A 45,501-nucleotide genomic window follows, 5' to 3' on the forward strand; every position below is an offset into this window, starting at 1 on the left:
TCAAAGAAGGCCTCCGGCTGATCTTCCAACTCCCCTACGGCGAAGCCGTCGAGGCACTCGAGGCCTGGATCAGATGGGCCCGCCGCTGCCGGCTCCCGGCCTTCGTCGAGCTCCAACGACGCATCGTGAAACACCGACACGCGATCCTCGCCGCGATCGAGCACGGCCTGTCCAACGGACGCATCGAATCGGTCAACACCAAGATCCGCCTCATCACCCGCATCGCCTTCGAATTCCGATCACCCGACGCACTCATCGCCCTCGCAATGCTCAACCTCGGCGGACACCGCCCCGCACTCCCCGGCCGAGCACCCCCCAGCCCACCATGACCCACGGATAAGTCACAAGAGCCAACATTGCGCCGACTCGGCTAACCGACGAGCTGGTGGAGCAGGTGCTCGAGCTGGCGCGACGGGTCGGTGGTGACGCCACCGTGGACCGGCCCGGGCTGCAGCACGGTGCTCCGGGGCGCCTTCACGAACCCGAAACGCTGGGTGGTCGGCTTGGCGGCCACCACCCCCGCGCGCACGCGGCCGGCGCAGACTGCGTCCACGAAGTCGAGGGCGTCGCACACCTGGTCGACATCGACGCCAGGGTCGAAGGCGCGCAGCCGCTCGGGATCGACGTGCCAGGCAGCGGCGAGGAAGTCGGTGGCGTGGCAGTAGAGGACCACTCCGACGTTGACGAACTCTTCGCGCTCGACGCGCGGCACGCAGCGCAGCACGACGTATTGGTAGGCCAGGCGCTCGGTCATCAGCCGGCCAGCTTCGGCAGCCACTGCCGCGTCCGCAGGCGCGCGGTGAGGAACTCGACGTACGACGCCCGCAGCGCGGCGCTGTCAGCCACTCCCGGGGTCGACTCGGGGTCGAGCCACGCGTCGGGCACCTGGGCGACGACCTCGGTCAGCAGCTCGGGCGTGACCAGCGCGGAGAGTCGACCATCGACGGCCCCGAGGTCCTGGGCTCGGTCCAGCAGCACGTGGTCGGACGGGTCCCACGCCTGGACCGCGAAGCGGGCGGGGTCGGTGACGCCGCCTGCCCAGGCGTGGTGGAAGTAGAGAGCGGCACCGTGGTCGATGACCCACAGGTCGCCATGCCAGCGCAACAGGTTGGGGTTGCGCCAGCTGCGGTCGACGTTGGCGCAGAAGGCGTCGAGCCACAGCACCGTCGAGGCCAGCTCGCCCCCGGTCGGCACGTCGCCGTCCCAGCCGAAGGCACCGGGCAGGAAGTCGACACCGAGGTTGAGGCCGGGGCTGGCGTTGAGGAGGTCCTGCACCTCCTCGTCTGCCTCGTAGCGGGCGATGTCGGGGTCGAGCTCCAGCGCCACCAGCCGGGGGGTATCCAGGCCGATCCTGCGCGCCAGCTCTCCCACGATCACCTCGGCCACGAGCACGCGGATGCCCTGGCCGGCGCCACGGAACTTGCAGACGTAGGTGCCCAGGTCGTCTGCCTCGACCACGCCGGGCAGGCTGCCGCCCTCGCGCAGCGGGGTGATGTAGCGGGTGACGGAGACGGTCTCGATCACGAGACCGGATCCTCATCGACCAACCGCCTGCGCTGCTCGGCGACGTCGAAGTCGGCGGCCGGCCACTGAGGATCGAGCCCCACGAGGGTGTCCCGGAGCAGCTGACCGACGGCCAGGTTGCGGAACCACTTCTTGTCGGACGGCACCACGTGCCACGGGGCATGGTCGGTGTGGGTGCGCTCCAGCGCGACCTCGTAGGCCTGCTGGTAGGCCGCCCACTCGGCGCGCTCGTCGATGTCACCGGGGTTGAACTTCCAGTGCTTGCTCGGGTCGTCGAGACGCGCAAGCAGCCGCTGCTCCTGCTCGTCGGCCGAGATGTGCAGCATGCACTTGAGGATCGTGACGCCCTCCCCGGTCAGCTCCCGCTCGAAGTCGTTGATCGCGGCGTAGCGTCGCTCGATCTCCTCGGCCGGCGCCAGCGAGCGGACCCGGGCGATCAGCACGTCCTCGTAGTGGGAGCGGTCGAAGACCCCGACGTATCCCGCGCCGGGGGCGGCGTTGCGGATGCGCCAGAGGAAGTCATGGGCGCGCTCCTCGTCGGTGGGCGCCTTGAACGAGGTGATGCGGACGCCCTGCGGGTCGAAGAGCCCGATCGTCGAGCGCACCACTCCACCCTTGCCGGAGGTGTCCATGCCCTGCAGGACCAGCAGGACCCGCCGGGTGCCACCGCTCCGGCCCTCGGCGAAGAGTCGTTCCTGGAGCTCGGCGAGCTCAGGGCCGAGGTCGAGCAGTGCCTGCTTGCCCTCGATCTTGGAGCCTTCGAACCCAGGGGCTGCCTCGGTCTCGAACGCGGCGAGGTCGACGGGGCCGGACGGGCCGGTGGCCAGGAGGAGGGGGTGGGCGCTCACGGACGTCATCCTGCCGTGCCGCTCGCCGGCGTGACCGGAGCCTGGCTCGACCAGGGGAAGTCGATCCACCGCTCGGTGCGCCGCCAGACGTAGGCCGGGTGGACGACCGTCCACGGCTTCTCGTAGATGACGGCCTCCCGGGCCTCGGCAACATGGTCGGCGCAGAAGTCCCGGACGATCTCGAGGGTCTTGCCGGTGTCGGCGACGTCGTCGGCGATCAGCACCTTCAGTCCCGACAGCTCGACCGCCGCCGGGGTCGGCGGGAGCATGATCGGCACGTCGAGCCGGGTGTCGATCCCGGTGTAGAACTCGACGTTGACCGCCGAGAGGTTCTTGACGCCCAGGGCGTAGCCCAGGCCCATGCCGAGCCCCAGACCACCGCGGGCGACGGAGAGGATCAGGTCCGGCTCGAAGCCGTCGTCGGCCACCTGCTGGGCAAGCTCACGCACAGCGGTGCCGAACAGCTCGTAGGTCAGGATCTCGCGCTCGTCGGCCACGGGGCCGATTGTGACATCCCCGGGCGCTGGTCAGGCGTCGGGAGCGTCGAGATCCTCACGCTCGGCCGAGCGAAGCTCGTCGCGGACGACCTCGAAGGCCATGCCGGAGCCATAGCCCTTGCGGGCGAGCATCCCGACCAGGCGGCGCAGGGCCGTCTGCTCGTCGACCCGGGTCAGGGAGCGAAGCTTCTTGCGCACCAGCAGGCGAGCGGCGTGTTCCTCGTCGGCCGGGTCGATCTCGTCGAGGGCCTCGCGGGCGACCTCGTCGTCGATGCCCTTGCGGCGCAGCTCCTGCGCCAACGCCCGACGGGCCAGCCCCTTGCCGGGCTGGCGGCTGCCGATCCAGAGGCGCGCGAACGCCTCGTCGTCGATCAGCCCGACCTCCTCGAAGCGGTCGAGGAGGCGTGTCGCCACATCGTCGGGCACCAACTTCTTGGCCAGCTTGGCCCGCAGCTCGCTGCGGGTGCGCGGCTGGCCGGTCAGCTTGTCGAGCAGGATCTTGCGGGCGACCGACTCCGGGTCGGCCTCCGGGACCTGGGTCACGGGGTCCTCGGGGGGTGGGATGCTCCCGCCCGACGCACGCCGACTCGGACGGCGGCCGTCGGACGAGCGGCGAGACGTCCTAGGTCGGGTCTCGGCGCCCGGCTCGACCGACGCGCGACCACGTGTCCACGCGTCCACGCCGACCGAGACGTCCCCCGCCCACGTCGGCGGGGGACGGTCCTCGTCGAGAGACATCAGTGCTCCTCGTTCAGAACGAGTCGACGCCGATCGGCTCGTCGCTCAGCGCGTCGGCGGGGGCGGGGGCGGGGGCGGGGGCGTCCACGGTGGGGCCGATGCCGAGCTTCTCGAGGATGCGCTTCTCGAGCTCGTTGGCGAGGTCGGGGTTGTCGTGCAGGAACGTGCGCGCGTTTTCCTTGCCCTGGCCGAGCTGGTCGCCCTCGTAGGTGTACCAAGCGCCGGCCTTGCGGACCAGGCCCGCATCGACACCGACGTCGATCAGGCCGCCCTCGCGGCTGATCCCCTTGCCGTACATGATGTCGAACTCGGCCTGCTTGAACGGCGGGGCCACCTTGTTCTTGACGACCTTGACGCGGGTGCGGTTGCCGACCATGTCGGTGCCGTCCTTGAGCGTCTCGATGCGGCGTACGTCGAGGCGCACCGAGGCGTAGAACTTCAGCGCCTTGCCACCCGTGGTGGTCTCGGGCGAGCCGAACATGACGCCGATCTTCTCGCGCAGCTGGTTGATGAAGATCATCGTGGTGTTGGAGTTGTTGAGCGCACCGGTCATCTTGCGCAGCGCCTGGCTCATCAGGCGGGCCTGGAGGCCGACATGGCTGTCGCCCATCTCGCCCTCGATCTCGGCGCGGGGCACGAGCGCGGCGACCGAGTCGATGACGATCAGGTCGAGTGCACCGGAGCGGATCAGCATGTCGGCGATCTCGAGGGCCTGCTCACCGGAGTCGGGCTGCGAGACCAGCAGGGCGTCGGTGTCGACGCCGAGGTTCTTGGCGTAGTCGGGGTCGAGCGCGTGCTCAGCGTCGATGAAGGCAACGATGCCGCCGGCACGCTGGGCGTTGGCCACGGCGTGCAGCGCGACGGTCGTCTTGCCGGAGGACTCCGGACCGTAGATCTCGACCACGCGACCGCGCGGGAGGCCACCGAGACCCAGCGCGATGTCGAGGGCGATCGAGCCGGTCGGGATGACCTCGAGGGGGGCGCGGGTCTCGTCGCCCAGGCGCATGACCGAGCCCTTGCCGAACTGCTTCTCGATGTTGAGCAGCGCGGCGTCGAGGGCCTTGTCGCGGGGATCTCCAGCCATGGTGTGTCCGTCCTTCGTCTCTGTGGAGTGCGTGGGGTGTGGGTCCGTGTCGTCTGGGAAGGACGCTAGACCCGAGCACCGACAGTGCTCCGGCCCTGACTGCTGACCTGTGGAGAACGCCCCGGCCGGTGGTGACCTGGGCCTGCTTTCACCGCAGAATCTACCCCGAACACCTGTTCGAGCCAGGACCTGGGGCGGCGTGTCGCCGAGCCGCAGGTCCCGGCTCGCGGATCAGGTCGGCAGCACCACGAGGAAGCGACAACCCGAGCCGGGCGCGGGCTCGACGACGTTCTCGACCGAGACGTTGCCCCGGTGGGCCTCGACGATGCCCTTGACGATCGCCAGGCCGAGGCCGGCCCGGGAGGTGTGCACGTCGGTGAGATCGGGGGTGCGGGCCGCACCGCCCTGCCACGCGACGTCGAAGACACGGGCCCGGTCCTCCTCGGCGATGCCGCCGCAGCCGTCGGTGACGCTGAGCTCGACGCCGCCCTCGAGGGCACGCGCACGGATCTCGACCAGGCCGTCGGCCGGCGTGTGGCGGATGCCGTTCATGATCAGGTTGGCCAGCACCCGGGAGAGACCACCGGGGTCGGCGGTGATCTCGAGACCGTCCTCGACGCTGCCCTCGAGCCGGACGCCGCGGGCGCGCGCCACCGGGTCGGCGCCTGCGATCGCCTCGCTGATGAGGTCGCCGACCGGCACCCGCTCGGGAGCCAGCGGAAGCACGCCGGCGTGGATGCGGGACAGCTCGAAGAGGTCGTCGACCATGCGCACCATCCGGTCGACCTCGGCCCGGATCTGGCGGTGGTAGCGCTCCGGGTCGGGCGCCATCCCGTCCTCGAGCGCCTCGGTCATGGCGCGCATGCCGGCCAGCGGCGTGCGCAGGTCGTGGGAGACCCACGAGACCAGCTCGCGACGCGCCTCCTCCAGCCGCGTCTCGCGGGCGCGGGACTCCGCCAGCCGCAGGGTGGCCGAGGCGAGCTCGGTCGAGAGGTCCTGGAGCTCGCGCGGCCCGCGACGCCGGGGCAGGGGGGCGTCGGTGGAGGGCACGCGGGCGCCCACTCGTCGTACGTCCTCGCGGAAGCCGTGAGACCAGGTCACGATCGCCATGCTCAGCAACATCGCCACGAGCAGCGACACGACGCCGGCCGTGGCGGTCACGATCGTGATGACCTCGAAGTCGTGGTCGGAGATGAACATCTTGCGCGCCACCGCCAGGACGCCGGCCAGGACCGCCAGCACCGCCGTGACGGCCACGAGGCCGAACTGGAGGCGCAGCGAGCGGTGGCGCAGCAACCAGCCGAAGGCGAGCCCGACGACCCCCACGACGACGGCCCACGTGGCGGCGACCAGCACGATCTGGACCTGAGCGCTCACGAGGCTGCCTCCCAGCGGTAGCCGACGCCCCAGACGGTCACGAGCCGCGTGGGGTGGGTGGGGTCGGTCTCGACCTTCTCGCGGAGCCGACGGACGTGGACGGTGACGGTGGACTGGTCGCCGATGGACCAGCCCCAAACCTGTCGGAGCAGGTCGTCGCGCGAGAACGCCGTGCCGGGATGGGCGACCAGGAAGCGCAGCAGGTCGAGCTCGCGCCCGGTCAGGGCCAGGGGGACGCCGGCGCGGGTGGCCTCACGGCGGGTGTGGTCGACGACGAGGTCGCCGTCGCTGACGACGGCGGGCAGCTCGGCCGCTCCCCCACCCGTGCGTCGGAGCACCGAGTCGACGCGCAGCACCAGCTCGCGGGGGCTGAAGGGCTTGGTCACGTAGTCGTCGGCGCCGTGCTCGAGACCGACCACGCGGTCCTGCTCGCTGCCGCGCGCGGTCAGCATGATGACCGGCACCTCGCCGGAGAGTCGCAGCCGACGGCAGACCTCGATCCCGTCCATGCCCGGCATCATCAGGTCGAGCACGACGAGGTCGGCGGGCTGCTCGCGCATCGCGGCCAGCGCGCTCTCGCCGTCGCCGGCCTCGCGGACGACGTGCTCGGCGGCGCGCAGGTAGGACACGACGACCTCACGCACGGTCTCGTCGTCGTCGACCACCAGCACCTGCGCCATTACTCCCCCTCGGGTGCGGCGCCGCTCTGGGCGCCCCGACGTGAGCGTAGGAGGGAGACGGCCACGACCACCACTGCAACCAGCGCGGCGAGCACCAGCCAGCCGGCCACGTAGGGGCGGTCGAGGAGGGTCGGGTTGTCCGATCGGGCACCGAAGCGGCCCAGCACCGGGACCGCCACGAGCGTGAGGCTCCCGAGCACGACGACCCCGACCGCGACCGGCGCGCTCCAGGCGCCGGGCAGGAGACGGGAGCCGAGACCCATCACCACCAGCACGACCGGGACCAGCAGGAAGTCGTGGAGGAGGACTCCGGCGACCAGCCAGGTCCCGGTGGCGATGTTGCCGTCGGTGTCCTGGCGGCTCAGCAGCAGCCACGCGCCGTAGGCACCGAGCAGCACGCCCACGACGACCAGCAGCACCCGGGTCACGTCGCCACCTCGATGGTGGAGACCCACTTGGTCTGGAGCACGCCGGGGCGGTTGGGCGCGATCAGGCGGCAGGGGTAGCCGTGGTCGATGGACAGCGGCTCCCCGTCGAGCTGGAGCGCGAGCAGCGTGCGGTCGTCGTCGGCGAAGTTGCCCTGGAGCAGCGAGTCGCGGAAGGCGCCCTCCTGCTGGAGCGAGCCGATCGCGACGTCGCGATCGCGCGGGGCACCGACGAGGTCGAGCAGGTCGCGCAGTCGCACACCGGTCCACTCGCCGCTGGCGCTCCACCCCTCGACGCAGGCGATCGGCAGCGTCTCGGTGCGCTGGGTCATCGCCGACAGTTCCTCGCGGGTGAGGGTGACGGCGTTGTCGCCGTGGACCACGCTCAAGGAGTACGACGAGCTGGTCGCGGTCGCCGTGACGTCCGCGGCGACCGCCGACTTGTTGATCGGGATGCCGCCCGGGCCGTCGCCGGAGCGGACGCCGAAGATCGACAGGTCGCGCAGCGCCGGGACGGTGCTGCCAGCCGTGGTGAGCACGGCCAGTCCCCCGGCCACCCACGTGGTGGTGAGCAACCCGCGGCGCGAGACCCCGCCGTCGCGCGTCGCGGCTGGATCGTCGTGGGTGGTGTCGTCGACGTCACCACGGAGCGCGTCGCGGATGATCGGGAGCTTCACCGCGATGTGCACGACCAGCGCGCCGATCGCGACCCATGCGACGGCGTAGTGGGTGCGCCGGTAGGAGAACTCCCAGGGGTACCACTGGGCGACGTTGAGGGTGCCGGTGACGAGCAGGAAGATGCCGGCGGAGACCAGCAGCCCGGTGTTGACGCGCTCGAGCACCTCGACGACGACCCGGCGCACGTTGCGCGGCGGACGCTCGAAGAACTTCGGGTAGACCGTCCAGAGCTTGACCAGCAGCAGCGGGATCGCGGCGGTGCCGGTGATGACGTGCAGGCCCTGGGTGACGCGGTAGCCCCATGATGGTGACGTCGGGAACGGGATCGGCTGCGAGACGTTCTGCGCGTAGTGGCTGATCAGTCCGGTGAGGAAGGCGACGCCGAAGCACACCCCGAGCCAGACCCCGACCCGCGCGGCCACGGCCGGGCTGTGCAGCCGCGACGTGAAGCTCGCGGGGGTGGGTGCCTTGAGGGCGGTGGTCACAGGGCCTCCTGAAGTACGCCGAACCAGCGGTCGGCACGGCTCCCGAGGGAGTGGACGGACATCCCGGCTTCTGTGGCCAGGGACGCGATGCCGTCGACCCCGACGACGGACCAACGGAAGGGCCGGCTGCGGGCGTCGCCGCACTCGAGCGTCGCCCAGCTAGTCGTCGTCGGCACCCCGGGAGGCGCCAGCTCGACGACGATGCGCCCGCGGGGGTCGAGCAGCTGACGGGCGCGGCCGATCAACCGGAGCGGGTCGCCGCCGATCCCGACGTTGCCATCGGCCAGCAGCGCGGTGCCCCAGCGACCCTCGCCGGGGATCGGGTCGAAGACGTCACGCTGGAGCGCCGAGACGCCCCGCGCAAGGGTCTGCTCGACCGCCTCCTGGACCACGTCGATGCCGAGCACGACGTGACCGAGATCGGCGAGCGCAGCGGCCAGGCGGCCGGGGCCGCAGCCGATGTCGATGGTCGCGCCGTCGCACTGCGCGAGGATCGCGTGGTCGGCAGCGTCCGCCCCGCGCACCCAGTCGCCGACGGGCAGGCGGGCCGGTGTCGCGTGCAGGCCGACCACGTGGCAGGGGGCGCCGCGCAGAGCGAGGGCGAAGACGCTCGAGAAGGACTCCAGCTGCGTCATGGGGTTGCCCCTGCCGAGACCCAGGCCCGGGCGAAGCGGGTGCCCGGCGCGAGTGCCGCCACCGCGTCGGCGTCGGCGACCGTGTCGACGTCGCGCAGCGCGACGGTGGTGACCACCCTCAGCCCGGAGGCGCGCAGCGCGGCCAGCGTGTCGTCGTACGTCGTGGGGGTGGACATCTCGACCTCGGCGAGCGGAGCCGCGGCGGAGACGTCGCGGCGGACGAGGACCCACCAGCCACCGTCGAGCGCGGGGCCGAGGACCACGTCGTCGCCGCCGAGGGCGTCGGCGGCGGCCCGGAGGTCGGCGGCGCTCGCGTGGGGGGTGTCCATGCCGATCTGCACGACGACGCCGGGACCTGCGTCGAGGTGGGCGTTGACCAGGCGCTCGGCGAAGCCGTCGCCTCGCTGGGGTGTGATCGTCCACCCGGCGAGGGCCTCGCGGAGCTCGTCGCCCCGGACGGCGGCCGCGAGGTCGCCATCGAGCGCGAGGTGGCGGTGATCGGTCGCAGCAGAGCCCGCGGCGATGGTGTCGAGCAGGGCGGCCGCGGCCAGGTCGGCGGCGCGGTCGAGACCGACGTCGGCGCCGAGGCGGGTCTTGACGCGGCCCGCCACGGGGGCCTTGGCGAGGACGAGCACCTTCATCGGTCGAGCACCTTCCAGAAGTCCCGGGCCGCACGGACGGTGCCGACGAAGGATCCGGAGACCTTCGAGCGGGTGCCCTCCGCCCGGGGGTGGTAGGTCACGTCACGCTCGACGAACCGCCAGCCAGCGCGGGTCGCCTTCTGCAACAACTCGACCGGGTACCCGAAACGGCGGTCCTCAACCCCGAGGTCCAGCAGCGCCTGACGGCCACAGACCCGCATCGGGGCGATGTCGTGGGCGTCCATCCCGATCCGGCGGCGCAGCCAGGCTGCGATGACCGCGTTGCCGGCGCGCGCGTGCCACGGCCAGACGCCGCGCGAGACCGGGCGACGGCGGCCGACGGCGATGTCGGCGCGGCCGTCGGTGACGTCGGCGAGCATGGGCAGCAGCTCGGCCGGGTCGAAGGAGCCGTCGCCGTCCATGAAGGCGACATAGTCGTGGGTCGCGGCCAGCACCCCGGCATGCACCGCCGAGCCGTAGCCGGGTCGGTCCTCGCGGACCACGGTCGCTCCGAGGCGCTCGGCCACCGCGGCGGTGTCGTCGCTCGAGCCGTTGTCGACGACGATCACGGCGAAGTCCTGCGGCACCTGCGGCAGCAGCCCGACGAGGGCCAGAGCCTCGTCGCGACAGGGGAGGATGAGGTCGCAGGTGGGCACATCCTCTAAAATAGGGGGCAAAGCCTGACGGCCGGTGCCGCCAGGGCTTACGAACGTGTGACGCCCGGCCTCAGGTGCGAGGACCGGCCGGGTGGCGTCCGTAGGCTCTCCCCCATGTCGACACCTTCCCCTCTGTCGACGCGCTCCGGGCCGACCCGTTCACGCGCAGCCTGGGTCGGCCTCGTCCTCACCGTGCTGCTGATGGCCGCCGCGGTCCTGGTCCCGCTCCTGGGCGGCTGGGACGTGGCGTCTCGTCGCGACGACCTGGACCTCGCGCCGCTGCACGGCTACTGGATGCCGCAGCTCTTCGGTCCCGGCACCGTCCCTGCGTTGCTGATCGCCTTCCTGGGCTGGCGGTTCGGGCCCGATCTCGCCCAGCGGCTCCCGTGGGGCCGCCTGCTGCTCACGTCGTACGTCGTGGGGCTGGGGTGGCTGCTCGCGCTCGCGCTGGTCGACGGCGAGGCGGGGCTGTCGCGGGTGCTGGGCAACCCCTACGAGTACCTCGAGACGGCCCGCGCGACCACCGACGTCGGCGTGATGCTCGGCGAGTACATCGACCGCATCCCGATGGACTCCCCCGACAACTGGGTCACCCACGTGGCGGGCCACCCACCCGGGGCGCTGCTCTTCTTCATCGGTCTGGTCCGGGTGGGCCTCGGTGGCGACCTCGCGGCCGGCGTCGTCGTGACCGCGATCGCCGCGACGACCGCGGTCGCGGTGATGGTGACGCTGCGCGTGCTCGGGGCCGAGGCGCACGCACGCACTGCCGCGCCGTTCCTCGTGCTGACCCCCGCCGCGGTGTTCATGGCGGTCTCCGCCGACGCACTGTTCGCCGCCGTCGCCGCGTGGGGGTTGGCCGCGCTGGCGATCGCTGCGACGTCCTGCTCGCGCGATTCTCGCGATTCTCGCGATTCTCGCGATTCTCGCGGTTCGCGCGGTTCGCGCGGTTCGCGCGGTTCGCGCGGTTCGCGTCGAAGGATGGTCGCGTGGTCCGTGGTCGCGGGGCTGCTGCTGGGCTACTGCGTGATGCTCTCCTACGGCCTGCCGCTGCTCGGTGTGCTCGCGCTGGCCGTGCTGCTGGTCGCCCGGTCATGGTGGCCGCTGCCGCTCGCGGCCGTGAGCGCGGTCGCCGTGGTGCTTGCCTTCGCGGTCGGAGGCTTCGCCTGGTGGGAGGCCTACCCCGTGCTGGTGGACCGCTATTACGAGGGCATCGCGACCGACCGACCGGCGTCGTACTGGATGTGGGGCAACCTGGCCGCCCTCGCCTTCTCCGCCGGTCCCCTGCTCGGCGCCGGGTTGGCGGTGCTGGTGGCTGGAGGCCGACGCAGTGACCGGACGCTGCGGCTCCTGGCCGGCGCTGGGTTCCTGACGATCCTGCTCGCCGACGTCTCGCAGATGAGCAAGGCCGAGGTCGAGCGGATCTGGCTGCCGTTCATCCCGTGGATGACGTTGTCGCTGGTGCTGCTCCCCTATGCCTGGCGGCGCTGGGGGCTAGGACTCCAGCTGGTCGCGGCGCTGTTGCTCCAGCACCTCGTCTACACGTCCTGGTGACCTGATGACCTGTTGCTCGGGGTGCTCGCTGGGGGTGGGGCGTCAGGCGCGCAGCGGCGCGGTCGCGAACTCGTGCAGCCCCTCGGCCGGCGTGACCTCGGCGCTGAAGCCGAGCTCGGCGCGGGCCAGCTCGGGCGAGGCCACGATGTGCCGGACGTCGCCGAGGCGGTAGCCACCGGTGACCTGGGGCGCGATGTCGCGGCCGGTGCCGGTGGCGACCAGCTCGGCCACCTCCCGGATCGAGATCGGGCTGCCGCTGCAGACGTTGTAGGCCGCGAAGGTCCCGTCGGGCTCGGTGACGACGGCCCGCAGCGCGAGAACGTTGGCCCGCGCGACGTCGGCGACGTGGACGAAGTCGCGCATCTGCGCACCGTCCTCGTAGACGCGGGGCGCCTCACCGCGCTCCAGCGAGGAGCGGAACATCGCGGCGACGCCGCTGTAGGGGGTGTCGCGTGGCATGCCGGGACCGTAGACGTTGTGGTAGCGCAGCGCCACGGCCGACGCGCTCGCCTGCCGGACCCACGCGGAGGTGTAGTGCTCCTGGGCGAGCTTGCTGGCGGCGTACGTGCTGCGCGGGTCGAGGCGCGCGTCCTCGTCCACGGTCTCCCAGCCCAGGGCGCGCTCGCAGGTCGGGCAGTGGTTGTCGAAGTCGCCGGCGTCGAGCGCCTCGAGGCGGCGCGGCGGCGGGACCTGGGCGCCGTGCTCGGAGCAGGAGTAGCGCCCCTCGCCGTAGACGACCATGGACGACGCGACGACCAGCCGGGAGACCCCCGCCTCGTGCATGGCGGCGAGGAGGGCGGCGTTACCGAGGTCGTTGTGGGAGGCGTACGCCGGCAGGTCGGACACCGTCACGCCGGCCCCGACGAGCGCGGCCTGGTGGCACACGGCGTCGACGCCGTCGAGGATCCCCTCCCACGACCCGGCGTCGCGCACGTCGAGCTGGTGCGTGCCGGCGGGCACGTGGGCGGTGCCGTGGGCCTGCTCGAGCATCAGGTCGACGCGCACGACCTCGTCACCGGCGTGCTCGAGCTGCTGGGCGACGACGCCGCCGATGAAGCCGGCGGAGCCGGTGACGAGGACCTTCATGCGCGGTCCTGGCCGGGGCCGGGGATGTCGTAGGTGAGGTCGATGCCGTCGGCCCAGGTGGCGCAGCTACACCCGGTCGGGTCGGGCAGGGTGTCGATGGCGCGGGTCAGGAGGCCGGTGAGCCGCTCGAGGTTGGCCTTGAAGAGCGCGAAGACCTCCTCCTGGCCGACGCCCGCACCCGATTCGGCGCCGGCGTCCATGTCGGTCACGAGCGCGATCGCGGCGTAGCAGAGGCGCATCTCGCGGGCCAGCGCCGCCTCGGGCGCCCCCGTCATGTTGATCAGGTCCCAGCCCTGGGCGGCGTAGTGCTGCGACTCGGCGCGCGTGGAGAAGCGCGGACCCTCGATGACGACCATCGTCCCGCCGCGGGTGATGGAGGGGTCGGCGTCGGCGATGGCAGTGGAGACCCCAGGGCAGTAGGGGTCGGCGAACGGCAGGTGGACCGCCCCGGACTCCACGAAGCTGCCGGTGCGGGTCAGAGTGCGGTCGACCAGCTGGTCCGGGACCACGACGTCCCCGGGTGCGACGGTGTCGCGCAGGCCGCCGACGGCGCAGGGCGCCAGCACCTGACGTACGCCGAGCGAGCTCAGCGCCCACAGGTTGGCGCGGTAGTTGATCAGGTGGGGCGGGAAGTCGTGGTGCTGGCCGTGTCGCGGCAGGAACGCGACCTGTCGTCCCGCGACGGTGCCGACGGCGATCGGGGCGCTCGGGGCGCCGTAGGGCGTGTCCACCACATGCTCGGTGGGGTCCTCGATGAAGGAGTAGAAACCGGTCCCGCCGATGACGGCGACCTCAGCAACAGCAGGCATCCCCTCAGCATAGGGAGCGGGCGGGGCGGCCGAGTCGGCGCGATGTCGCAGGGCGTGTCACATCGCGCCGACTCGGCGTTCGTCCGGGGTCAGTGCAGCGGCGCGGACGGCGGCGAGGACGACCGCGGCCGCGAGGGCGGTGGTGAGGAGCGCGAGGACGGGGTAGCCGGCGAGGCCGACGACGAGGCCGGCCAGCCCACCGGCGGAGGCAGCCGTGACGCCCATGACCAGGTCGGCCATGCCCTGGACGTCGGTGCGGGCCTCGAGGGGTGCGTGGTCGGCGACCATCGTCGAGGCCGCGACGGTGGCGAGCGACCAGCCGAGCCCCAGCAGGAAGAGCCCGCTGAAGATCTGCCAGGACGTGCCCTCGGGCGCGGCCGCGCACAGTCCGAGCGAGACGAGCAGGACCACTCCCCCGGCGCCGAGCACCGGCGGTCGACCGAGGCGGTCGGAGAGCAGCCCGACCAGCGGCGAGAAGGCGAACATCCCGAGCACGTGGATGCTGATGACGACCCCGATGATCCGCAGCTCGGCGCCGCCGTGCTCCATGTGGATCGGGGTCATCGTCATCACCCCGACCATCGCGGCGTGTGCGCCCGCGAGCCCGGCGATCGCCAGTCCGAGGACGGGCCGCTCGCGGACTGCCTGACGAGCGCGGCCCCACGAGGTGCCGGAGGGCTCGGCGGCCGGGAGGTCGGCGACCTGGCGCGCCAGCAGCAGCGGGTCGGGGCGCAGCCGGGTGGCGACGACCAGGGCGGCGAGCAGCATGCCGATGGCACCGAGCGCGAAGGGGCCGGTGAGGTCCGGGATGCCGAGAAGGCCGGCGAAGGAGGCGGACGGCCCGGTGAGGTTGGGGCCGGCGACCGCACCGATGGTCGTCGCCCACACGACCGTCGACAGCGCCCGGCCACGGCGCTCGGGGAGCGCGAGGTCGGTGGCGGCGTAGCGGGAGGCGTTGTTGGCGGCCGTGGTCGCGCCGATCAGGATCGCGCCGATGAGCAGCAGCACCATCGAGCCGACGACGCCGGCGACGACCGCGAGCAGTGCGCCGGTGGCGCCGAGGAGGAAGCCGGTGGTGATGCCGACCCGGCGCCCCCTGGCCGACATCAGGCGAGCCAGCAGGTAGGAGGCGATGGCGGCGCCGAGCACCTGGAAGGTGCCGGCGAGCCCGGCCAGGCTCTCGGAGCCGGACAGTTCGCGGGCGAGCAGGCTCGCCGTGGCGATCCCGATGGTGATGCCGATCGCGCCCACGGCCTGCGCGAGCACCAGCGTGCGAACGGTGCGGGCCTGGATGCGGGCGAGGTCGTCGGGCGAAGGAGTCGGGGTGGCCGGCGGGCTCGTCACTGGAGGGTCTGTCATCGCAGGGTCTGTCACTGGAGGGTCGGTCACTGGAGGGTCTCGGGGAGCTCGAGCGCGCGCCATACCGAGGCCCACACCTGCTGGGGCGCGATGCCCGCGTCGAGCGCCTCGGTGGCGGTGCGGCCGAGGTCGCCGATGACGTGCTGGTTGGCCCAGGAGCGGTAGTAGCCGGTGCCGAGCGCCGCCTCCAAGCGCGCCCAGAACTCGGTGTGCCTCATGCGGTGCCCTCCTGCTCGTGCCCCTGCTCGCTGCGGTGCGCGACGACGTTGAGCCAGCTCTCGCCGCGCAGGCCGTCGGCGTGGACGAGGCCGTCGACGCTCCACCCCGCGCTGGTCAGGGTGTCGCGGAGCGGCTGCTCACGCCAGTAGACGAAGCGGCGCGGCGCGGTCACGCTGCCGTGGGTCGACCACCCGTCACCGTCGCCCTCCTTGAGGGAGAGCCGGACCGACCCGCCTGGTCTCGTGGCGGCTGCGAGGCGGGTGAGGACGAGCGGCAGGTCGGCGCGCGCCACGTGGAGGAGGCAGGCGTTGGCCCAGACGCCGTCGTAGGGCTCTGGCACTCCCGGGCGGGAGGGGTCCCTCAGGTCGTCGGTGAGCGGGTCGAGCAGGTCGGCCTCGACGCCGTCGGCGCGCAGGGCGTCGACGAAGGCGGGGGTGATGTCGGTGCGGCGCACGCTGATGCCGTGCGCCTCGAGCGCGCGGGCGTCGCGACCCGACCCGCTGCCGATCTCGAGCACCCGCGCGTGCCGCGGGAGCGCGGCGGCGAAGGCAGCGACAGCCTCCCGGAGCTGGTCGGAAAGGACGTGTGTCTGCTCGCGGTAGCCGGCGGCGGCGACGTCGTAGGCCCCCACGGTCACCGCGCCGCCGATGTCGTGCAGGTGGTGGACCACGTCGTGCAGGTGGTAACGCGAGATCGAGTCGATCGTGAACTCGCTGCCGTTGTCGCCGCCCCGCAGCCCGCGACGGTCCCAGCCGTCGGCGGGGACTCCGTCGTACGTCGTGGCGACGGCGGCAGCCGCCTCGACCAGGCCGAGCGCGACCTCGGCGGGGTCCTGGAGGTCGTAGCGCCGCTCGCGGGCGGTCTCGTCCTGGTCCCAGTCGGCGAAGCGCGGCTCGTCGTGCTCGAGCATCGACCGCACCCGCTCGTCGAAGACCCGGTGGACGTCGCGGACGTGGCAGGCGTACTCCACCGTGGACCAGGTGTCGTCGTGCCGGCGGGTCGCTGGGCGCGGGGCGCGAAGGGCCAGCACGACGTGCTCCGCGTTGGTGCGGATCGTCGCACCGAGCGTGCCCCGGTCGACGGCGGCTGCGTCGAAGCCGCACTCCGGGCACGCCTCGGCCAGCACCCAGGTCCAGTCCTTGGTGTCGCTCGTGACGGGTGGCAGGGGCGGCATGCCCCCATCCTCTCAACCGGCCCTGGCACCCGTCGCCCGGGTTTCTGCCAACGTGCGTGGGGATCCGGTCAGCGCGGCGCCGAGCTTGCCCGAGTTGCCGACCGGGAGGGCGGAGAGACTGGGCGCATGACGACCCCGATCATCCGCCCAGCGACCACGGCCGACCTGTCGGGCATCAAGGCGATCTACGACCACCAGGTCGAGCACGCGATCTCGACCTTCGACGTCGAACCCCCACCGGTCGGCTACTGGGAGGCCCGGCTGGCGAGCACCGACGTCGGTGACCACCTCCTCGTCGCGGAGGACGGGGACAGGCCCGAGGACGGGCCGGGCCCTCACGTGCTCGGCTACGCCTACTCCTCGACGTACCGGCCCCGAACGGCTTATGCGCGGACCCGGGAGACCTCGGTCTACCTGGTGGACGGTGCTGGAGGACGCGGCATCGGTCGTGCGCTGTACGACGACCTGCTCGCGCGGCTGCGTGCCGACCGGATCCACACCGTGCTAGCCGTTGTCGCGCTGCCCAACCCAGCGAGCGAGGCACTGCACCGGGCGTGCGGCTTCGAGCGGGTGGGCGTGCTGCCGGACGTCGGTCACAAGCTGGGTCGGTGGATCGACACGGGGCTGTGGGCGCTGCGGCTCGAGGTCGCCGCCGAGCAGTGAGCTGTGGGAGATGCCGACCCACCGCTCGACCGGACACCACTGCCGGGCGGGTCAGGACAGCGGAGCGGTGCCGAAGGCCACGTTGAACCGGTCGCACCAGATGACCGCCGTGGTCAGCCCGCGCAGGTCGGCATCGGCCGGGATCTCGTAGTTCTGGTTTCCGTTGGTGGCCTTGAGCTCCCCGAGGCGCAGGTAGCGGCCGTCGTCGTAGGAGCCCCACGACCCACCGCTCGGCGCGTCGCTCAGCCACACGTGCAGGTCGGGACCGTCGGAGGTGGCGAGGTCCTCGAGGCGCAGGAACCGCGAGCCGTCGGCCAGCTCGATGACGCGGGCGCGGCCGGTGGTGCCGTGCTCGGCGTCCTCGAACGGCCCGGCCGACAGCTCCACGAGCTCGGGCTCCGGCTCGGGCTCCGGCTCCGACGGCGCTCCCGCGCCCGCGTCGTACGACGGCGAGGGTGACGGCGATCCGGCCACCGGGCTCGCGGCCGCGACGGTCGGGAGCGCCTCGTCGACCTCGCTGCTGGTGAAGAGGCGCCAGGGCTCGAAGGCCCAGAGCCCCACGGCCACCACCATCGCTGCGACAACTCCTGCGACCACTGCCGCGCTCCACCGCACCATGACCGCCACGCTAGCGAGCGGCCGACACCTCAGGTGAGCAGCAGCCTTTCGAGTCTCTTACGGACGACCACCAGCCCGACCAGCCCCATCACCAGCAGGTAGACGACGGAGACGGCCGACGCCCACGACACCGCGCCGGTGGTGAGCTCGCGACACAGCACGACGCCACGGTAGAGCGGGGTGACCTCCACGACCCAGCGCAGCCACCCGTCGAAGGCGGTGATCGGGAAGAACGTGGCGGAGAAGAGGAACAGCGGCAGCTGGACCAGGGTGATCTTGTCGAAGTCCTGCCAGGAGGTCATCCAGGTCGTGGCCGCCATGAAGACGGCGCTGAACGCGAAGCCGATGAGCAGCGCCGCCGGCAGCGCCAGCAGCGCCCACCACGACTGGATCAGCCCGAGCGCGGCCATGACGAGCAGGAACGCCGCCGAGTAGGTCCCGCCGCGCAGCTGGCCCCACGCGATCTCGCCGCGCGCGATGTCGGCGGTCGACAGCGGCGTGGCGAGCATCTGGTCGTAGAGCTTGTCGTACTTGAGCTTGAAGAAGACGTTGTACGTCGAGTCCAGCAGCGCGCCGTTGAACGCCGAGGCCGCGAGCATCGCCGGAGCGACGAACTCCGCGTAGGGGATCGCCTGGCCGTTGAACTCGAAGGTGTCGATCAGCTGGCCGACGCCGATGCCGATCGAGAGCAGGTAGAAGACCGGCTCGAGGAAGCCGGTGAGGAAGAGCTTCCACGCCTGGCGGTAGACGATGTAGTTGCGCAGCACCAACAGTCGCAGTGCCTGCCACGAGCTCAGCGGCGTGACGTCGGACCACTCCGACCCGCCGGTCAGCGCGCTCACGTGACCAGCCGCTTCGTCAGCCCGGAGACCGCCCAGAACCACCCCACCACGAGCAGCACCAGCAGCACCGCGACGTTGACGCCTGCCAGCGCCCAGTCGACCTCGTCGATGGAGAACATCCGCGACAGGTTGACCCCGTGCCACAACGGGGTGAGCTTGGCCAGGAACGACCCGACCGAGCCGAGGTTGTCGACGGGGAAGAACGCACCGCTGAAGAGGAAGAGCGGGAAGACCCCGAGACGGAACAGCACCCCGAAGCCCTCCTCGGAGCGGAGCCGGGCGCTGAAGCCGAAGACGAGAGCGCCGAACACCATGCCGACGAGCAGCTGCGAGGCGAAGGCCAGGAACGGACCCCACCACGACTCGAAGACCCCGAAGGGCACCAGCACCACCATGAAGACCGCGCAGGACGTCGCGAGCCGGGCCAGCACGAACATCAGGTGGCCGGCCACCAGGTGCACCGGCGCGAGTGGCGTCGCGAGCTGGGCGAAGTAGGACTTGTGCCACTTGATGGCACCCATGACGGGGTAGGTCGTCTCCCCCACCGCGGTCTGCATCGCGTGGGCCGCGACCAGGCCGGGCACGATGAACGCGAGGTAGGACGTGGCCCCCTCGAGCTTGTCGGGGTCACCCTCGATGAAGCCGCCGAGCAGCACGCCCATCGCGAGCACGTAGAACAGCGGGGAGACGAACGAGGAGATGATCGAGCCCTTCCAGGTGCGCTTGTAGACGGTCAGCCAGTAGTCGGACTGGCGCCGCATCCCCTCGACCAGCGACAGGTCGGTCGTGGTGCTCATCAGTCGACCAGCGTCCGGCCGGTGAGGCGCAGGAACACGTCCTCGAGCGAGGAGCGACGCACCAGCACGGCGATCGGCTGGAGGCCCCGCTCGTGCACCTTGGCGATGACCTCCTCGCCGTCGTCGCTGTAGACGAGCAGCCGGTCGGGCAGCACCTCCACCCGCTCGCCCAGGTCGGCGATCTTCTCGGCCAGCGCCTCGTGGCCGGCCCCGTCCTCGGCCACCCCGAAGCGCAGTTCGGCGACCTCACGCGTCGAGTGCTCCCGGATCAGCGTGAGCGGCGATCCCTCGGCGACGATCAGGCCCTTGTCCATGACGACCAGCCGGTCACAGAGCTGCTCGGCCTCGTCCATGTAGTGGGTCGTCAGGACGATCGTCACGCCGGCCTGCTTGAGCCGGAACAGCCGGTCCCACAGCACGTGGCGAGCCTGCGGGTCGAGCCCGGTGGTCGGCTCGTCGAGCAGCAGCAGGTCGGGTCGGTTGACCAGGCTGCGCGCGATCGTGAGGCGTCGCTTCATGCCGCCGGAGAGGTCCTCGACCTTGGCCTTCGCCTTGTCGGTCAGCTGCACGAACTCCAGCAGCTCGTCGACCCGCGAGCTCACCTCGCCCTTGGGCAGCCCGAAGTAGCGGCCGTAGATGTAGAGGTTGTCGCGCACGTTGAGCTCGTTGTCGAGGGTGTCCTCCTGGGGGCACACCCCGAGCCGCCCGCGGATCGTCGGTCCGTCGACGGCCGGGTCCATGCCGAGGATGCGCAGCTCGCCTCCGCTGATGGGCGAGACCGCGGCGATCATCCGCATGGTGGAGGACTTGCCGGCTCCGTTGGGGCCCAGGAAGCCGAACGACTCCCCCCGTCGTACGTCGACGTCGATGCCCTTCACGGCCTCGAAGTCGCCGAAGGACTTGCGCAGACCGACCGCCCGGATCATCGACTCACTCACGGGCGCGACCCTATAAGGCCTCGCCGACATCCATCCAGCGCCTGAGGACCGTGGGCACCATGACCGTCCTCCTCGTCGAGGGCACCGCTTCCTCTCCTCCCACTCCAGTCGCAAGCTGCGCTGCGCCGGCCCCCTGGTCGAGGCGCTCGACCTCGATCGGGTACCTCCACGCCGAGTGCCTTGATCGCATCCGTGCGACCAGTTATGGTCATCATGACTGCAACTGGAGGTGAGGAGCGCGCGCATGGATGTCTCGCCAGGACTGCTCACCGACCGCTACGAGCTCACCATGCTCTCCTCCTTCGTCACCGACGGTCGCGTGGACCACCGCGCGGTCTTCGAGGCCTTCTCGCGACACCTCCCCGACGGGCGCCGCTACGGCCTGCTCGCCGGGCTCGGTCGGCTGCTGCCACTGATCGCCAGCTTCCGTTTCAACGCTGACGAGGTCGCGTGGCTGCGCGCCGAGGGGGTCGTCAACGATGTCACGGCCGCCTACCTGCGCGACTTCCGCTTCACCGGCGACGTCGACGGCTACCGCGAGGGCGACCTGTTCTTCCCGCACAGCCCCGTGCTGACCGTCACCGGCACGCTCGGTGAGTGCGTCGTGCTCGAGACCCTCGTGCTGAGCGTGCTCAACCACGACACCGCGATCGCCAGCGCGGCAGCCCGCATGGTCACGGCCGCTCAGGGGCGGCCACTGGTGGAGATGGGCAGCCGACGCACGCACGAGGAGGCCGCGATCAGCGCAGCGCGCGCGGCGTACGTCGCGGGGTTCGCCTCGACGAGCAACCTCGCCGCCGGTCTCCGGCACCGCGTGCCGACCGTCGGCACGGCCGCCCACGCGTTCACGCTGGCCTACGCCACGGAGGCGGAGGCCTTCCGCAGCCAGGTCGCCGCGCAGGGCGTGAGCACCACGCTGCTGGTCGACACCTACGACATCGAGCAGGGCATCCGCGCGGCCGTGGCCGTCGCCGGGCGTGACCTCGGCGCCATCCGCATCGACTCCGGCGACCTGGCCGAGGAGTCCCACCGGGCCCGCATCCTGCTCGACTCCCTCGGTGCCACCTCGACGCGGATCATCGTGACCAGCGACCTCGACGAGTACGTCATCACCGCGCTCGCCGACGCCCCCATCGACGGCTACGGCGTCGGCACCCGCGTCGTCACCGGCTCGGGCCACCCGACGGTGAGCCTGGTCTACAAGCTGGTCGCGGTCGCCGACTCCACCGACGCACCGCTGCGGCCGGTCGCCAAGAAGTCCGCCGACAAGGCCTCGTCGGGCGGTCGCAAGACCGCGCACCGCACCTACGACGGCAGCCGTCTCGTCACCGAGACGTTGACCGTGGCCCCGGACCTCGAGGACACCGTGCAGGTCCCGCTGATGCGTGCGGGGCGGATCGTCCACGAACCCACGCTCGAGGAGGTGCGCGCGCACGCGGCCGCCTCGCTGGCCAGCCTGCCACCGTCCGCGCACGCCGTGAGCAACGGGCCGCCGTACCTCACCGCCCGGACCACCACCGACCCCCAGGAGGCCCCATGACCGTCATCACCCCCGTCCGACGCGCGCTCCTGGTCGTCGACGTGCAGAACGACTTCGTCGAGGGCGGCTCGCTCGCCGTGACCGGTGGGCGTGACGTCGCGACGCGCATCAGCGCCCACCTCGCCGAGCACGCCCGCGACTACGTCGTCGTGGTCGCGTCGCGCGACTGGCACGACGCGGACAGCACCAACGACGGCCACTTCGCCGAGCCGGGCACCGAGCCCGACTACGTCGACAGCTGGCCGGCCCACTGCGTCCACGACGACGTCGGCAGCGACTTCGCACCGGAGCTGGCCGTCGACCAGGTCACCCACCACGTCCGCAAGGGCCGCGGCGAGGCGGCCTACTCCGCCTTCGAGGGCGTCACCGATGCCGACCAGCGGCTCGTCGACCTGCTCCGGTCGGAGGGCGTGACCGATGTCGACGTCGTCGGCCTGGCCACCGACCACTGTGTCCGTGCGACCGCTCTCGACGCGCGACGCCACGAGCTGGGTGCTCGGCTGCTCGACGGCCTGCACGCCGGCGTCGCGGCCGTGCCGACCGAGGCGGCGCTCGCCGAGATGCGGGCCGTCGGGGTCGAGGTGGTCGCGCCGTGACGCACCCACCGTTCGCCGTCGCGGTCGACCTGGCCGTCTTCACCATCCGCACCGACGCGCTCTGTGTGCTCCTGGTCGAGCGCGGCGAGGAGCCGTACGCCGGCACCTGGGCGCTGCCGGGCGGCTTCGTCCACCCCGACGAGGACGCCGAGACCGCCGCGTGGCGCGAGCTCCACGAGGAGACCGCGGTCGAGCGCTTCGCGGGGCACCTGGAGCAGCTGCGCACCTACTCCGCCCCCGACCGCGACCCGCGGACGCGCGTGGTCTCGGTCGCCCACGTCGCGTTCGCGCCCGACCTGCCCGAGCCCGCGGCCGGCTCCGACGCCGCTGTTGCCCGGTGGTGGGAGGTCTCCGCGCTGCCCGGGCTCGCGTTCGACCACGCGACGATCCTGGCTGACGCGCTCGAGCGGGTGCGGGCCAAGCTGGAGTACACGACGCTCGCGCTGGAGTTCGTCCGCGAGCCGTTCACCCTCCCGGAGCTCCGGGCCGTCTACACCGCCGTGTGGGGCCGGCCCGCGGACCTGGGGAACTTCCGCCGCAAGGTGCTCGGGACCGCGGGGTTCGTCGTACCGACCGGGGAGCGGGGGCCGGCCTCCGAGTCCGGCGGTCGCAAGGCATTGCTCTACCACCGTGGTGACGCCACCGTGATCCAGCCGCCGATGTTGCGGCCGTCGCTCTGAGGTGGGCGCCCTGAGGCGGTCTCGTTCGTCGGGGGAGTTCCCCTGGCGACACGCCACCTCCCTCGGGGTGCACGCCGTGGGAAGTGGCGGTTCGTCTGCGTACCTTGATGGAGCGGCCGCCCTGAACCACCCCGGTCGACCGACGAGACGGGACGTTGACCGCCAGTCCCCCCGGGCAGTTCAGCCCGTACGTCGGTCCGCTCACGCTCAGCGCCGGGTCGGCCCGCGCGAACTGCCTGCGCTCCGGAGGTCGAGGCCGCAGTCCGGGCCTTCACCCCGACGGGCGACCGACATGGCGCTGTCGGTGCCGTAGGACAAGATTGGGACGTGCCGACGCCCACCTCCGCCCTCGACCGGTTCAGCGAGCCGACGCGCACCTGGTTCGGTGCGGCGTTCGCCGAGCCGACGCCGGCGCAGGCGGGGGCCTGGGAGGCGATCGGGGCGGGTCGGCACGCGTTGGTGGTCGCGCCGACCGGCTCCGGCAAGACGCTCAGCGCGTTCCTCTGGTCGATCGACCGGCTGCTCACGACGCCGGTCCCCGACGACAAGACCAAGCGCTGCCGGGTGCTCTACATCTCCCCGCTCAAGGCGCTCGCGGTCGACGTCGAGCGCAACCTGCGGGCCCCGCTGACCGGCATCCGGCACACCGCCGACCGCCTCGGCACGCCGGTGCCGGAGCTGCGGGTCGGGCTGCGCAGCGGCGACACGAGCGCGGGTGACCGACGCAAGCTGGTGACCCAGCCGCCCGACATCATGATCACGACCCCCGAGTCGCTGTTCCTGATGCTGACCAGCCAGGCCCGCGAGGCACTGCGTGGGGTCGAGACCGTGATCATCGACGAGGTGCACGCCGTCGCCGGCACCAAGCGCGGCGCCCACCTCGCGCTGTCGCTGGAGCGGCTCGACGAGCTCCTCGACACGCCTGCCCAGCGGATCGGCCTCTCGGCCACCGTGCGCCCGCTCGAGGAGGTCGCCCGCTTCCTCGGCGGCCAGGCGCCGGTCGAGGTCGTGGCGCCACCTGCCACCAAGGAGTGGGACCTCAAGGTCGTCGTGCCCGTCGAGGACATGACGGCCCCGGGCGGCTTCGACGAGACCGCCGGCGCCGAGGAGGGCGCGGGCCGCAACACCAGCATCTGGCCCCACGTCGAGGAGAGCGTCGTCGACCTGATCGCCGAGCACCGCTCGACGATCGTCTTCGCCAACTCCCGTCGCCTCGCCGAGCGGCTCACGGCCCGGCTCAACGAGATCGCGACCGAGCGCGCCGACCTCTCGGCCGAGGAGGACGGCGGCCCGCCGGCCCGTTCGCCGGACCGCCGCAAGCTCCCCGCGCAGGTGATGGCCCAGGCCGGCCTGGCGGGCAGCTCGGCCGACGACCCCGGCACCACCGTCATCGCCAAGGCCCACCACGGCTCGGTCTCCAAGGAGCAGCGCGCGCTCATCGAGGACGACCTCAAGCGTGGCCGCCTCCCGGCGGTGGTCGCCACGAGCAGCCTCGAGCTCGGCATCGACATGGGCGCTGTCGACCTGGTCATCCAGATCGAGTCACCGCCGTCGGTGGCCAGCGCCCTGCAACGCGTCGGCCGGGCCGGCCACCAGGTCGGCGAGACCAGCCGTGGGGTGCTCTTCCCCAAGCACCGCGGCGACCTCGCCCAGACCGCGGTCGCGGTGCAGCGCATGCGCACCGGTGGGATCGAGTCGCTGCGGGTCCCGACCAACCCGCTCGACGTGCTCGCCCAGCAGGTCGTGGCCGCGACGGCCCTCGACACGTGGGACGTCGAGGAGCTCTTCGCCCTGGTGCGCCGCAGCGCGCCGTTCGGCAACCTGCCCCGCTCGGCCTACGACGCCACCCTCGACCTGCTCAGCGGGCGCTACCCCTCCGACGAGTTCGCCGAGCTGCGTCCCCGCATCGTCTGGGACCGCACCACCGGCAGCATCACCGGCCGCCCAGGAGCCCAGCGGCTCGCGGTCACCAGCGGCGGCACGATCCCCGACCGCGGGCTATTCGGGGTCTTCCTCGTCGGCGTCGAGGGGCCGGGCAAGCGGGTCGGCGAGCTCGACGAGGAGATGGTCTATGAGTCACGGGTCGGCGACATCTTCGCGCTGGGCGCGACGAGCTGGCGCATCGAGGACATCACCCACGACCGGGTCCTGGTGACCCCGGCCCCGGGCATCCCGGGCCGCCTGCCGTTCTGGAAGGGCGACACGCTCGGTCGGCCGGCCGAGCTCGGTGCCGCCATCGGCGCCTACACCCGTGAGCTCGGCGCGATGCCCCGCCCCGCGGCAGAGGCGCGGGCGCGGGCCGACGGGCTCGACGCCTGGGCGGCCGGCAACCTGGTCACCTACCTCCACGAGCAGCTCGAGGCGACCAACGTCCTGCCCAGCGACACCACGATCCTGGTCGAGCGCTTCCGCGACGAGCTCGGCGACTGGCGCCTGGTCGTCCACTCCCCCTACGGCGTGCCCGTCCACGCGCCGTGGGCGCTGGCCATCAACGCCCGACTGCGTGAGCGGCACGGCGTCGACGGGCAGGCCGTCGCCTCCGACGACGGCATCGTGATCCGCATCCCCGACACCGACGCCGAGCCACCCGGCGGCGACGTGATCGTCTTCGAGGCCGACGAGATCGAGGACCTGGTCACCCAGGAGGTCGGTGGCTCAGCCCTCTTCGCGGCCCGTTTCCGCGAGTGCGCCGCCCGCGCCCTGCTGCTCCCCCGCCGCGACCCCGGGCGACGCTCACCCCTGTGGCAGCAGCGCCAGCGCTCGGCCGCGCTGCTGGAGGTCGCCGTCAAGTACCCCTCGTTCCCGATCGTCCTCGAGGCCGTGCGCGAATGCCTCCAGGACGTCTACGACCTCCCGGCCCTGCTCGCGCTCATGCGCTCGGTCGACCGACGCGAGGTGCAGGTCGTCGACGTGGCGACCCACAGCCCCTCGCCCTATGCCCGCAGCCTGCTCTTCGGCTACGTCGCCCAGTTCGTCTACGAGGGCGACTCCCCCATCGCCGAACGCCGCGCCGCTGCCCTCTCGCTCGACCAGGGCCTCCTCGCCGAGCTGCTGGGCCGCGCCGAGCTGCGTGAGCTGCTCGACCCCGACGTGCTCGCCGAGGTCGAGGCAGAGCTCCAGCGCCTGGCCCCGGAGCGCCGGGCCCGCGACGCCGAGGGGCTGGTCGACCTGGTGCGGCTGATCGGTCCCCTGTCGACCACCGAGGTCAACGACCGCACCACCGACGGCGCCGACGTCGACGGCTGGCTCGAGGCCCTCACCGACGCGCGACGCCTGGTCGAGGTGAGGCTGGGCGGCGAGCCACGCTGGGCCGTGGTCGAGGACGTCGCGCGGCTGCGGGACGGGCTCGGCGTGCCCGTGCCCGCGGGCACGCCCGACGCGTTCGCCGAGCCCGTCGAGGACCCCCTGGCCGACCTGGTCTCCCGCTTCGCCCGCAGCCACGGGCCGTTCACCACCGGCCAGGTCGCCGAACGGCTCGGCCTCGGCACCGCCGTCGTACGCCACACGCTGCAGCGGCTGGCCGCCCAGGGCCGGGTGCTCGAGGGTGAGTTCCGACCGGCCGGGTCCGGCTCGGAGTGGTGCGACGCCGAGGTGCTGCGCAAGCTGCGGCGGCGGTCCCTGGCCCGGCTGCGCAAGGAGGTCGAGCCGGTCGAGCCCGAGGCCCTGGCGCGGTTCCTCGGTGCCTGGCAGCACGTCAGCGGCTCCGCCAAGCCCGGCCGTGGGTTGCGCGGCATCGACGGCGTGCTCAGCGCGGTCGACCAGCTGGCCGGCTGCCCCGTGCCGGCGAGCGCGCTGGAGCCGTTGGTGCTCGGCTCCCGGGTCCGCGATTACTCCCCCGCCTTCCTCGACGAGCTGACCGCGTCGGGCGAGGTGCTCTGGGCCGGCCACGCCGCGCTGCCCGGCTCGGACGGCTGGGTCTCGCTGCACCTCGCCGACTCCGCCCACCTGACGCTGCCCGACCCGGCTCTCGTCGAGCACGCCGACCTCCACGACCGGGTCCTGGAGTCACTCACCCCGGGCGGCGCCTGGTTCTTCCGCCAGCTCTCCGACGCGGTGGGTTCCACCAACGACGCCCAGCTCTCGGCCGCGCTCTGGGAGCTGGTGTGGGCCGGTCGCATCAGCAACGACACCCTGGTCCCCCTGCGTGCCCTGACCCGCTCCGGCACCCCGAGCCACCGCAGCAAGCGCCCCCCGCCGCGCTCGGGTCGCGCCGGACGCCCGATCCGCACCGGCCCGCCCGAGACCGCCGGCCGCTGGGCGCTGCTGCCCGCGATCGACACCGACCCGACCCGTCGCGCCCACGCAACCGCGGAGAGGCTGCTCGACCGCCACGGCGTGGTCATTCGTGGCGCGGTGATGAGCGAGCGGGTCCCCGGCGGCTTCGCGGCCGTCTACAAGGTGCTCTCTGCCTTCGAGGACTCCGGGCGCTGCCGCCGGGGCTACTTCGTCGAGGGCCTCGGTGCCGCCCAGTTCGGCACGGCCGGCGCGATCGACCGGCTGCGCACCTTCTCGGTCTCGACCGGCACCCACGAGGACGGCGTCAAGCCGACCGCCGTCGCCCTGGCCGCGACCGACCCGGCCAACCCCTACGGCGCCGCCCTGGCCTGGGCGCCGTCCACGGGGGTCGCCGACGGCGACCGGGCCGGCCACCGCCCGGGCCGCAAGGCCGGCGCGATCGTGGTGCTCGTCGACGGCGCCCTCACCCTCTACGTCGAGCGCGGCGGCCGCACCCTGCTCACCTGGACCGACGACGTCGACCTGCTCACCCCGGCCGCGGCAGCCCTGGCGGAGGCCGTCGGCCGTGGGTCGCTCGGCCGACTGACGGTCGAGAAGGCCGACGGCGCCGCGCTGCTCGGCAGCGGCTCGACCCCGCTGCGCGAGGCGCTGCACTCCGCCGGCTTCCTCGCGACACCCCGCGGGCTGAGGTTGCGCGGTGCCTGAGGGCGACACCGTCTACCGCACCGCCCGGTTGCTCGACCGTGCGCTCCAGGGCTCGCTGCTGACGAGCACCGACTTCCGGGTGCCCCAGCACGCCACCGCCGACCTCGCCGGCGGGCTGGTCATCGGCACGGTCTCGCGCGGCAAGCACCTGCTGACCCGCATCACCCGCGACGACGAGACCTGGACGCTGCACACCCACCTCAAGATGGAGGGTGCCTGGCGGGTCTTCACGGCCGGTCAGCGCTGGAAGCGACCGGCCCACCAGGCGCGGGTCGTGCTCGAGGCCGGAAGCACGAGCGCCGTCGGGTTCTCGCTCGGCATCGTCGAGCTGATCGCCACCGCCGACGAGGCCGACGTCGTCGGACATCTCGGTCCCGACCTCCTCGGTCCCGACTGGGACGAGGAGGAGGCCGTGCGCCGGCTCCGCTCCGACCCCGACCGCCCGATCGGTGAGGCGCTGCTGGACCAGACGCTCCTGGCCGGCATCGGCAACATGTACATGGCCGAGCTGTGCTTCGTCAGCGGCCTGCACCCCCGCACGCCCGTGGGCCAGGTGACGACGTTGCCGCGCGTCGTGCGACGGGGGCAGCAGATGCTCGTGCTCAACAAGGAGCGCGCGCAGCAGACCACCACCGGCAACCTGCGCGAGCCGATGTGGGTCTACCGCCGCGACCAGGCGCCGTGCCGGCGCTGCCGCACCGCGATCCGGGTGGCCATGGTGGGACCACCCGGTCGCGAGCGGGCGTCCTACTGGTGCCCGTCGTGCCAGCCCGTCAGCGGGTGAGGACGCCCAGCCCCTCGATCCGCACCGGTCGTCGGTCCACGGTCACCAGCCGCACCGTGCCGCTCACGGGCGTCGCGAAGCCTTTGAGCACGAAGAGCACCTGCGAGCGGGGGGCGTCGTCGGTCAGCACGAGCGTCGTCAGAAGCCGCTTGCCCACCAACACCTTGACCCGGCCGTTGCCCGGCGCGGTGCCGGCCACGACGGCGAGCCTCGTCGCACCACGGACCTGGTAGGTCAACCGGGCGTTGCGCGCCTGGGTCCTCAGCGCGAACCCGCGGTAGGCGCCCGCGACCTTGCCACCGCTCCAGCCCGCGGTCGCCCTGGTCAGCGCCCGTGCGCTCTGCGGCACCGTGAAGCGCCGCGACGCCGGAGTGGCGTCGACCTGTCCGGAGGCATCGCGAGCGGCCACCCGGAAGGTGTGCATGCCTGGCTCGAGACCGCTCAGCACGACCCCGGCCGCGCTGCAGTCGAGCGTGCGCGTGTCGATCCGGCACGCGAAGGTCGAGCCCTCAGCCGACGAGGCGTAGCGGACCTCCGGACGACGCGCCAGGACGAAGCCGTGCTGCGGCAGCCCGCCGGTGATCCGCGTCTGCGGCGGGGGCCCTGCGGCCCCCCTCGTGGCAGTCACCTCCACGTCGTCGGCGGCAGTGTCGCGGGCATAGCGCCCGCCCACCACCGTCCCGACGTCGTACGTCGATCCGCTCACCGAGGTGGGCAGCTCCGCGGCGCACTGCGCGGTGCCCGAGAGCGGGCCACCGGTCACGGGCGCGGTGCACAGCGTCGCGCCGTCGGCCCGGTCGACGAAGCGGACCGTGGCGTTGGTGACGACCCCGCGACTGCCGTCCGCGGCGTCGGTGACCGTGGTCCGGAGCTGGACGCTCGCCGTGTCGGAGGGGGCCGAGGCGGCCCGGTCTCCGGTGAAGGCCACCGTCGCGTCCTCGGCCCTGACGGTCACCGGGATCGTCTGCACGGCGAGCCCGCCGCCGGTGCCGGGCTCGCGCACCTCGAGGGTCGCGGTCGCGACCCCCAACGGTGCGGTGACCGGGCCGGTCACGGCGAAGGTCGCCGTCGCGGGCCGGATCCCGTCGGCCGTCGCCGATGTGCGGGTCGCGACGAGGCCGGGCACGCCGGCCACGGTCGCGGTCAGCTGGTCGGCGTCGACGTCGCTCGACGTGGCGGTGACGGTGACCCCGGTGAGGGTGTCGCTGTACTGGACGGCGCCGTCGGGGGCATCGGTCACGGTGAGCGCGCCTTCGATCGCGAAGTCGGCGTCGGTGACGTCGAAGAAGTAGTTGCCCACCGCCTCGATCTTGATCCGGGCACGCGTCGTGGAGACCGACGGCAGCGCGACCGCCTGGGAGCCGTCGTTGGGGGTCGAGGCGGCCAGGACCAGCGGGAACGTGGCGCCCCCGTCGGTCGAGAGCGAGATCTTGACCATTGGAGCGAGGGTCGCGGCAGCGGTGCCGGCCACGTTCCAGGTCACGGTCTCCATCGCCCCGGCCTGCGCCGGGGTGCCGGCCGTCGCACGCGAGGTGGCCAGGAACGGCCCGGCCGCGGTGTTGACGGTGAGGGTGACGTCGTCGGAGCTCGCGCCGCCCCCGGTGGGGAAGCCGTCGCGGGCGGTGAGCCGGAAGTTGAGCTCCGAGCCGAGCAGGGCGTTGCCGTAGTCGGCGGTGGGCAGGAACTCCGAGAAGCACTCCACGACCGGCACGGGCACGGCGACCGCCACATCGGCCGGGGCCGACGGGCAGGAGCCTGTCTTGGCGTTGGTGTTGCCGGCGACGACCTGCGCGAGGTCGGGGAAGGTGCGCGACGGGTTGCCGTCGGCGAGGTTCAGGTCCGGTGAGGGTGACTGGAGCGACTCCTCGCGGCTGACGTCGGCGTAGCGTCCGAAGACCCGGAAGAGCGGTCCGACGGTCTTGGTGTTGTCGACCAGGGACGTGCCCTGGGCCTCCAAGCCCACGTCGTTCTGCTCCCACAGGTAGGTCAGCGTGGTGCCCGCGTCGAGGTCGCTGCCGGAGCCGGTGAGCGTGAACGGCGTCCGGGCGGGGATCGTCTTGTCGGCCGGGGCCGTCGCGGTCGGCGCGTGGTTGGACGTGGTCTGCACCACGTTGCCCCGGTTGCCCCCGGGGCCGCCCTGCTGCTGGACGCCGATGAACGCCGACATCCCCGTGACGCTGAGCACCTCCAGGCGCGGGACATCCTGGCCCGCGCCCACGCCGGGGTTGTCGAAGAACAGCTGGAAGCCGCCGTCGTTGGGCGTCGCGGCACCGTCGTAGCCACCGAGGGTCGGGACCCGACCGGTCAGGGTGTTCATCTTCAGCTGGAGCTGCAGCGCGTTGTAGGTGGAGTCGTTGGTGATCGTGACGGCGCGTCCCTCGAAGCCCAGCGTCACGGCGTCCGTCGGTGCGTCGAAGTCGCGGAACGACACGGTCTGCACCTCGTCGACGGTCGACGGGGTGGCGGTGACCACCGCGGTGATCTCGTCGATGCTCCGCTGCGAGAAGTAGGGGTCCGAGTGCGGCTGGAGGTTGTCCTGACCACAGATGCCGGCGTAGGCCATGACCGAGGAGCCCGAGCCGGGCTCGACCGACGTCGCGCCGTTTCGGTTGGTCAGCGAGCAGTTGACCTGGTTCCCGTCGAAGGTGTGGTTGCCCCCCATCTGGTGACCGATCTCGTGCGCGACGTAGTCGACCGCGTAGAAGTCGCCCTTGGGATCCGGAAGACCGGTGCAGCCCGAGGCCTTGCTCGATCCACCGACGACACCGAGCCCGGCGATGCCGCCACCGTTGATGCCCAGGCCGATGTGGCCGATGTCGAAGGAGTCGGCGCCGACGATCTGCCCGAGGACGAACTCGGTGCGCGTCAGCAGGGCGCCGGTGCACCCACCCGTCTCGGGGTCCAGGTCTGCCGCGTCGTAGCAGCCGTTGAGGCCGCACGGCCCGTTCGGTCCCGTGGCCTTGACGAGGGTGTCGAGATTGAGGTCCGGGGTCTGCTCGATCAGCTGGAAGCGGATGGCGAGGTCGTCGTTGTAGACCTGGTTGACCCGGTTGATCAGGGTGTTCTTGGCTGCGAGAACGTTGGCGCTGCCGAACTCCTCGGCATAGCTCGGGTCCGTGACCAGGGCCAGGCGGAAGGTGCGTCGCTGCACCAGCTCGCCGGCGCGGGCGGCCAGGTCGGTGCCCGGTGCCGTCGACAGGATGTCGGCGGTGTCGCCCAGGTCGCGCTCGACGAACGTCTCGGCGGAGCGCGGGACGGCCGTGCCGAAGTAGCTCAGGTGCTCGGTGACCCCACGACCACGGTAGGCCGGGTCGACGTACCAGGAGCGCGCGCCGAGCGGGCCACGCACGGAGGCGTGGAAGCCCAGCGGGGTCAGGTCGAGGCGAATCGTGCGGGTCGGGTCGGTGACACCGGTGCCGGCGTAGGTGCGGATCTCCGGGTGACGTGCGGCCAGGGCGGGGGCCATGACGGAGTCCTCGACGACCGAGAAAACCTGGCTGCCGCCGGTGGGTGTCGGCACGACCACGCGCAGCGGGTCGCCGGCCACGGACCCGGTCGCGGGCGTCAGCGCCGCCCTCGCCCTCGGGGCGTCGAGCCGGAAGGCCTGGTACGCACGCGGCATGACCGTGACCGCGCGGGACCGGTCGAGGCGGAAGCCGGCGAGCCGGTCGAAGAGCCGGGCGGCCGGACGGTCCTCCGCGCGCGGCGCAGCAGCCGCGGTCGGACCCGCCTGTGCCGGGGCACCCAGGAGGAGCGGCAGCAGCGCGGCGGCCAGGGCCAGGACGACGGCGATGCACAGCGGACGGAGGGCGCGAGAGACCACGGTGAGCCACCTAGGCGAAGGGTGAGACAGGGGCGGGAAAGGTCGACGATGTCGTCGACCTCCCCAACGACACCACGAAGCGGTGCTTACGGACCTCGAAACGGGAGAACCGTCGGGGGACGGCTAGCGCAGGAAGACGCCCAGCCCCTCGATGCGCACCTGCTTGCCGCCGATGGTCCTGATCGTGATGGTGCCGTTGCGCGGCGGGGAGAAGCGCTCGATCGGGATCAGCACCCGCCGGGTCAGCTTCTCGGAGTCCAGCGAGACGCGTCCGATGCGACGGTCGTCGAGGAACACCTCGACGCGCCCGAAGCCCGGACCGGTCGTCGCGACCAGAGCCACCCGTGTGGTGCGCTTGACGGCATAGCGCAGCTGGAGGCCGCTCTTCCTCGTGGTGACGTAGACCCCTCGGTGGGTCTTGGCGTCCTGTTTCAGCGCCCAGCCGGCGTCACGCTTGAGCACCTTGGGGCTCAGGGGCACAGAGAAGAGCCGCTTGGCGGGGGTGCGGTCGGCGCCGCTCGAGCTGCTGGCAGCGACCGTGAATCGGTGCATGCCGGTGGCCAGCTTCGTCAGCGCCACCTGGGCCTGCCCGCACTCGAGGGCCTTGCCGTCGAGGGTGCAGCGGAAGGTCGACCCGGGCGTCGACGACGTGTAGCGCACGGTGGTGCGGTCACCGACGAGGAACCCGTTCTGCGCGACCCCACCGGTGATGGTGGTCTGCGGCACCGTGTCGCCGGGAGTGCCGCCCGTGATCGCGAAGTCCGCGTCGCTGAGGTCGAAGAAGTAGTTGTCGACCGCCTCGATCTTGATCCGCGCCTTGGCGGTGGTGACCGAGGGCCAGGTGATCTCCTCGGCGCCGTCGTTGAGCGTCGAGGCGGCGAGCACCGTCGGGAAGGTGAGGCCGCCGTCGGTCGACAGCGAGATCTTCACGTTGGGCGCGAGGGTCTCGGCGTCGGTCCCGGCGACGTCCCAGGTGAGCTCCTCCTTCTCACCGGCCTTGGCCGGCTCGCTGTCGGCAGCGGCACGCGAGGTCACCAGGAACGGTCCGGCCGCGGAGTCGAGGGTGAGCGTGACGTCGTCGAACGACGCGCCGCCGCCGCTGGCGTTGCCGTCCCGCGCGGTCAGACGGAAGTTGAGGGCGCCGGAGAACTGCGCGTAGGCCGCCGTCGGCAGGAACTCGGAGTAGCAGTCGAGGGTGTCTCCCGTGAGCGCGTCGATCGGCAGGCCCACCGGGAGTGGGCACGCGCCCGTCTCCGCGTTGGTCGCCCCGGCCAGGATCTGCTGCACGTCGGGGAAGGTGCGCGACGGGTTGCCGTCCGCGAGGTTCTGCCCCGGTGACGGAGACTCCAGCGTCGCTTCGGCGCTGACGTCGGCATAGCGGCCGAACACCCGGAAGAGCGGACCGTCGAGCTTGAGGTTGTCGCCCAGCAGCGTCCCGACCAGCGGGTTGAAGCCCGGGTCGTTCTGCTCCCACAAGTAGGTCAGCGACGTCCCGGTGTCGGCGTCCGTGGCGGAGCCGGTCAGCGTGAAGGGCGTCTGCACCGGCAGGGTCTTGTCCGCGGGTGCGACGACGGTTGGCGCGTGGTTCGTGGTGACCACGGAGGTGCCGCCGTTGGTCTCGGGGCCGCCGTTCTGGATCACGCCGACGAAGCCGGTGACGCCACCGGTGCTGGTGCCGACACCGAGGCGCTGCACGTCGGCGGTGCCCACGAAGTCGACGGTGAAGCCCGCAGGCCCGACCGCACTGGCGCCGTCGTAGCCCGTCACCGTGCTGGCCTTGCCGGTGAGCGTCAGGATCGCGGCCTGCAGCCCGGCGGCGTTGTACGTCGTGCCCTGCGTGATCGTGACAGGCGCGACTCCCGGGTAGGTCAGCTGGAAGGTGTCGCCGGCGTCGAGACCCTTGAGGTTGACGACCTGCTGCTCGGCGAGCATGCCGGGAGCGGCAGTGGCGACGGCGGTGATCTCGTCGATGCTGCGCTGGGAGAAGTAGGGGTCGGTGTGGGGCTGGAGGTCGTCGTTGAAGCAGATGCCGGCATAGGCCTGGACCGAGGAGCCGGAGCCCGGCTCGACCGAGGTCTCGGCGTTGCGGTTGAGGCCGGCGCAGCTGCCGTTGGTGCCGTTGAAGGTGTGGTTGCCGCCCATCTGGTGACCCACCTCGTGGGCGAAGAAGTCCACGGCGTAGAAGTCGCCGTCCGGGGTGTCGAGCGCGGTGCAGCCGCCGGCCTTGTCGGCCCCGCCGACGACGCCGAGGTAGGCCACACCGCCCGAGCCGGCGCCGCTGCCGAAGTGACCGATGTCGAAGGTATCGGCACCGACGATCTGGCCGGTCACGAACTTGTTGCGGTCCAGCACGTCGCCGCCGCAGGACTCGATGTCGTCGGCGGCGAAGCAGGCATTGGCCCCGCACGGACCATTGGCGCCGGTGGCCTTGGCCAACGTGTCGAGGTTGAGCTTCTCGCTGCCGTTGACCAGGACGAACTTGATGGCCATGTCGTCGTTGTACAGGTGGCTTGCGCGGTTGACGACGGTGACCTTCTCGGCGAGGACGTCGACGCCCTTGTCGGTGAAGTACTTGGCATAGCTCGGCTCGGTCACCCACGCCATCCGGTAGACGCGCTGGGTGACGACCTCTCCGGCGTCGGCCCGCTGCGCTGCCTCGCCGGCGATGGCGTGGGCACTCTCGTTGACGCCGATCTCGTTGTAGGTCTCCTCGTTGCGCGGCAGGTCGCTCGCGAAGTAGCTCACGTGCTCGGTGACCCCGCGGCCGTTGAAGGCCGGGTCGACGTACCACGCCCGGTTGTGGTCGAGGTCGCGCACGGAGGCGTGGAAGCCGGCCGGGGTGAGGTCCATCCGGATGGTGCGGCTCGGGTCGACGGTGCTGCGCCCGGCGTAGGTCGTCAGCTCGGGATGGCGGGCAGCGAGCGCGGGCTCCATGACGGAGTCGGCCACGACCTCGAAGACCTCCTGGGTCCCCTCAGGAGTGGGTACGGCGAAGCGCAGCGCCGCAGCGCCTCGTGCGGCGGCGCGCTGGGACGGAGCCCCGGCGAGCTCGCGGCGGGCCAGGCCGGCGTCGAGCCGGACGGCGGCGAACGCGGTCGGAGCGACCCGGACGCGGTCGCCGGTCAGGGTCAGGTCTCGCAGGGTGGTGAAGACGGAGTCCGCGACCGGCGCTGGAGCGGGCGCCGGGGCAGGACCGGCCGTGGCCAGAGCGGCCGGCAGCAGCGCGAGGACGGCGGCCACCAGGGCCAGCACGAGGGAGAGAGCGAGGGGACGGGCGCGGCGATCGGACACGAGATGAGCTCCCAGGCAGGGCACGGAGGACGGACCTCGACGACCGAGTGGTCGTCAGGTGTCCCAACGAGCCCGACGGGGGGCGGTTACGCGCAGGTGCGGGTGCGGGTGCGGGTGGACCCTGTCACGCAGCGGAGGCGACGACGTCGCCCTGCGTGGTGCGCACGTGGACCGAGATCGGGGTGGCGACGAGCGCTGCCTCCTCGACGGCGACCGCGAGCGAGACCTCGCTGAGGACCTCGGACAGCGGGGCGTCGAGGGCCGTGCACAGCGAGGCGAGGAGCTCCGAGGATGCTTCCTTCTGCCCACGCTCGATCTCGGAGATGTAGCCCAGGCTGACGCGGGCCTCGGCCGAGACCTCGCGCAAGGTCATGCCGCGCTGCATGCGACGCGCGCGAAGCACGTCGCCCAGGAGCCGACGAAACAGCACCATGCGGGTCCCCTTCGGAAGATCTGTGGCCGGTGAGTAGCCCCAACGCTACCGGAGAGGCGTTTCTTCCTGACGGAGGATCTCAGCAAGCGCCGACAATCCCTCCTCGCAGGTGCGTCGTTGCACGTCCGCACGCTCACCGGAGAGCTCCAGCGCCACCACCTGGACCAGTCCGGGTCCGGCGACCGCGACGTAGACGGTGCCCGCAGGACGCCCCTCCTGCTCCCCCGGACCGGCCACCCCGGTCGTGGCGATCGCAAAGTCGGCGCCCGTCAGGAGCAGCACCCCGCTCGCCATGGCCCGGGCGCACTCCGCCGACACCACCCCGTGCCGTTCGACCAGCTCTCGGGCGACGCCGAGCAGCCCGACCTTGAGCTCGGTCGCGTAGGTGACCACACCGCCGACGTAGGTCTCCGACGCCCCGGGCACGGCGGTGAGCCGGGCCGCGAGCTGCCCGCCGGTCAGCGACTCGGCGGTCGCGAGCGACGCGCCCCGCTCGCGGAGCAGCCCGTGCACGAGCGCCGCCTCGTCCGTCGCTGCCCTGGGTTCGCGTGCCATGTCCTCGATCCTAGGAGCCCCGGACGCGCGACGGGAGCCGACCCCGCAGGGCCGGCTCCCGTCGTACGTCGGGTGGTTCGGTCGGTCAGCGGACCACGCGCACGACGTGGGTCGTCGTGGTCCCCTCCACCTCGTCGTCACCGCTGTAGGTGATCGTCAGCTCCTTCTCGCCCGCGCTGGTGAACTCCGCCAGCCGGACCGTGGCCGTGCCGCGCTCGAGCTGCACGGTGACGGGGTCGCCCTCGGCGCCGCTGACGGTGATCGTGCCGGTGGGTCGGAGGCTCCCGGCGTCCACGGTGATCGTGAGCTTGGTGCGGGTCTTGTCGACCTTGGCCGTCGGGGGCGTCTGCTTCACCGAGACCGTGGCGGGCAGCAGGACCGGCTCGTCGACCAGGTCCATGCCGACGACGACGGGGTCGTGGTCGGAGGACCGGTAGGGACCGGGCTCGTGGAAGTCCGTCGCGTGGTAGTCGAAGCGGCTGTACTCCAGGGCGACGGACTCCCCCGAGTTGATGTTCCAGATGTCGGAGCCGGTGAAGCTCTGCTGGGCCGCCGCGTTGAGCAGCACGTGGTCGAGCGAGCCCGACAGGCCGCTGAACGAGTAGGAGTACTCCTCGTTGCCGCTCAGCTGCTCGCTGTCGGCATAGCCGGCGCCGTAGAGCACCTGCATCGGGTCCTCCATCGTGTAGGCGTTGAAGTCACCCACCAGCAGGACCGACGCGGTGCCGGTCTCGTCCTGGATCGTGGGGACCCACGCCGCCAGGGCGTTGGCCTGAGCGACCCGGTCCGGGTTGGCGTTGCCCTGGCCGGTGCCGTCGTTCGCGCCGGAGCCCTTGGACTTGAAGTGGTTGACGACGACCATGAACTTCTCGCCGCCGCCCACGGGCGCGAAGGCCTGGGCGATCGGCTCACGGGCGTTGCCGAAGGCCTGTCCGTCGGCGCTCAGGGTGCCGAGCGCACGGGCCTCGCCGAGCCGGGTGAGGGCCGCGGTGCGGTAGATGATCGCGTTGGTGATCACGTCCTGCTCGGTGGGCGCGGGCAGCTCGGTCGAGGACGGGTTGGCCGCCCAGACCGGTGAGCCGGCCGCGGCGTTGAGCGCGGCGACCAGGCTCTGGGTGGCCTCGTCGGGAGTTTCCCCCAGGGCGGCGGAGTTCTCGATCTCCATCAGACCGACGACGTCGGCGTCGAGCGCGTTGATCGCCGAGACGATCTTCTGCTGCTGGCGCTGGAGGTCGACGGGGTCCCAGGCGCCGCGCTGGTCGCAGCCCCCGGCGACGTTGGTGCCGTCCCCGTCGCGACCGTAGTAGCCCTTGCAGCCGGCGTCGCCGACGTTGTCGTCGTCGGCGTCACCCAGGGTTGTGAAGTAGTTGAGGACGTTGAACGACGCGATCTTGACGTCGCTGGTGGCCTTGGCGTCGATGAGCGCCGCGTCAGGTGCGGAGGTGCGGGTGTTGACGAACGTCGTGGGCGAGGTGGTGTTGTCCGGCCCGACGACGGTCGCCGTCGGCTGGAACCGGTAGGTCGGCGCGGACGGCGAGCCGCCCTGGCTGAGGATCACCGGCGCCGTGATCGTCGTGGGTGCTCCTACGCGGACCGGCTTCGTCGTCGAGACGTACGGCGGCGTCAGGTCACCGTTGAGCAGGCAGGGCGTGGGGCGGGTGCCGCACACGCTCGCGGTGAACGACTGGGCGGTGTAGTTGGTCGACGCACCGTCGTCCAGCGTGATCGCGCGGGCGGCGTTGTCGGCTGCCACGGCGGTGGCCTCCGCCGAGCCGGCGTCAGCGACCTCGGTCGGCTGGATCAACGGCTTGTCGCCGAGCGCCAGCCCGACCTCGCCGTACTGGTTGGTGGAGAAGGTGTTGGTGACCGTGAAGCCGGTCCCGGTGGCGTAGAGCATGCCCTCGAGCGACTCCTTCTGCGCGTCGGTCGCGGGCCAGCCGGCCGTGGTGGCCGGGGTCGGTGCAGCGGCCGCTTCGGTCAGCTCGACGATGTCGGCCGCAGCGCTGACGGTGACCTGGGTCAGACCGGCGTACTCGCCGGCGACCCCGGTGACCTCGACGTGGTCGCCGGGGGCGACGGTCACCGGACCGGCGGTGCGGTCCTGGTAGACGAAGAGGCCGTCGGAGGCGGTCTGCGTCGCGAGGTCGCGGACGCCACCGGTGCCGGGGGTCTGCAGGTAGAAGCCGAAGAAGCCGCCCGAGGGGTAGGCGGCGGTGACGACGCCGGAGGTGATGACCGGGTCACCGGCCAGCGGGGTGGCCGCTCCGGTGCCTTGGATCTCGGGGATCGTCTTCTCGGTCGGCTCGGCCGGCGGCGGCTCCTCGGGACCGGAGCCACCGTTCTGGGGCGCCGGAGCCCCGGTGGTGAACTCGTCGGAGTTGTCGTCGTCGTCGGCCTTGGTCCGGGCCGCCGAGGTGGTGTTGCTCAGGACCGCGGTCGGTGCCGTCTCGAAGGACGCTGCGCCGCCGAAGCCCACGAAGTCGACGATGCCGGCACCCGTCGGCACGCTGCCGGCGGGCGGGGTGAGAGGAGCGATCGCGTCGGAGAGCCAGACCTGGCCGGCCGTGCCGCTCATCGCGATCGTGCCGGTCGCGTCGGGGGTGGGCAGCGCCTGGGTGCCACCGGCACCCTTGGCCTGCTGCACGAGGTAGTAGCCGCCCGGCGCCACGGTGCCGCTCAGGGTGGTGACCGCGCCGGCGCCGGCGCCGGCGGACGAGCGGTACTGAACCGACCAGCCGTCCACCGAGACGGGGGCGGTCGTGGGGTTGTGGATCTCGATGAAGTCGTTCGTGTAAGTGGCGCCGGAGTTGCCGCCGCCGCCGTAGACCTCGCTGATGACGAGGCTGGGGCTGACGGCCTGGGCGGGGGTCGCGATCGCGAGGCCGGTGGCGGCCACGGCGAGGCCGACGGCCGCGCCGAGAGCGCGACGTGGCGTGGACCTGAGCCTGATGTTTTCGGGCATGACGAAGCCTTCCGAGAGATGGGGGGAGGTGCTGACCGAGGTGAGCAGACCGAGGGGCCCACCGGGTCACCGGCGAGCCCCTCGGGTGGTGCTACTTCTTGACCGGCACGACGCGGATCGTGATCTTCTGGAACACGCTCGACGTCGTGGCGTTGCCGAGGTACTTGATCGCGACCGTGACCACGCCGGGCTGCTTGAAGATGCCGAGCTTGGCCGACAGGACGCCACCGTCGAGCTTCTTGGTGACGGACGTTCCGCGGTAGGTCATCTTCACGTTGCCGTTGGCGGGCATGCCGGCGGCCTTGACGACCACCTTGACCAGCGCGGCCTTGAACTGCTGGACGCTCCCGGGTGCCGTCACCGTCATCGTCGGCTTCGACTGCGGTGCCGCAGCGACCGTGACCGGGACCTCGACCTCGGTGCCGGTGGCGGCACCCTTGACGACCAGCTGACGCACGCCGGCGCCGACCGAGGCGGGCAGCGTCACGCTGACCGACGCCGTGCCGACCTCGTCGTAGATGGTGGTCTTCGGGTCCTGCCCCTCCACGAGTGCCGGCAGGGCGCTGTCGACCGGGAAGGTGCCCAGCGTGGCGCCACCCAGGGACACCGTGACGTTCTCGTCCTTGACGTCGGTCGCGTTGCTGAACGAGAACGAGGAGAGGTCGAAGGCAACGGTGTCGCCGGGCGCGTAGGCCGCCGGAGCGGCGTCACCGAAGTCCACGCCCACGGCCCGCTGGGCGTAGTCGACGGCCAGCGGGGCGTCGGCCGCGAACTCTTCGAGGTAGTCGACCATCGTCTGCAGGTCGATCTTGCCGGTGTCGCGACGGGCCGTGCCCAGGGCGAAGGCCCCGAAGTTGTCGCCACCGGAGGCGAGGAACGAGTTGACCGTGACCGAGAAGGTCTCGGCGGCGCCGATCGGGTCACCGTCGAGCGTCATGGTCGACACGCGGCTGCCCTCGGGGGCGGTCGGGTCGTAGGTGTGCTCGAAGCCCTTCGAGGCACCCAGGCGCAGGAACGGTCGCGAGGCGGTGGCCGGCTGCCACTGCTGCTCGAGAGCCTGCTTGATCTGCGCACCCGTCATGGTCATGTTGACCAGCGTGTTGGCGAAGGGCTGCACGTTGGCGGCCTGGCGGTAGGTGAGTGCCGCCGGGTAGCCGTTCGTGTTGTTGCCGAGCAGGTCGGCACGCAGACCACCGGGGTTCATGAACGCGATCTGTGCGTCGGTCTGGGAGCGCTGCACCTCCGCGACCAGGTTGCCGACGGTGGACTCGCCGCCGCGGTTCTCCACGAGGGCGGGGGCACCCTGGGCGTCGCGGCCGTTGGCCTTGGCGCGGCGGAAGTCGCCGGCCAGGTCACCGAGCTCGACGGCACCGAGCACGTTGGCCTCGGCGACCGCGGCGGACACGATGTCGGCCGTGGCCTTGTCGGGCGCGTAGGCCGGCGTCTTGACCATGGGCAGGATCGCGGTCGTGAGGCCGTCGATCGAGCCGTCGGCCGGGTCGACCTGGAAGGTCAGCTGGTTGAGGTTGACGCCGTACTGGCCTGCGGAGACGACCGGACGCGCCTTGACCGCGCGGGTGGCCCAGCCGGCGACGGGGACCTTGCAGTCGTAGGCGAGGTGCGTATGGCCCGAGACGATGGCGTCGACGTTGTCGTTGACGCCGGTGACGATGCTGCCGAAGGCCGAGGCCGGGTCGGCGGCCATCGTGGCGCAGTCGGTGGTCGGAGCACCCTCGTGGACGAGCAGGACGACCAGGTCGGAGCCCGCGGCCTTGAGCGCGTCGGCCTCTGTGTTGGTCGCCTCGACGATGTCGGTGACCGTGATGTCGGAGATGCCGGTCGGCGAGACCAGCGAGGGCAGCTCCTCGGTGACGGCGCCCACGAAGCCCACCGTGACCGCGGCGTCACCCGTGCCGAAGGTCTTGCTCCACGACGGGTCGAGGACGGGCGTGGCGGCCGGGGCGGTGGCCTTGACCTCGACGTTGGCGCCGAGGTACTTCCACATCGCGCCGCCGTCGGGGTTGCTGGCCGACTCGGCCGCGATGACGCGCTTCATCAGGTCGTCGTAGCCACGGTCGAACTCGTGGTTGCCCACGGCGGAGACCTCGAGGCCGGCCTCGTTGAGGGCGTCGATCGTCGGCTTGTCGTTCTGGATGAACGAGTCGAACGTCGACGCACCGATCAGGTCACCGGCGGCGGCGAAGACGGTGTTGGGCTGCCCCGCACGGATCTGCTTGACCGCCCCGGCGAGCACGGCTGCGCCGGCCTCGGTGCCGTTGGCCGTGAGCCGGCCGTGGAAGTCGTTGATGCCGAGGATGTTGATCGTGACCGGGTCGGCTGCGTTGGCTGCGGGGGTGGCGAGCGCCAGCGGAGTCGCGACCAGCCCGAGACCTACACCTGCCGCCAGCACGCGCGAGCCGAGACGAGCCCGAGAACTGAAGTGCACGAGGTGACCTTTCGAAGGTGAACAAGAGTGACTTTCAGCACCCTAGCCCTCGAAAGGAAGCACGACACCCCCCGGATCCTGCCCGCACGTTAACTCGCGGTGAAGTCCTCGAGCAGGAGATCGTCCGGCGAGATTCTCAGGAGGCGGCGTTGGCCGATCGCTGGCGTCGTACGTCGCGGAAGAACTCGTAGCCCGACCACATCGTCATCGCGACGGCGCCGGCGAGCAGCACCTGGGAGACGTAGAAGAGCACGTCGCCGGGCACGTCCAGCGCCCCGTCGACCTGGCGCAACGGCAGGGTGAGGAGCCCGAGGGCCAACGCCTGGAGCGTGGTCTTGACCTTGCCGCTCTGCGCGGCCGCGATCACGACGTGCTTGAGGACCGACAGGCGCAGGATCGTGACGCTCCACTCGCGCAGCAGCACGATGATGGTGACCCACCACCAGATGTCGCCGACGATCGAGAGGCCGATGAAGGCCATGCCGGTGATCGCCTTGTCGGCGATCGGGTCGGCGATCTTGCCGAAGTCGGTCACCAGGTTGCGTGCCCGGGCGATGTCACCGTCGATCTTGTCGGTGAGCATGGCCAGCGCGAAGATCACGTAGGCCACCGTGCGCCACAGCACCGAGTCGCCGCCGTCGACGAGCAGCGCCCACCCGAAGAACGGGACCATCACGATCCGCAGGGTGGTCAGGGCGTTCGGCAGGTTCCAGTTGGAGCCGGTGGACATCTGTGGGTCGACGGCGCTCATCGGGCGCTCCTCTCGACAGGAAGGGCCTCGGCGACGAGGTCGACGCCGTCGGTGGCGACCACCTCGGCAGCGACAAGGTCGCCCACGCGGGTGCCGGCAGGCAGGTCGGTGACGGTGGTGGTGCCGTCGACCTCGGGGCCCTGGTGGGCGCCGCGACCCTCGGCGACGACACCGTCGGCGTCCTCCTCGAGCGACTCCACCAGCACGAGGACCCGCTCGCCGATGCGCTCCTCCGCCCGCTGGGCGTTGAGCTCCTCGACGAGGCCGCTGACGTGCTCGACCCGGGCGCGAACCTCGTCCTCGTCGAGCTTGTCGTCGTAGGACGCGGCTTCGGTGCCGTCCTCGTCGGAGTAGCCGAAGACACCGGTCACGTCCATGCGGGCGGCAACCAGGAAGTCGCAGAGGGTCTCGAGGTCGTCCTCGGTCTCGCCGGGGAAACCGACGATCACGTTGGAGCGCACCCCGGCCTCCGGCGCGTACGAGCGCACCTGGGCGAGCAGTCCGAGGAAGCTCTCGGTGTCACCGAAGCGCCGCATGCGACGCAGCACCGTGGCACTGGCGTGCTGGAAGGAGAGGTCGAAGTAGGCCGCGACACCGGGCGTCGTCGCGATGGCCTCGACCAGGCCGGGGCGGGTCTCGGCCGGCTGGAGGTAGGAGACGCGGACCCGGTCGATGCCGTCGATCGCGGTCAGCTCCGGCAGCAGCGTCTCGAGCAGCCGCAGGTCACCGAGGTCCTTGCCGTAGGACGTGGAGTTCTCGCTGACCAGGAACACCTCGCGGGCACCCTGCTCGGCCAGCCAGCGTGCCTCGCTGATCACGTCGCTGGGGCGGCGGCTGACGAACGAGCCGCGGAAGGCCGGGATCGCACAGAACGAGCAGCGCCGGTCGCAGCCGCTGGCCAGCTTGAGCGCCGCCATCGGACCAGCGTCGAGGCGACGTCGTACGGCGCGCGGGCCGGTCGCGGGCCCGCCCAGGCCGACCGTGGTGACGTCGGCGACGTCCCCGTGGCCGGGGACCGCGGCGGTGGACGCCGCTCGGTCGACCGGTGAGATGGGGAGCAGGAGCCGGCGGTCCTGGGGGGTGTGGGGGTGGTGGACCTCCCCCGCGACGATCGAGCGCAGTCGCGCGGCGATGTCGGGGTAGTCGTCGAAGCCCAGCACGGCGTCGGCCTCGGGCAGCGACGCGGCCAGGTCCTTGCCGTAGCGCTCGGCCAGGCAGCCGACGGCCACGACGGCCTGTGCGCGCCCGCCCTGGTGGGCCGAGGCCTTGAGGTCGGCGGCCTGGAGCAGGGTGTCGACGGAGTCCTTCTTGGCGGCCTCGACGAAGCCGCAGGTGTTGACCACCACGGTGTCGGCCATCGCAGGGTCGTCGACCAGCAGGAAGCCGTCGGCCTCGAGGCGGCCAGCCAGCTCCTCGGAGTCGACCTCGTTGCGGGCGCACCCGAGGGTCACCATCGCCACGGACAGCACGGGCGGGGTGGGAGCAGCGGAAGTCGTCTCGGTCGTCATAGTCGTCTCCGAGTATGACGACCGAGCGGGGGCGACGCGAAATGCGGCTCTTGTGACTTATCCGTGGTCTTCCGAGAAGGCGACGCCCCATGGCTCGACGTCTCCTCCCAACGCGGACACCAGCACCTGATCGTGGTCGTCGATCACGACACCGGCCGCCTGGTCTGGGCAGCCGCCCTGGAGGCGTCCGATGAAGGTCGCTGCGCCCAGATCACCCAGCGGTGCCCGGCCGCCCAAGACCCACGGACCAGTCACCCGAGCCGCACTCCCTGCTGACGCGGCCGATGCCGCCGACGCGCGAACCCTGTGGAGGGCCGAGCGCCGCCAGCCCGTCCCGTGGTGACATCGGAAAGAACCCCGAGAACCGCACCGTGCACCAGCAGGTCAAACTCGACTGGATCGCTAGGACCGACCCCCGCCTGGATCAGAGAGTCACGCCGCTGCCGGTGCCCGGCCTTCGGATTCCGATCACCCGACGCCCGCCCCGGCCGACCATGACACGCGGATCAGTCACAAGAGCCCGAAATGCGGCTCTTGTGACTTATCCGTGGGTCGGTGAGCGCGGCTGAAAGGCCGAACGCCGTTCCCTGTCTAGGTTTCTGGCTTGTCAAGAGTCAGGAACTGCAGAGCAGGAGAACGGCGTGCGGAACGCCAGCCTATGGCGCGCTTTGGTGGGCGTCGATACGAGTGTGGTCATCGAGGGTGTCGAGTTCGATCAGGACGCTGATCAAGGAGCGGGTGTCCTCGTCGTTCATGTCCGCCCGCGGCGGGCCCGGCAGGGTCGTTGCGGGGTCTGTGGGGTCCGGGCGAGCTGGTACGACCGGGGCGAGGACCGGCGGCGCTGGCGTGGGCTCGACCTGGGCACCA

General features: G+C 71.9%; 38 protein-coding genes and 1 pseudogene. 9 read left to right on the forward strand and 30 right to left on the reverse strand.

The features are described 5' to 3' along the window. On the forward strand, window positions 1–329 hold a 329-nt coding region (locus BM204_RS20075; protein WP_143099852.1), incomplete at its 5' end, for a transposase. A gap of 41 nt (window positions 330–370) precedes the next feature. Here the strand turns inward: BM204_RS20075 and BM204_RS20080 are convergent. From BM204_RS20080 to BM204_RS20140, 13 genes are all read right to left on the reverse strand, one after another. Further along, window positions 371–754: a DUF3037 domain-containing protein gene (locus BM204_RS20080; protein ID WP_091117214.1), complete on the reverse strand. Its 384-nt coding sequence runs from the start codon at window positions 752–754 to the stop codon at window positions 371–373. Then, complete coding sequence (locus tag BM204_RS20085) at window positions 754–1,524, reverse strand: HipA family kinase (protein ID WP_091117160.1); 771 nt, start codon at window positions 1,522–1,524, stop codon at window positions 754–756. The genes BM204_RS20080 and BM204_RS20085 overlap by 1 nt, the downstream gene beginning before the upstream one ends. Next, window positions 1,521–2,372, reverse strand: a complete 852-nt coding sequence (locus BM204_RS20090; RefSeq protein WP_246166545.1) for a polyphosphate kinase 2 family protein — start codon at window positions 2,370–2,372, stop codon at window positions 1,521–1,523. The genes BM204_RS20085 and BM204_RS20090 overlap by 4 nt, the downstream gene beginning before the upstream one ends. Before the next feature lie 5 nt (window positions 2,373–2,377). Continuing rightward, on the reverse strand, window positions 2,378–2,869 hold the full coding sequence (locus BM204_RS20095) for a phosphoribosyltransferase (protein ID WP_091117163.1): 492 nt from the start codon (window positions 2,867–2,869) through the stop codon (window positions 2,378–2,380). Window positions 2,870–2,899: 30 nt separating this feature from the next. Next, window positions 2,900–3,412 carry a regulatory protein RecX gene (locus tag BM204_RS20100; RefSeq protein WP_256215805.1) on the reverse strand — a complete coding sequence of 171 codons (513 nt, stop codon included), beginning with the start codon at window positions 3,410–3,412 and terminating at the stop codon, window positions 2,900–2,902. A 208-nt stretch (window positions 3,413–3,620) separates the two neighbouring features. Then, on the reverse strand, window positions 3,621–4,691 hold the full coding sequence (gene recA, locus BM204_RS20105; RefSeq protein WP_091117166.1) for a recombinase RecA: 1,071 nt from the start codon (window positions 4,689–4,691) through the stop codon (window positions 3,621–3,623). A 231-nt stretch (window positions 4,692–4,922) separates the two neighbouring features. After that, entirely contained in the window at window positions 4,923–6,068 is a 1,146-nt protein-coding gene (locus tag BM204_RS20110; protein WP_091117168.1) for a sensor histidine kinase, read from the reverse strand. After that, on the reverse strand, window positions 6,065–6,748 hold the full coding sequence (locus BM204_RS20115) for a response regulator transcription factor (RefSeq protein ID WP_091117170.1): 684 nt from the start codon (window positions 6,746–6,748) through the stop codon (window positions 6,065–6,067). The genes BM204_RS20110 and BM204_RS20115 overlap by 4 nt, the downstream gene beginning before the upstream one ends. Further along, on the reverse strand, window positions 6,748–7,176 hold the full coding sequence (locus BM204_RS20120) for a hypothetical protein (RefSeq protein ID WP_091117171.1): 429 nt from the start codon (window positions 7,174–7,176) through the stop codon (window positions 6,748–6,750). The genes BM204_RS20115 and BM204_RS20120 overlap by 1 nt, the downstream gene beginning before the upstream one ends. After that, window positions 7,173–8,336, reverse strand: a complete 1,164-nt coding sequence (locus BM204_RS20125) for a molybdopterin-dependent oxidoreductase (protein WP_091117173.1) — start codon at window positions 8,334–8,336, stop codon at window positions 7,173–7,175. The genes BM204_RS20120 and BM204_RS20125 overlap by 4 nt, the downstream gene beginning before the upstream one ends. Then, window positions 8,333–8,971 carry a methyltransferase domain-containing protein gene (locus BM204_RS20130; RefSeq protein WP_091117175.1) on the reverse strand — a complete coding sequence of 213 codons (639 nt, stop codon included), beginning with the start codon at window positions 8,969–8,971 and terminating at the stop codon, window positions 8,333–8,335. The genes BM204_RS20125 and BM204_RS20130 overlap by 4 nt, the downstream gene beginning before the upstream one ends. Continuing rightward, window positions 8,968–9,612 carry a TIGR04282 family arsenosugar biosynthesis glycosyltransferase gene (locus BM204_RS20135; protein ID WP_091117177.1) on the reverse strand — a complete coding sequence of 215 codons (645 nt, stop codon included), beginning with the start codon at window positions 9,610–9,612 and terminating at the stop codon, window positions 8,968–8,970. The genes BM204_RS20130 and BM204_RS20135 overlap by 4 nt, the downstream gene beginning before the upstream one ends. Further along, entirely contained in the window at window positions 9,609–10,268 is a 660-nt protein-coding gene (locus BM204_RS20140) for a glycosyltransferase family 2 protein (RefSeq protein WP_091117178.1), read from the reverse strand. The genes BM204_RS20135 and BM204_RS20140 overlap by 4 nt, the downstream gene beginning before the upstream one ends. A 114-nt stretch (window positions 10,269–10,382) precedes the next feature. Between BM204_RS20140 and BM204_RS20145 the strand changes: the two genes are divergently transcribed. After that, a complete protein-coding gene (locus BM204_RS20145) occupies window positions 10,383–11,819 on the forward strand; it encodes a hypothetical protein (RefSeq protein WP_091117180.1) in 1,437 nt (478 codons plus the stop codon). A 42-nt stretch (window positions 11,820–11,861) separates the two neighbouring features. Here the strand turns inward: BM204_RS20145 and BM204_RS20150 are convergent, their stop codons facing one another. From BM204_RS20150 to BM204_RS20170, 5 genes are read right to left on the reverse strand one after another with little or no spacing between them, the layout of a single operon-like run. After that, window positions 11,862–12,905, reverse strand: a complete 1,044-nt coding sequence (locus BM204_RS20150; RefSeq protein WP_091117181.1) for an NAD-dependent epimerase/dehydratase family protein — start codon at window positions 12,903–12,905, stop codon at window positions 11,862–11,864. After that, window positions 12,902–13,714: an S-methyl-5'-thioadenosine phosphorylase gene (locus BM204_RS20155; RefSeq protein WP_091117183.1), complete on the reverse strand. Its 813-nt coding sequence runs from the start codon at window positions 13,712–13,714 to the stop codon at window positions 12,902–12,904. The genes BM204_RS20150 and BM204_RS20155 overlap by 4 nt, the downstream gene beginning before the upstream one ends. A 57-nt stretch (window positions 13,715–13,771) precedes the next feature. Continuing rightward, window positions 13,772–15,073, reverse strand: coding sequence for an MFS transporter (locus BM204_RS20160; protein WP_091117185.1), 1,302 nt, complete (start codon window positions 15,071–15,073; stop codon window positions 13,772–13,774). 26 nt (window positions 15,074–15,099) lie between these two features. Further along, on the reverse strand, window positions 15,100–15,291 hold the full coding sequence (locus BM204_RS20165) for a DUF3046 domain-containing protein (RefSeq protein WP_091117186.1): 192 nt from the start codon (window positions 15,289–15,291) through the stop codon (window positions 15,100–15,102). Then, a complete protein-coding gene (locus BM204_RS20170; RefSeq protein ID WP_091117188.1) occupies window positions 15,288–16,466 on the reverse strand; it encodes a methyltransferase domain-containing protein in 1,179 nt (392 codons plus the stop codon). Before BM204_RS20170 ends, BM204_RS20165 begins: the two co-directional genes overlap by 4 nt. Before the next feature lie 126 nt (window positions 16,467–16,592). Here BM204_RS20170 and BM204_RS20175 point away from each other — a divergent pair, with 126 nt between their 5' ends. Further along, window positions 16,593–17,129 carry a GNAT family N-acetyltransferase gene (locus BM204_RS20175; protein WP_091117189.1) on the forward strand — a complete coding sequence of 179 codons (537 nt, stop codon included), beginning with the start codon at window positions 16,593–16,595 and terminating at the stop codon, window positions 17,127–17,129. Window positions 17,130–17,180: 51 nt separating this feature from the next. Here BM204_RS20175 and BM204_RS20180 read toward each other — a convergent pair whose 3' ends face one another. The 4 genes from BM204_RS20180 to BM204_RS20195 are packed head-to-tail and all read right to left on the reverse strand — an operon-like array spanning window position 17,181 to window position 20,324. Next, a complete protein-coding gene (locus BM204_RS20180) occupies window positions 17,181–17,747 on the reverse strand; it encodes a DM13 domain-containing protein (protein WP_091117216.1) in 567 nt (188 codons plus the stop codon). A gap of 29 nt (window positions 17,748–17,776) precedes the next feature. Further along, a complete protein-coding gene (locus BM204_RS20185) occupies window positions 17,777–18,589 on the reverse strand; it encodes an ABC transporter permease (protein WP_246166543.1) in 813 nt (270 codons plus the stop codon). Continuing rightward, entirely contained in the window at window positions 18,586–19,386 is an 801-nt protein-coding gene (locus BM204_RS20190) for an ABC transporter permease (protein ID WP_246166541.1), read from the reverse strand. Before BM204_RS20190 ends, BM204_RS20185 begins: the two co-directional genes overlap by 4 nt. Then, a complete protein-coding gene (locus tag BM204_RS20195; protein ID WP_246166539.1) occupies window positions 19,386–20,324 on the reverse strand; it encodes an ABC transporter ATP-binding protein in 939 nt (312 codons plus the stop codon). Before BM204_RS20195 ends, BM204_RS20190 begins: the two co-directional genes overlap by 1 nt. 244 nt (window positions 20,325–20,568) lie before the next feature. Between BM204_RS20195 and BM204_RS20205 the strand changes: the two genes are divergently transcribed. From BM204_RS20205 to BM204_RS20225, 5 genes are all read left to right on the forward strand, one after another. Next, on the forward strand, window positions 20,569–21,864 hold the full coding sequence (locus BM204_RS20205; RefSeq protein WP_091117193.1) for a nicotinate phosphoribosyltransferase: 1,296 nt from the start codon (window positions 20,569–20,571) through the stop codon (window positions 21,862–21,864). Continuing rightward, window positions 21,861–22,460, forward strand: coding sequence for an isochorismatase family protein (locus tag BM204_RS20210; protein WP_091117195.1), 600 nt, complete (start codon window positions 21,861–21,863; stop codon window positions 22,458–22,460). Before BM204_RS20205 ends, BM204_RS20210 begins: the two co-directional genes overlap by 4 nt. After that, the gene (locus tag BM204_RS20215) at window positions 22,457–23,140 is read left to right on the forward strand and encodes an NUDIX hydrolase (RefSeq protein ID WP_091117196.1); all 684 of its coding nucleotides are present in this window, start codon (window positions 22,457–22,459) and stop codon (window positions 23,138–23,140) included. The genes BM204_RS20210 and BM204_RS20215 overlap by 4 nt, the downstream gene beginning before the upstream one ends. Window positions 23,141–23,467: 327 nt before the next feature. Then, a complete protein-coding gene (locus BM204_RS20220; RefSeq protein WP_091117198.1) occupies window positions 23,468–28,081 on the forward strand; it encodes an ATP-dependent helicase in 4,614 nt (1,537 codons plus the stop codon). Then, window positions 28,074–28,865, forward strand: a complete 792-nt coding sequence (locus BM204_RS20225) for a DNA-formamidopyrimidine glycosylase family protein (RefSeq protein WP_091117200.1) — start codon at window positions 28,074–28,076, stop codon at window positions 28,863–28,865. The genes BM204_RS20220 and BM204_RS20225 overlap by 8 nt, the downstream gene beginning before the upstream one ends. Here BM204_RS20225 and BM204_RS20230 read toward each other — a convergent pair. The 8 genes from BM204_RS20230 to rimO form a co-directional block, all read right to left on the reverse strand. Continuing rightward, entirely contained in the window at window positions 28,855–32,688 is a 3,834-nt protein-coding gene (locus BM204_RS20230) for a reprolysin-like metallopeptidase (RefSeq protein ID WP_091117202.1), read from the reverse strand. The two genes, BM204_RS20225 and BM204_RS20230, sit on opposite strands and share 11 nt — an antisense overlap. A gap of 123 nt (window positions 32,689–32,811) precedes the next feature. Continuing rightward, entirely contained in the window at window positions 32,812–35,979 is a 3,168-nt protein-coding gene (locus BM204_RS22845; RefSeq protein WP_246166536.1) for a reprolysin-like metallopeptidase, read from the reverse strand. Between the two features lie 124 nt (window positions 35,980–36,103). Next, a complete protein-coding gene (locus BM204_RS20240; protein ID WP_091117203.1) occupies window positions 36,104–36,412 on the reverse strand; it encodes a helix-turn-helix domain-containing protein in 309 nt (102 codons plus the stop codon). Between the two features lie 45 nt (window positions 36,413–36,457). Next, window positions 36,458–36,967, reverse strand: a complete 510-nt coding sequence (locus tag BM204_RS20245; RefSeq protein ID WP_091117205.1) for a CinA family protein — start codon at window positions 36,965–36,967, stop codon at window positions 36,458–36,460. Between the two features lie 85 nt (window positions 36,968–37,052). Beyond that, on the reverse strand, window positions 37,053–39,929 hold the full coding sequence (locus tag BM204_RS20250) for an ExeM/NucH family extracellular endonuclease (RefSeq protein ID WP_091117207.1): 2,877 nt from the start codon (window positions 39,927–39,929) through the stop codon (window positions 37,053–37,055). Between the two features lie 91 nt (window positions 39,930–40,020). Continuing rightward, the gene (locus BM204_RS20255) at window positions 40,021–42,375 is read right to left on the reverse strand and encodes a bifunctional metallophosphatase/5'-nucleotidase (protein ID WP_218031354.1); all 2,355 of its coding nucleotides are present in this window, start codon (window positions 42,373–42,375) and stop codon (window positions 40,021–40,023) included. 136 nt (window positions 42,376–42,511) lie between these two features. Further along, on the reverse strand, window positions 42,512–43,126 hold the full coding sequence (gene pgsA / locus BM204_RS20260; RefSeq protein ID WP_091117210.1) for a CDP-diacylglycerol--glycerol-3-phosphate 3-phosphatidyltransferase: 615 nt from the start codon (window positions 43,124–43,126) through the stop codon (window positions 42,512–42,514). Continuing rightward, window positions 43,123–44,634, reverse strand: coding sequence for a 30S ribosomal protein S12 methylthiotransferase RimO (gene rimO, locus BM204_RS20265; RefSeq protein WP_091117211.1), 1,512 nt, complete (start codon window positions 44,632–44,634; stop codon window positions 43,123–43,125). Before rimO ends, pgsA begins: the two co-directional genes overlap by 4 nt. Before the next feature lie 641 nt (window positions 44,635–45,275). On the opposite strand from rimO, the pseudogene BM204_RS23350 reads away from it, so the two are divergent. Next, window positions 45,276–45,501, forward strand: a pseudogene (locus BM204_RS23350) (ISL3 family transposase); the annotation flags it as partial.

Source organism: Nocardioides psychrotolerans, assembly GCF_900113685.1.
GTDB classification, from domain to species: Bacteria; Actinomycetota; Actinomycetes; order Propionibacteriales; family Nocardioidaceae; genus Nocardioides; species Nocardioides psychrotolerans.

Coding starts and splice junctions, on each gene's coding strand:
- BM204_RS20180 (WP_091117216.1), bottom strand. CDS start 17,747: ATGGTGCGGTGGAGCGCGGCAGTGGTCGCAGGAGTTGTCGCAGCGATG.
- BM204_RS20135 (WP_091117177.1), bottom strand. CDS start 9,612: ATGAAGGTGCTCGTCCTCGCCAAGGCCCCCGTGGCGGGCCGCGTCAAG.
- BM204_RS20170 (WP_091117188.1), bottom strand. CDS start 16,466: ATGCCGCCCCTGCCACCCGTCACGAGCGACACCAAGGACTGGACCTGG.
- BM204_RS20205 (WP_091117193.1), top strand. CDS start 20,569: ATGGATGTCTCGCCAGGACTGCTCACCGACCGCTACGAGCTCACCATG.
- BM204_RS20130 (WP_091117175.1), bottom strand. CDS start 8,971: ATGACGCAGCTGGAGTCCTTCTCGAGCGTCTTCGCCCTCGCTCTGCGC.
- BM204_RS20240 (WP_091117203.1), bottom strand. CDS start 36,412: ATGGTGCTGTTTCGTCGGCTCCTGGGCGACGTGCTTCGCGCGCGTCGC.
- BM204_RS20175 (WP_091117189.1), top strand. CDS start 16,593: ATGACGACCCCGATCATCCGCCCAGCGACCACGGCCGACCTGTCGGGC.
- BM204_RS20210 (WP_091117195.1), top strand. CDS start 21,861: ATGACCGTCATCACCCCCGTCCGACGCGCGCTCCTGGTCGTCGACGTG.
- BM204_RS20145 (WP_091117180.1), top strand. CDS start 10,383: ATGTCGACACCTTCCCCTCTGTCGACGCGCTCCGGGCCGACCCGTTCA.
- BM204_RS20165 (WP_091117186.1), bottom strand. CDS start 15,291: ATGAGGCACACCGAGTTCTGGGCGCGCTTGGAGGCGGCGCTCGGCACC.
- BM204_RS20080 (WP_091117214.1), bottom strand. CDS start 754: ATGACCGAGCGCCTGGCCTACCAATACGTCGTGCTGCGCTGCGTGCCG.
- BM204_RS20250 (WP_091117207.1), bottom strand. CDS start 39,929: ATGCCCGAAAACATCAGGCTCAGGTCCACGCCACGTCGCGCTCTCGGC.
- BM204_RS20155 (WP_091117183.1), bottom strand. CDS start 13,714: ATGCCTGCTGTTGCTGAGGTCGCCGTCATCGGCGGGACCGGTTTCTAC.
- BM204_RS20160 (WP_091117185.1), bottom strand. CDS start 15,073: ATGACAGACCCTCCAGTGACGAGCCCGCCGGCCACCCCGACTCCTTCG.
- BM204_RS20190 (WP_246166541.1), bottom strand. CDS start 19,386: ATGAGCACCACGACCGACCTGTCGCTGGTCGAGGGGATGCGGCGCCAG.
- BM204_RS20115 (WP_091117170.1), bottom strand. CDS start 6,748: ATGGCGCAGGTGCTGGTGGTCGACGACGACGAGACCGTGCGTGAGGTC.
- BM204_RS20245 (WP_091117205.1), bottom strand. CDS start 36,967: ATGGCACGCGAACCCAGGGCAGCGACGGACGAGGCGGCGCTCGTGCAC.
- BM204_RS20150 (WP_091117181.1), bottom strand. CDS start 12,905: ATGAAGGTCCTCGTCACCGGCTCCGCCGGCTTCATCGGCGGCGTCGTC.
- pgsA (WP_091117210.1), bottom strand. CDS start 43,126: ATGAGCGCCGTCGACCCACAGATGTCCACCGGCTCCAACTGGAACCTG.
- recA (WP_091117166.1), bottom strand. CDS start 4,691: ATGGCTGGAGATCCCCGCGACAAGGCCCTCGACGCCGCGCTGCTCAAC.
- rimO (WP_091117211.1), bottom strand. CDS start 44,634: ATGACGACCGAGACGACTTCCGCTGCTCCCACCCCGCCCGTGCTGTCC.